The 57,671-nt window shown below is 60.9% G+C and carries 50 protein-coding genes (1 of these 50 running past the window's edge); 39 read left to right on the top strand and 11 right to left on the bottom strand.

Going from position 1 to position 57,671, the window contains the following annotated elements; genetic code table 11:
- The 17 genes from der to AC1DUB_RS20890 all read left to right on the top strand — a co-directional run.
- On the top strand, nt 1-895 hold the 3' portion of the coding sequence (der, locus tag AC1DUB_RS20970; protein WP_477731117.1) for a ribosome biogenesis GTPase Der. Its footprint begins 449 nt before the window's first position; only the last 895 of its 1,344 coding nucleotides appear in the window; the start codon falls outside the window, past its left edge; the stop codon is at nt 893-895.
- A gap of 68 nt (nt 896-963) precedes the next feature.
- Nucleotides 964-1,215 (top strand): RNA chaperone Hfq, encoded by a 252-nt coding sequence (gene hfq / locus AC1DUB_RS20965; RefSeq protein WP_041388809.1) that lies wholly within the window; start codon nt 964-966, stop codon nt 1,213-1,215.
- The gene (hflX, locus tag AC1DUB_RS20960) at nt 1,212-2,393 is read left to right on the top strand and encodes a GTPase HflX (protein ID WP_477731137.1); all 1,182 of its coding nucleotides are present in this window, start codon (nt 1,212-1,214) and stop codon (nt 2,391-2,393) included. Before hfq ends, hflX begins: the two co-directional genes overlap by 4 nt.
- Before the next feature lie 59 nt (nt 2,394-2,452).
- Entirely contained in the window at nt 2,453-3,877 is a 1,425-nt protein-coding gene (hflK, locus tag AC1DUB_RS20955; RefSeq protein WP_477731116.1) for an FtsH protease activity modulator HflK, read from the top strand.
- A gap of 11 nt (nt 3,878-3,888) precedes the next feature.
- Nucleotides 3,889-4,791, top strand: a complete 903-nt coding sequence (gene hflC / locus AC1DUB_RS20950; RefSeq protein ID WP_477718117.1) for a protease modulator HflC — start codon at nt 3,889-3,891, stop codon at nt 4,789-4,791.
- Nucleotides 4,792-4,797: 6 nt separating this feature from the next.
- Nucleotides 4,798-4,986, top strand: coding sequence for a DUF2065 domain-containing protein (locus AC1DUB_RS20945; RefSeq protein WP_477731115.1), 189 nt, complete (start codon nt 4,798-4,800; stop codon nt 4,984-4,986).
- Nucleotides 4,987-5,126: 140 nt separating this feature from the next.
- Complete coding sequence (locus AC1DUB_RS20940) at nt 5,127-6,293, top strand: ATP phosphoribosyltransferase regulatory subunit (protein ID WP_477731136.1); 1,167 nt, start codon at nt 5,127-5,129, stop codon at nt 6,291-6,293.
- A 64-nt stretch (nt 6,294-6,357) separates the two neighbouring features.
- A complete protein-coding gene (locus AC1DUB_RS20935) occupies nt 6,358-7,698 on the top strand; it encodes an adenylosuccinate synthase (RefSeq protein WP_011483511.1) in 1,341 nt (446 codons plus the stop codon).
- 78 nt (nt 7,699-7,776) lie between these two features.
- Complete coding sequence (locus AC1DUB_RS20930; RefSeq protein WP_477718119.1) at nt 7,777-8,301, top strand: phosphoribosyltransferase; 525 nt, start codon at nt 7,777-7,779, stop codon at nt 8,299-8,301.
- 174 nt (nt 8,302-8,475) lie between these two features.
- The gene (locus tag AC1DUB_RS20925; protein ID WP_477731114.1) at nt 8,476-9,666 is read left to right on the top strand and encodes a PLP-dependent transferase; all 1,191 of its coding nucleotides are present in this window, start codon (nt 8,476-8,478) and stop codon (nt 9,664-9,666) included.
- A 78-nt stretch (nt 9,667-9,744) separates the two neighbouring features.
- Nucleotides 9,745-9,930 (top strand): hypothetical protein, encoded by a 186-nt coding sequence (locus tag AC1DUB_RS20920; RefSeq protein ID WP_477718121.1) that lies wholly within the window; start codon nt 9,745-9,747, stop codon nt 9,928-9,930.
- A gap of 616 nt (nt 9,931-10,546) precedes the next feature.
- Nucleotides 10,547-14,095, top strand: coding sequence for a chromosome segregation protein SMC (gene smc, locus AC1DUB_RS20915; RefSeq protein ID WP_477731113.1), 3,549 nt, complete (start codon nt 10,547-10,549; stop codon nt 14,093-14,095).
- Between the two features lie 106 nt (nt 14,096-14,201).
- Nucleotides 14,202-15,296: a cell division protein ZipA C-terminal FtsZ-binding domain-containing protein gene (locus tag AC1DUB_RS20910; protein ID WP_477731112.1), complete on the top strand. Its 1,095-nt coding sequence runs from the start codon at nt 14,202-14,204 to the stop codon at nt 15,294-15,296.
- Nucleotides 15,297-15,332: 36 nt separating this feature from the next.
- A complete protein-coding gene (ligA, locus tag AC1DUB_RS20905; protein WP_477731111.1) occupies nt 15,333-17,453 on the top strand; it encodes an NAD-dependent DNA ligase LigA in 2,121 nt (706 codons plus the stop codon).
- Nucleotides 17,454-17,593: 140 nt separating this feature from the next.
- Entirely contained in the window at nt 17,594-17,797 is a 204-nt protein-coding gene (locus tag AC1DUB_RS20900) for a hypothetical protein (protein ID WP_011483505.1), read from the top strand.
- 107 nt (nt 17,798-17,904) lie between these two features.
- A complete protein-coding gene (def, locus tag AC1DUB_RS20895) occupies nt 17,905-18,444 on the top strand; it encodes a peptide deformylase (RefSeq protein ID WP_477731110.1) in 540 nt (179 codons plus the stop codon).
- A 105-nt stretch (nt 18,445-18,549) separates the two neighbouring features.
- A complete protein-coding gene (locus AC1DUB_RS20890; protein WP_477731135.1) occupies nt 18,550-19,257 on the top strand; it encodes a class I SAM-dependent methyltransferase in 708 nt (235 codons plus the stop codon).
- Nucleotides 19,258-19,433: 176 nt separating this feature from the next.
- Here the strand turns inward: AC1DUB_RS20890 and AC1DUB_RS20885 are convergent, their stop codons facing one another.
- From AC1DUB_RS20885 to map, 5 genes are all read right to left on the bottom strand, one after another.
- Complete coding sequence (locus AC1DUB_RS20885; protein ID WP_477731109.1) at nt 19,434-20,282, bottom strand: phosphate/phosphite/phosphonate ABC transporter substrate-binding protein; 849 nt, start codon at nt 20,280-20,282, stop codon at nt 19,434-19,436.
- Nucleotides 20,283-20,312: 30 nt separating this feature from the next.
- Nucleotides 20,313-21,386 carry a hypothetical protein gene (locus AC1DUB_RS20880; RefSeq protein WP_477731108.1) on the bottom strand — a complete coding sequence of 358 codons (1,074 nt, stop codon included), beginning with the start codon at nt 21,384-21,386 and terminating at the stop codon, nt 20,313-20,315.
- 5 nt (nt 21,387-21,391) lie between these two features.
- Nucleotides 21,392-22,273 (bottom strand): phosphate/phosphite/phosphonate ABC transporter substrate-binding protein, encoded by an 882-nt coding sequence (locus tag AC1DUB_RS20875; protein WP_477731107.1) that lies wholly within the window; start codon nt 22,271-22,273, stop codon nt 21,392-21,394.
- A 320-nt stretch (nt 22,274-22,593) separates the two neighbouring features.
- A complete protein-coding gene (locus AC1DUB_RS20870; protein WP_477731106.1) occupies nt 22,594-25,185 on the bottom strand; it encodes a [protein-PII] uridylyltransferase in 2,592 nt (863 codons plus the stop codon).
- Nucleotides 25,186-25,237: 52 nt separating this feature from the next.
- The gene (gene map, locus AC1DUB_RS20865; protein ID WP_477718130.1) at nt 25,238-26,092 is read right to left on the bottom strand and encodes a type I methionyl aminopeptidase; all 855 of its coding nucleotides are present in this window, start codon (nt 26,090-26,092) and stop codon (nt 25,238-25,240) included.
- A 294-nt stretch (nt 26,093-26,386) separates the two neighbouring features.
- Here map and purL point away from each other — a divergent pair, with 294 nt between their 5' ends.
- Nucleotides 26,387-30,487 (top strand): phosphoribosylformylglycinamidine synthase, encoded by a 4,101-nt coding sequence (gene purL, locus AC1DUB_RS20860; protein ID WP_477731105.1) that lies wholly within the window; start codon nt 26,387-26,389, stop codon nt 30,485-30,487.
- Nucleotides 30,488-30,569: 82 nt separating this feature from the next.
- Here purL and AC1DUB_RS20855 read toward each other — a convergent pair whose 3' ends face one another.
- From AC1DUB_RS20855 to AC1DUB_RS20830, 6 genes are all read right to left on the bottom strand, one after another.
- Nucleotides 30,570-31,355 carry a peptidylprolyl isomerase gene (locus tag AC1DUB_RS20855; RefSeq protein ID WP_477731104.1) on the bottom strand — a complete coding sequence of 262 codons (786 nt, stop codon included), beginning with the start codon at nt 31,353-31,355 and terminating at the stop codon, nt 30,570-30,572.
- Between the two features lie 113 nt (nt 31,356-31,468).
- Nucleotides 31,469-31,762: a BolA family protein gene (locus AC1DUB_RS20850; protein WP_477731103.1), complete on the bottom strand. Its 294-nt coding sequence runs from the start codon at nt 31,760-31,762 to the stop codon at nt 31,469-31,471.
- A complete protein-coding gene (locus AC1DUB_RS20845) occupies nt 31,759-32,385 on the bottom strand; it encodes a septation protein A (protein ID WP_477731102.1) in 627 nt (208 codons plus the stop codon). Before AC1DUB_RS20845 ends, AC1DUB_RS20850 begins: the two co-directional genes overlap by 4 nt.
- A gap of 349 nt (nt 32,386-32,734) precedes the next feature.
- Nucleotides 32,735-33,145 (bottom strand): peptide-methionine (R)-S-oxide reductase MsrB, encoded by a 411-nt coding sequence (gene msrB, locus AC1DUB_RS20840; protein ID WP_477718135.1) that lies wholly within the window; start codon nt 33,143-33,145, stop codon nt 32,735-32,737.
- 21 nt (nt 33,146-33,166) lie between these two features.
- Nucleotides 33,167-34,669, bottom strand: a complete 1,503-nt coding sequence (locus tag AC1DUB_RS20835; RefSeq protein ID WP_477731101.1) for a protein adenylyltransferase SelO — start codon at nt 34,667-34,669, stop codon at nt 33,167-33,169.
- 43 nt (nt 34,670-34,712) lie between these two features.
- Nucleotides 34,713-35,408, bottom strand: a complete 696-nt coding sequence (locus AC1DUB_RS20830) for a Crp/Fnr family transcriptional regulator (RefSeq protein WP_477731100.1) — start codon at nt 35,406-35,408, stop codon at nt 34,713-34,715.
- 303 nt (nt 35,409-35,711) lie between these two features.
- On the opposite strand from AC1DUB_RS20830, the gene AC1DUB_RS20825 reads away from it, so the two are divergent.
- From AC1DUB_RS20825 to AC1DUB_RS20725, 21 genes are all read left to right on the top strand, one after another.
- On the top strand, nt 35,712-37,340 hold the full coding sequence (locus AC1DUB_RS20825) for a 3-(methylthio)propionyl-CoA ligase (protein WP_477731099.1): 1,629 nt from the start codon (nt 35,712-35,714) through the stop codon (nt 37,338-37,340).
- Nucleotides 37,341-37,591: 251 nt separating this feature from the next.
- The gene (locus AC1DUB_RS20820; protein ID WP_477731098.1) at nt 37,592-38,920 is read left to right on the top strand and encodes a branched-chain amino acid ABC transporter substrate-binding protein; all 1,329 of its coding nucleotides are present in this window, start codon (nt 37,592-37,594) and stop codon (nt 38,918-38,920) included.
- A gap of 91 nt (nt 38,921-39,011) precedes the next feature.
- The gene (locus tag AC1DUB_RS20815) at nt 39,012-39,965 is read left to right on the top strand and encodes a branched-chain amino acid ABC transporter permease (RefSeq protein ID WP_477731097.1); all 954 of its coding nucleotides are present in this window, start codon (nt 39,012-39,014) and stop codon (nt 39,963-39,965) included.
- A gap of 93 nt (nt 39,966-40,058) precedes the next feature.
- The gene (locus tag AC1DUB_RS20810; protein ID WP_477731096.1) at nt 40,059-41,351 is read left to right on the top strand and encodes a branched-chain amino acid ABC transporter permease; all 1,293 of its coding nucleotides are present in this window, start codon (nt 40,059-40,061) and stop codon (nt 41,349-41,351) included.
- A 2-nt stretch (nt 41,352-41,353) separates the two neighbouring features.
- Complete coding sequence (locus tag AC1DUB_RS20805) at nt 41,354-42,160, top strand: ABC transporter ATP-binding protein (protein WP_477731095.1); 807 nt, start codon at nt 41,354-41,356, stop codon at nt 42,158-42,160.
- Nucleotides 42,161-42,332: 172 nt separating this feature from the next.
- The gene (locus AC1DUB_RS20800) at nt 42,333-43,028 is read left to right on the top strand and encodes an ABC transporter ATP-binding protein (protein ID WP_477731094.1); all 696 of its coding nucleotides are present in this window, start codon (nt 42,333-42,335) and stop codon (nt 43,026-43,028) included.
- A gap of 169 nt (nt 43,029-43,197) precedes the next feature.
- A complete protein-coding gene (locus AC1DUB_RS20795; protein ID WP_477731093.1) occupies nt 43,198-45,297 on the top strand; it encodes a 3-hydroxyacyl-CoA dehydrogenase NAD-binding domain-containing protein in 2,100 nt (699 codons plus the stop codon).
- Nucleotides 45,298-45,306: 9 nt separating this feature from the next.
- Entirely contained in the window at nt 45,307-45,627 is a 321-nt protein-coding gene (locus AC1DUB_RS20790) for a hypothetical protein (protein ID WP_477731092.1), read from the top strand.
- A 5-nt stretch (nt 45,628-45,632) separates the two neighbouring features.
- Complete coding sequence (locus AC1DUB_RS20785; RefSeq protein ID WP_477731091.1) at nt 45,633-46,808, top strand: acetyl-CoA C-acyltransferase; 1,176 nt, start codon at nt 45,633-45,635, stop codon at nt 46,806-46,808.
- Nucleotides 46,809-46,899: 91 nt separating this feature from the next.
- The gene (locus AC1DUB_RS20780; RefSeq protein ID WP_477731090.1) at nt 46,900-48,732 is read left to right on the top strand and encodes an acyl-CoA dehydrogenase; all 1,833 of its coding nucleotides are present in this window, start codon (nt 46,900-46,902) and stop codon (nt 48,730-48,732) included.
- Entirely contained in the window at nt 48,732-48,962 is a 231-nt protein-coding gene (locus tag AC1DUB_RS20775; RefSeq protein ID WP_477718148.1) for a hypothetical protein, read from the top strand. Before AC1DUB_RS20780 ends, AC1DUB_RS20775 begins: the two co-directional genes overlap by 1 nt.
- A 14-nt stretch (nt 48,963-48,976) precedes the next feature.
- Nucleotides 48,977-49,261: an antibiotic biosynthesis monooxygenase family protein gene (locus AC1DUB_RS20770; RefSeq protein WP_477731089.1), complete on the top strand. Its 285-nt coding sequence runs from the start codon at nt 48,977-48,979 to the stop codon at nt 49,259-49,261.
- A 32-nt stretch (nt 49,262-49,293) separates the two neighbouring features.
- Nucleotides 49,294-50,097 carry an SDR family oxidoreductase gene (locus AC1DUB_RS20765; protein ID WP_477731088.1) on the top strand — a complete coding sequence of 268 codons (804 nt, stop codon included), beginning with the start codon at nt 49,294-49,296 and terminating at the stop codon, nt 50,095-50,097.
- A 13-nt stretch (nt 50,098-50,110) separates the two neighbouring features.
- Nucleotides 50,111-50,560, top strand: a complete 450-nt coding sequence (locus AC1DUB_RS20760) for a PaaI family thioesterase (RefSeq protein ID WP_477718151.1) — start codon at nt 50,111-50,113, stop codon at nt 50,558-50,560.
- A gap of 118 nt (nt 50,561-50,678) precedes the next feature.
- Nucleotides 50,679-51,695, top strand: coding sequence for an NADP-dependent oxidoreductase (locus AC1DUB_RS20755; protein WP_477718152.1), 1,017 nt, complete (start codon nt 50,679-50,681; stop codon nt 51,693-51,695).
- A 29-nt stretch (nt 51,696-51,724) separates the two neighbouring features.
- Nucleotides 51,725-53,443, top strand: a complete 1,719-nt coding sequence (locus tag AC1DUB_RS20750; protein ID WP_477721658.1) for an acyl-CoA dehydrogenase family protein — start codon at nt 51,725-51,727, stop codon at nt 53,441-53,443.
- 25 nt (nt 53,444-53,468) lie between these two features.
- Entirely contained in the window at nt 53,469-54,407 is a 939-nt protein-coding gene (locus tag AC1DUB_RS20745) for a glutathione S-transferase family protein (RefSeq protein WP_477718154.1), read from the top strand.
- Nucleotides 54,404-54,856 (top strand): GNAT family N-acetyltransferase, encoded by a 453-nt coding sequence (locus AC1DUB_RS20740; protein WP_477731087.1) that lies wholly within the window; start codon nt 54,404-54,406, stop codon nt 54,854-54,856. The genes AC1DUB_RS20745 and AC1DUB_RS20740 overlap by 4 nt, the downstream gene beginning before the upstream one ends.
- 36 nt (nt 54,857-54,892) lie before the next feature.
- The gene (locus tag AC1DUB_RS20735; RefSeq protein WP_477731086.1) at nt 54,893-55,798 is read left to right on the top strand and encodes an SDR family oxidoreductase; all 906 of its coding nucleotides are present in this window, start codon (nt 54,893-54,895) and stop codon (nt 55,796-55,798) included.
- Between the two features lie 157 nt (nt 55,799-55,955).
- Nucleotides 55,956-56,576 carry a methylated-DNA--[protein]-cysteine S-methyltransferase gene (locus AC1DUB_RS20730; protein ID WP_477731085.1) on the top strand — a complete coding sequence of 207 codons (621 nt, stop codon included), beginning with the start codon at nt 55,956-55,958 and terminating at the stop codon, nt 56,574-56,576.
- Nucleotides 56,577-56,928: 352 nt separating this feature from the next.
- Nucleotides 56,929-57,543 carry a thioredoxin fold domain-containing protein gene (locus AC1DUB_RS20725; protein WP_477731084.1) on the top strand — a complete coding sequence of 205 codons (615 nt, stop codon included), beginning with the start codon at nt 56,929-56,931 and terminating at the stop codon, nt 57,541-57,543.
- Nucleotides 57,544-57,671 lie beyond the last annotated feature (128 nt).

The following is a 57,671-nucleotide window of genomic DNA, read 5'->3' as shown; positions in this document are numbered from 1 at the left end:
GGGCATGCGTTCCCTGGTCGACCTTGCTTTGGCACCGCTCAACCTCGCCGATCCTGGTGACGAAGCCGAATCGCAAGATCCGTCGGTTATCCGGCTCGCCGTGGCGGGCCGTCCCAACGTGGGCAAATCGACGTTGATCAATACCTGGCTGGGGGAAGAGCGCCTGGTGGCATTTGACCTTCCCGGCACCACGCGAGATGCCATTTCCGTGCCATTTGAGCGTGCCGGCCAGAAGTTTGAGCTGATTGACACCGCCGGTCTGCGCCGCAAAGGCAAGGTTTTTGAAGCCATAGAGAAGTTTTCCGTCGTCAAGACGCTTCAGGCGATTGAAAATGCGAACGTCGTGCTGCTGCTGCTCGACGCCACGCAAGGCGTGACCGACCAGGATGCGCATATCGCAGGCTATATCCTTGAAAGCGGCCGTGCGGTGGTGCTGGCCATCAACAAATGGGATGCGGTGGACGCCTACCAGCGGGAGACGCTGGAGCGGTCGATCGAAACCCGCCTTGCTTTCCTGAAATTTGCATCCATCCACAAGATTTCGGCGATCAAGCGCCAGGGATTGGCGCCAGTCTGGAAGTCAATTGTGCAGGCCCACGCCTCGGCCAACCGCAAGATGTCCACGCCGGTACTGACACGCCTGCTGCTCGAGGCTGTCCAGTTCCAGCAGCCGCAGCGTTCAGGCATGTTCCGCCCCAAGATGCGCTATGCGCACCAGGGGGGCATGAACCCGCCCATCATCATTATTCATGGCAATTCGCTGGAACATGTCACCGAGGCCTACAAACGCTATCTGGAAGGGCGGTTCCGCAAGGAGTTCGATCTGGTCGGCACGCCCATGCGCATCCAGATGAAAAGCTCGCACAACCCCTTCACGGACAAGGAATCGGCCTAGAACTACATACTTGGCTGGTGGGCTGTGGTAACGTAAGGCTCTATCAACTTTTGAACACGGAAAATATCGTGAGCAATAACAAAGGTCAGCTGCTGCAGGACCCGTTTCTCAACACCTTGCGTCGAGAGCATGTGCCTGTTTCAATTTATCTCGTCAACGGGATCAAATTGCAGGGCCAGATTGAGTCTTTCGATCAATATGTGGTTCTGCTTCGCAATACTGTGACCCAAATGGTCTACAAGCATGCGATCTCCACCATCGTTCCCGGTCGCGCTGTAAGTTTTGCGACCGGCGAATCCGAAGAAAGCCCCGCCAGCTGAGTTCCTACGATGCTCCGGTGAAAACACCAACTCTTGCCCTGCTGGTTGGGGTTGATCTGGGCTTGCCGAACTTTGATGCTGATCTGCAGGAACTGGGTTTGCTCGCGCAAACCGCAGGCCTGCAACCCGTTGCGCGCGTGACGTGCAGGCGAAAAGCCCCCGATGCCGCTCTGTTCATCGGTACCGGCAAAGCCGACGAGATCAAAATGCTCGCGCAGGATACCGGCGCGTCTGAAATCCTGTTCGACCAGTCGCTCAGTCCGGCCCAGCAACGCAATCTGGAGCGGCACCTGGAATTGCCAGTCAACGACCGTACCTTGCTGATCCTGGAGATTTTTGCCCAGCGCGCGCGCAGCCACGAGGGCAAGCTTCAGGTCGAACTGGCACGGCTGCAGTACGTCTCAACGCGCCTCGTGCGCCGCTGGTCCCACCTGGAGCGCCAGACCGGCGGAGCGGGTGTGCGCGGCGGCCCGGGTGAGAAGCAGATCGAGCTTGACAAGCGCATGATCGGCGACGCCATCAAGCGCACCAAAGAGCGCTTGGGCAAAGTCAAGAAGCAGCGGCAAACGCAGCGAAAGCAGCGGGAGCGGCGCAACTCATTCACGATCTCGCTGGTCGGCTACACCAATGCCGGCAAGTCCACGTTGTTCAATGCGCTGGTCAAGGCGCGTGCCTATGCTGCCGACCAGCTTTTTGCCACCCTTGATACCACGACGAGACAGCTGTACCTGGGTGACGCCGCACGTTCGGCCTCCCTGTCTGACACGGTAGGTTTCATCCGGGATTTGCCACACGGTCTGATCGACGCGTTTGCCGCTACATTGCAGGAAGCTGCGGACGCGGACCTGCTGCTGCATGTGGTGGATGGATCGAACCCCGACTATCTGGAACAAATTGAGCAGGTGCAACGGGTCCTGGCCGAGATTGGTGCGGCTGACGTGCCGCAGATTCTCGTGTTCAACAAGCTGGACGCTGTAGGAGCAGTCAACTTGCCCCTGTCCTTGCGCGACATGTTCGAGCTCAGGGATGCATTTGAGGGGGCGAGCCGGAGCGTGGATCGGGTATTTGTCAGCGCCCTGACGGGTGAAGGTCTGCCTTTGCTGCGGGAGCTTCTGGCCAGTCATGCGGCAAGCGTGGTGAGCGGGGAAATTCTCCAAACGGCCGACGACCTTGCCTGAGCGGGCAATTTCATTAGGCACAATGTCGGTGTAGTCAAAAAAGAAGTGAGTTTGATCCCATGAACCTGAATCCCGTGCTGCAGACGTTGACGACCTTGCCAGGTCGGTTGAAACAACGTGCCCAAGGCATGTTCAATCTCAACGATCCACGTTGGGGCCGAGACGATGACAAGCCTTCGTCCGATGAGACCAAGCCAGAAATGCCTCGTGACGACAAGCAGCCTTCCAAGCCAGTTCGACCACAAGGTCAAGGCCCCAATCAGGGACCGCCTGACCTCGATGAACTGTGGCGCGATTTCAATCGCAAGCTCGGCGGGCTTTTTGGCGGCGCGAAAAGTGGCGGCAAGCGGGGTGGCTTTGGCGGCGGAAATAACGGTGGCAATGACGGCAGTGGTGGCGGTTTTCAGCCCGACATGAAAAGCGCAGGCATCGGCGCGGGGCTGATCGCCGCGGTGGCCGTGCTAATCTGGCTGGGTACCGGGTTTTTCATTGTGCAGGAGGGCCAGCAGGCCGTCATTACCCAGTTCGGCAAGTACCATTCGACCGTGGGGGCCGGTTTCAACTGGCGTCTCCCGTACCCTGTGCAACGCCATGAAATGGTCGTGGTCACCCAGATCCGTTCGGTCGATGTAGGTCGTGACACCATCATCAAGGCGACGGGCCTTCGCGACTCGGCCATGCTGACCGAGGACGAAAACATTGTCGAAATCAAATTCGCCGTCCAGTACCGTTTGAGTGATGCGCGTGCCTACCTGTTTGAGAGCAAGGACCCCGCCAGCGCCGTGGTGCAGGCCGCAGAATCGGCCGTGCGCGAAGTGGTGGGAAAAATGAAAATGGATTCGGCGCTCGCAGAAGAGCGCGATCAGATCGGCCCCCGGGTGCGTATCCTGATGCAGACCATCCTGGACCGCTACAAAGTGGGGGTTGAAGTCGTGGGTATCAATCTCCAGCAAAGCGGTGCGCGTCCTCCCGAGCAGGTCCAGGCCGCATTTGATGATGTGCTCAGGGCGGGTCAGGAGCGCGAGCGCTCCAAGAACGAAGCTCAGGCCTATGCCAATGATGTGATTCCCCGCGCAGTGGGTTCAGCTTCGCGTCTCAAAGAGGAATCGGAAGCTTACAAGGCGCGAATTGTGGCGCAGGCCCAGGGTGATGCCCAGCGTTTCCGCTCGGTACTCACCGAATACCAGAAGGCGCCCCAGGTCACCCGCGATCGCATGTACCTGGATGCCATGCAGCAGGTCTACACCAATGTCACCAAGGTGCTGGTGGAGTCCCGTCAGGGCTCCAACCTGCTCTATCTTCCGCTCGACAAAATCATGCAGATGACAGCGCAGGGTGGTGCAGCGGCAGGCGCCGATATCCCGCTACTGCCGGGCAGTGGTACGGCACCGCCCGCTGTGGCCCCTTCGCCGTCGGGTGGCAGCTTGCCCCTGGATGCCCGTTCACGCGATGCTTCCCGCACCCGCGATCGTGAAACACGCTAAGGAAGAAAAACGTGAATAGAGTTGGATTTTTCGTATCTTCATTGCTGGTGGTGCTGGCGCTGCTGAGTTCCACCCTGTTTGTCGTCGACCAGCGTCAGTTTGGCGTGGTCTATGCGCTGGGTCAGATCAAGGAGGTCATTACCGACCCCGGGCTTCATGCCAAGCTGCCACCGCCATTCCAGAATGTGTCGTACATCGACAAACGTCTGCTGGTGCTCGACAGCGTCGATGCCGAGCCGATGCTGACCGCCGAGAAGCAGCGCGTGGTGATTGACTGGTACGTTCGCTGGCGCATCACGCAGCCTACCGAATACATCCGCAATGTCGGCCTGGATGAAAAGGCCGGCGCCAACCAGTTGAGCCGCGTGGTGCGCAATGCGTTTCAGGAAGAAATCAACAAACGCACGGTCAAGGATTTGCTGTCGCTTAAACGCGAGGCCCTGATGGCTGACGTCAAGCGCGAGGTGCTGCAGGTGGTGCAGGGCGCCAAGCCCTGGGGTGTGGACGTGGTCGATGTTCGCATCACCCGCGTCGACTACGTAGAAGCCATCACCGACTCGGTTTACAAGCGCATGGTGGCAGAGCGCCAGCGCGTGGCCAATGAGTTGCGCTCAACCGGTGCGGCCGAAGGTGAAAAGATCCGCGCCGATGCCGACCGGCAGCGTGAAGTTGCGGTTGCCAATGCCTACCGCGACGCGCAGAAGGTCAAAGGCGAAGGCGATGCGGAAGCGGCCCGAACCTACGCGGAATCCTTTGGCCGTGATCCACAGTTTGCCCAGTTCTATCGCAGCCTGGACGCATACAAGGCCAGCTTCGGCAAGAAAAACGACGTGATGGTGCTCGACCCATCCTCCGAATTTTTCAAGGCCATGCGCGGATCGGGTAGTGGCGCAGCGGCGCCTGCCAAAAAATAAGTCAGCGTGGACGGCGATACCTTCTGGCAGGCGCTGGCCCTGATGCTGGTGATCGAAGGGCTGTTGCCGCTGATCTCGCCGTCTGGCTGGCGCGGCATGTTTGAACAGATACTCCGGCTGGGCAACGGGCAGATCCGTTTTTTCGGACTTTGCAGTATCGGTGCCGGGTTGATCCTGCTGGCGGTGCTGACCTGACGGCGTGCTGCCAGCAGTGCGGGCTGAGGTGCTTATTTGCACCCGGCAACCCCCTCTTGCCGCCCTTGGCCCAAAAGCGGCCTCCAAGCCCGGTAAAATCTGGTTTTTAACAGCCCACGAAAATTACAATGTCCGCCTGGTTGTCATCATGGCAATTGCCCGATCAAATTGCCGATGTCCTGCCCTCCGAGGCGCGCCACATCGAAGAGCTGCGCCGGCTGTTTCTCGACACCGCCCGCAGCTATGGCTATGAGTTGGTCATGCCGCCGCTGCTGGAGCATCTCGAGTCGCTGCTCACCGGCACCGGCGAGGCACTGGATCTGCAGACCTTCAAGCTCGTCGACCAGCTCTCGGGCCGTACGCTGGGTTTGCGGGCTGACACCACGCCGCAGGTCGCCCGCATTGATGCGCACCTGCTCAACCGCAGTGGCGTAGCCCGTCTGTGTTATTGCGGCCCGGTGCTGCATACCCGTGCCGACCGACCTCATGCCACCCGGGAGCCTTTGCAGTTCGGGGCTGAAATATATGGCCATGCCGGGCTGGAAGCCGACCTGGAGGCACAGTTGCTGGCGCTGGAGGGCCTCAAGGCGGCGGGTGTGACAGCGTTGAGTGTTGACATGGCCGATGCCCGCATTGTCAACAACCTGCTGGCTGGCGCCGCCGTGAATGCCAAAACCCTGGCGCTTATCCATGCCGCGCTCGCGGCCAAGGATGCCAGCGAACTCGACAGCCTGACGGCCAGCTTGAAGGGCAGCCTTTCCGCTGCGGCATGTGACGGTCTGAAAGCATTGTTGCAGCTTTACGGCGATGAAAAAGTCCTGCTGGAGGCTGAAAAAGTACTCTCATCCTGGCCCGAGGCACAAAACGCGCTGCAAAATTTGAAGTGGCTGGCCGCGCACGTGGGGGATGTCAAGGTCAGCTTTGACCTGGCCGATTTGCGAGGCTATGCCTATTACAGCGGTACCCGCTTTGCCATCTATGGGCAGGGCGCCGAGCTGGCGCGTGGCGGCCGTTATGACGAGGTTGGTGCGGTGTTTGGCCGCAACCGTCCGGCCGTTGGCTTCAGTCTGGATCTCAAGGAACTGGTCAGCGTACTGCCGCCCCGGCCGCTCAGGGCCGCCATTCGGGCGCCATGGGGGGAAGATGCCGGCCTGCGCGCTGCCATCGCCCGCCTCCGGGCGGGGGGCGAAACGGTGGCCTGTGTGCTTCCGGGCCATGAACATGAGGTCAATGAATTTGACTGCGACCGCGAACTGGCCCATGCGGCCGGCCAATGGGTGGTCCAGCCCCTGAAAAAGGCGGCTTGAAGCCGGGCCTCAGGCCGGCCTTCAACGCTGTTTTCCCCAACGAATCCTTAACGAGAAATTGAAGATGACATATAAACCAACCGTAGCCGCGGGCCGCAATGTTGTGGTCGTGGGCACCCAGTGGGGCGACGAAGGCAAGGGCAAGCTGGTCGACTGGCTCACCGAAATGTCCCAGGGTGTGGTGCGCTTTCAGGGTGGCCACAATGCCGGCCATACACTGGTCATCAACGGCATCAAGACCGCTTTGCACCTGATTCCCAGCGGCATCATGCGTCCTGGTGTGAAATGCTATATCGGCAACGGCGTGGTGCTCTCGGCGGCCAAGCTGTTTGAAGAAATTGAAGGGTTGGAAAAAGCCGGCGTGGAAGTGCGCTCACGCTTGCGCATCAGCGAAGCCTGCCCGCTGATCCTGCCTTTTCATGCCGCGCTCGACATTGCCCGCGAGGCCTACCGCGAAAAGGGCGGTACCGCCAGGATAGGCACCACCGGCCGCGGTATTGGCCCGGCCTACGAAGACAAAATCGCGCGCCGTGCCCTGCGCGTGCAGGACCTCAAATACCCCGAGCGTTTTGCCGCCAAGCTGCGCGAGTTGCTGGATTTGCACAACTTTGTGCTGACTGGTTATTTGCACGCGCCGGCTATTGATTTCGACACCGTGTATGCCGAAGCCATGCGGCACGCCGAACTTCTCAAACCAATGATGGCGGATGTCTCGCGCGAACTCAACGATGCCAACCGCGAAGGCGCCAATCTGCTGTTCGAGGGCGCGCAGGGCACCCTGCTCGATGTGGACCACGGCACCTATCCCTACGTGACATCCAGCAACTGCGTGGCGGGCAATGCCGCTGCCGGCGCGGGCGTGGGCCCGGGCATGCTGCATTACATCCTGGGCATCACCAAGGCTTATTGCACGCGCGTGGGAGGCGGGCCTTTCCCGACCGAGCTGGATTGGGAAACGCCGGACACCGTGGGCTACCACCTCAGCACCGTTGGCGCCGAAAAAGGGGTGACCACTGGTCGTAGTCGACGCTGCGGCTGGTTTGACGCGGCGCTGCTCAAACGCTCCGCCCAGGTCAACGGCCTGTCGGGCCTGTGTATCACCAAGCTTGATGTGCTCGACGGCATCGCCGAGCTTAAGCTGTGCACCGGCTATGAACTTGATGGCCACATCACCGACATCCTGCCCATGGGCGCCGAAGACATCGAGCGGTGCAAGCCCATTTATGAAACCCTGCCCGGCTGGAGCCAGAGCACCGTGGGCGTGACGCAATACGACCAGCTGCCGGCTGCGGCGCAGAAATATCTCCACCGGATCGAAGAGGTAACCGGCGTGCCGATTGACATGATTTCCACCAGCCCGGACCGCGACCATACCATCCTGCTGCGCAATCCCTACGCCGCCTGACCCCGGTATTTTTGAATCAAAAACAGGTGCCCGGACCCTGCATTGCGGGCGCCTTGCTATTAAATCAGGAGCAAACCCATGTTGACCGAAGACGGCAAACATCTGTATGTCAGCTATGACGAATATCACAACCTGATTGAAAAACTGGCGATCAAGATTCATCAGTCGGAGTGGCAGTTCGACACCATCCTGTGCCTGGCCCGCGGTGGCATGCGGCCGGGCGACATTCTTTCGCGAATTTTTGACAAGCCACTGGCCATCATGTCGACCAGTTCCTACCGCGCCGACGCCGGCACCGTGCAGGGCAAGCTCGACATCGCGCGCTATATCACCACGCCAAAGGGCGAAATTGCCGGCAAGGTATTGCTGGTGGATGATCTGGCCGATTCGGGCTACACCCTGAATGCGGTGATCCAGCAGCTGCGCACCAACTACAAACCTATCACCGAGCTGCGCAGCGCGGTGATCTGGACCAAGGGCGTTTCCACCTTCCAGCCCGACTACTCAGTGGAGTCGCTGCCGACCAATCCCTGGATTCACCAGCCGTTTGAAGGCTACGACTCGCTCACACCGGCGCAACTGATGGCCAAGTGGAAAATCTGATGGCCTCCACGTTTTTCGCTTCGTGTGATACGGGCCCCCCGAGGGGGCTAATTTTCCTTGGGACGGCCCGGCGGAAAATTGCGGCCATTTATCGATGTGCAAGCGGCGCTGTTCCCCAGGCTCACGGCCAGGGTACGGCCACCGCCTGTCGGGGCATGCCGTTAACATCGGCGCATGAGCGATCCATCTACCCAACTAATCCATCACCCCTACAGCCCACCGGCGGGCTTTGAGGCCGTTGCACCGGGGGTGCACAAGGCCTCCACGGTGATCTTTCCCAGCGTTGCGGCGCTGCGCAACCGCGACTGGAAACACAAGACGGGCTATACCTACGGCCTGCACGGTACCCCCACCACCTTCACGCTGGAAGAGCGCATTGCCACCCTGGAGGGCGGCAAGTTCTGCACCCTGGTGCCCAGCGGCCTGGCTGCCGTGGTGCTGGTGGACATGGCCCTGCTGAAGTCCGGTGATGAAGTGCTGATTCCCGACAACGCCTATGGCCCCAACAAGGCATTTGCGCAAACTGAACTCCTGGCCTGGGGGATCAGTTTCCAGTTTTATGACGCCATGAACCCGGCCGATCTAGCCGCCAAATTGAGCCGCAAAACGCGGCTGGTCTGGCTGGAAGCCCCGGGCTCCATCACGCTGGAGTTCCCGGACCTTCCGGCGCTGGCTGCTGTGGTCAAGGCGCACAACCAGTCTGGCAACAGTGCCCATCCATCGGGCACCGTTACCGCGCTGGACAACACCTGGGGCGCAGGCCTGGCGTTCAACGCTTTCGGGCTCGGTGCGGACATCTCCGTACAGGCCCTCACCAAATACCCCAGCGGTGGCGCGGACGTGCTGATGGGTTCAGTGGTCACCAACGACGAAGCCCTGCACCATCTGGTTCATTTATGCCACATGCGCGTCGGCTATGGCGTGAGCGGCAATGATGCCGAACTGGTGTTGCGCGGCTTGAACAGCATGGCCTTGCGCTACGCCGCACAGGATGCCACCACGCAACAGCTGGCGGTCTGGCTGCAGGCCCAGCCGCAAATCGCCGCCGTGCTGCATCCCGCATTGCCAGGATCGCCCGGACATGACACATGGAAACGCGATTGCACAGGCGCAGCCTGCCTGCTCAGCGCCGTGTTCAAGCCCGAGTTCACACAGGAGCGGATCGACCGTTTTTGCGACAGTCTCCAGCTGTTCAAGCTGGGCTACAGCTGGGCCGGGCCCATGAGCCTGTGCGTGCCTTATGACGTGCCAGCCATGCGTCGCACGCCCTGGTCGCATCGGGGTGGTTTGGTACGTTTTTCGATCGGCCTGGAGTCTGTGGCCGACCTGCGGGCAGACCTGGCTCAGGCGCTCCTGATCGCTTGATTCGGGCCTGCTGAGAACTTGATGAGGCCCTGACGGCGATGCAGTACAGTAAGGGTTAATCATTCACGAAAGCACGCTGTGGCAACTCCTAATTATTCCTACGAAAAACGCCAGAAAGAGCTTGCGAAAAAACGTAAAAAAGAAGAAAAACTCAAGCGCAAGGCTGAAGGCAAGCCTGATGACGCGGCAGACGAGGGTGAGCAGACCCCAGACACGCAGGCCGACGGCCAGCCCGGTTTGCCACCAACTGAGTCATCGACCTGATTTTGAGGCACCAGCTGCTCCGAACATAAGCATAGAAGCACCGATCTTTTCGAGCCGCATCCATCCGCCCCTGGGTTGACCCCAACACATCAACGGGTCCCCTGCCGACATTGCCCGTCATCCATGCACCCGGCACAGACCCCCTATCACGCTAGGTCACGCTATAACCTGCTGCCGAAGCATTCGCAAGTTATTGCATAACGCCGCCGTGTCGCATCGCGAAATGGGGCTGGAAATACTGGGTGAATTCTTCCAACCATTTTTGAAGGCGCAAAAAAAGCAGGCCCGGCTGTCGATCAGTGCGGCTTGCCGAGTCAAAAACCATAGCTGTATATGACCTTTTGACGGGGGCTAAAGGTCAATTTGATGCTTCTTTTCCGTAGTCAGGACGTCTTTCCGTGAGCCAGCATTGGCTTCTTGCCGCCTTTCCGCCTGCCTACCCTGGACTCAAAATGTTTCACCCGCCGCGGGTTTTGGGCATTTTCTCCTGCAAAAAAGCATCCCATGCTCGGGTAACATTGCAGGCCGTGCACTGCGCGCCAGGCAGTGCGAGCGCCCCGTCAAGCGCTATAAGAATCAACGACTTAGCTAAACGCTCAAGAAAACAGGGACTGCCGTGCGTCTCAATTCGATCAAGTTATCAGGGTTTAAATCGTTCGCGGAGCCCACCAATTTCGTGTTGCCGGGGCAACTGGTCGGTGTGGTGGGGCCCAATGGCTGCGGTAAATCCAACATCATGGACGCGGTGCGCTGGGTGTTGGGGGAAAGCAAAGCCTCCGAGCTGCGCGGCGAGTCCATGCAGGACGTCATTTTCAATGGCACTAACACGCGCAAGCCGGCCAGCCGTTCCAGTGTGGAGTTGGTGTTTGACAATGCCGATCACCGGGCCGGTGGCCAGTGGGGTCAGTTTGCCGAGATCGCCGTCAAGCGTGTCCTGACGCGCGACGGTACCTCGAGCTATTACATCAACAACCAGCCGGTACGCCGCCGTGATGTGCAGGACGTGTTCCTGGGGACCGGCCTCGGCCCGCGGGCTTACGCCATCATTGGCCAAGGCACGATCAGCCGCATCATCGAGTCCAAACCGGAAGAGTTGCGCCTCTTTCTGGAGGAAGCCGCAGGCGTATCGAAATACAAGGAGCGCCGCCGGGAGACCGCCAACCGGCTGTCGGATACGCGGGAAAACCTGACGCGGGTGGAAGACATCCTGCGCGAGCTCAATGCCAACCTGGACCGGCTGGAAAAGCAGGCCGAAGTGGCCATGCGCTACAACACCCTGCAGGCTGACAGCACCCTCAAACAGCATCAGCTGTGGTTTATGAAGCGTGCCGAAAGCCAGGCCGATCAGGCCCGGGTCAAGGTGGATTCCGAGAAGGCGGTGAACGATCTCGAAAGTCGCGTTGCCGACCTGCGCCATATCGAAGCCGACCTCGAAACCATTCGCCAGGCACACTATGCCGCGGGCGACCAGGTCAATCAGGCGCAGGGCAAACTTTATGAGGCCAGCGCGGAAGTCGGGCGGTTGGAAGCTGAAATCCGCTTTGTGGTCGATGGCCGACTGCGCGTCGAGCAGCGTTTGGCCCAGCTCAGGGAGCAGACCGCTCAATGGGCGACGCGCCAGGAAGACGCCGCAACCGAGACGGAGAGCCTGGCAGCCCAGGCCATTGAAGCCGAAGAAAAAGCCGAGCTGCTGGTGGCGCAAACCGAAGAGCACCAAACCCAGCTGCCGGCACTTGAAGAGGCGCTGCGCCAGGCCCAGGCCAAATCCAACGAGCAGCGCACCGGTGTGGCCCAGGTCCAGCAGCAGATTCAGGTGCTGGCCGCCGACCAGCGCAACATTGAAGAGCAATCGCGCACGCTGGCCTTGCGCCATGAGCGCTTGACGGCCGACCGCAACGCGCTCAGTGCTCCCGATGAAGCGCGCCTGGCGAACCTCACTGCGCAATTCAGCGGCGCACAAGAGGCACAGGCGGAATCCGAGGCGCGCCTGCATGAGCTGACCGAAACTGTGCCGCAGCTTGACGAGGAACGGCGCACCCTGCAGCAGACCGTTAACACCGAGTCGGCCAAACGCGCTGACCTGTCTGCCCGTATGGAGGCTCTCAAAGCCTTGCAGGAAAAAGTCAAAACCGACGGCAAGCTCAAGCCGTGGCTGGAGAAACACGGTTTGGGTAGTCTGCAAGGTCTGTGGAGCCGTATTCATATTGAGCAGGGGTGGGAGAACGCCCTGGAAGCCGCGTTGCGCGAGCGCCTGGGTGCGCTCGAAGTCAGCCGTCTGGACATGGTGCGCGGCTTTGCCGGCACCGATGGCCGCGGCGACGGTGAAGGGCCGCCGGCCAAGCTCTCGTTTTATACGGCGCCCCATGCCGCGGTGCCCGCTCGCTCCAATCCATCCATCAGCCTCAAGTCCCTGGCCGATCTGCTTCGCCTGAACGATGCCGGCCAGTCGGCGCTGCTGGGTGACTGGCTGCACGGCTGCTACACCACGCAAAACCTGGACGAGGCCCTGGCGGCTCGCGACAAGCTGGATGCCGGTGAAGTGATTTACGTCAGGAGTGGCCACGCCGTCACGCAGCACAGCGTCAGTTTTTATGCGCAGGATTCCGAGCAGGCCGGTTTGCTGGCCCGCGCACAGGAAATCGAAAACCTCGACAAACAGCTCAAGGCCCAGGCCCTGATCAGCGATGAAGCCAGAAGCGCGCTGGTACGCGCCGAAACCACGTATGCAGACGCCGCCCAGCGGTTGGTCACGGCGCGTCGTGAAGCTGCCGAAGGCCAGAGCCGTGCCCACGAACTGCAGGTGGAAGTGTTGCGCCTCACGCAGCTGGCCGAGCAAACCCGTGCCCGCAGCGAGCAGATACAGGCCGACATGGCGGAAATTGAGGCCCAGCTTGGTGAGCTACAGGAGCGCAAGGTCACGGCCGAGGCCCGCTTTGAGGAGCTTGACATGCAACTGGCCGACAGCCAGGAACGCCATGCCCAGTTTGATGACCGGGTGATCGACACCGAGCGCAAACTGGGTGAGTCGCGCGAGCAGCAACGCACGCTGGAGCGCCAGGCGCAGGAAGCGCAGTTTGCCCTGCGCAGCCTGGCTTCGCGACGCGAAGAGCTGGCCCGCTCCATTGCCATTGCCACCCAGCAGGCCGCGTCGATTGCAACCGAGGAAGAGCGTGCGAAAGAAGAGTTGTCGCGCCTGACCGATGCAGCGGCGCAGGCCGGCCTGCAGAGCGCGTTAAGCCTCAAGCTGGAACGCGAAGCCGACCTCGGCGCCAAACGCAGCCAGTATGACGACCTGACGAACAAGCTGCGCGCCAGCGACGAGCGCCGCTTGCAGCTTGAGCGGGAACTCGATCCTTTGCGCCAGCGCATCACGGAATTCCAGCTCAAGGAACAGGCCGCACGCCTGGGCTTTGAACAATACGAACAACTGCTGAACGATGCACAGGCTGACCTGGTGGCCGTGGAGCAGTCCATTCAGGCTGGCAATGTGCGCCTGACCGGCCTGCAGGGCGAGATTGACCGCCTTCACCGGGAAATTCAGTCCCTGGGTGCCGTCAACCTCGCTGCGCTGGACGAGTTGAGCGCGGCCCGTGAGCGAAAACAGTTCCTGGATGCGCAGTCCGCCGACCTCAACGAGGCCATGGGCACGCTAGAAGATGCGATCAAAAAAATCGACATGGAAACGCGCGATCTGCTGGCAAGCACGTTCGAAACCGTCAACACCCATTTCGGCAAGATGTTCCCCGAACTGTTTGGTGGCGGCAACGCACGTCTGGTCATGACCGGCGAAGAAATCCTCGACGCCGGTGTGCAGGTGTTGGCCCAGCCGCCCGGCAAGAAAAACCAGACGATTCACCTGCTCTCGGGCGGTGAAAAAGCGCTGACGGCCATCGCCCTGGTGTTCGCGATCTTCCAGCTCAATCCCGCACCGTTCTGTCTGCTGGACGAGGTCGACGCGCCGTTGGACGACGCCAACACCGAGCGTTACGCCAAGCTGGTGAGCTCCATGAGCAAGGAGACCCAGTTCCTCTTCATCAGCCATAACAAGATCGCCATGGAAATGGCCGAGCAGCTGATCGGCGTCACCATGCAGGAGCAGGGCGTTTCGCGCATCGTGGCGGTGGACATGGAAGCGGCACTCGGATTCTCCGAGATCGCAGCATGAGCACCATCGGTTTGGCCCCACGAAAATCAGCCCTTACCGGCGGGAAGCGCGCCGCCCCCGTCCCACCTGGGTGGGATGGAGCGGGCGGTGCGGGGGCGCGTCTCGCATGAGCACACTCCAGGTCAGTTTGGCGGTGGTGGGCGGCTTGGTGCTGGCAGGCGTGGTGGCTCACAGCGCCTGGTCGTCGCGCAGAAACCTGCCCAAGCGGGCCACACCACCCGTGCCTTCCGCACAGGAGCCCGCGCCGCATCAGGCGCCAATGCAGGCACCCACTACAGCGCCTGACGTACTGGCCGAGCGACAGGAGCCCAGCTTTGATACAGATGTGGATGGCGACTCTGGCCTGCCCTCCCTGGCGAGCCTCACCACGCCCGACAGAAAACCCGGTCTGGACGTACTGATAGACGCAGTGGCGCCGGTGGTGGTTGAGTCGGTGGTGTCGGGTGACGCTGCGTTGGCCGCCATGCCCAGCACTCGCCGTGTCGGCAGCAAACCCTTCGGGGTGGAGGGCCTCAGCGTGACTACTGGCGAGTGGGAATTCCCGACCGCCGGTCATCGCTACAGCGCCTTTCAGTGCGGCGTGCAGCTGGCCAACCGAACCGGTGCGCTCAACCAGATTGAGTACTCCGAATTTGTCATGAAGGCGCAGGCCTTTGCCGACGCCATTGGGGGGGAGCCGGAATTTCCGGAAATGCTCGACGAGGTTGCACGTGCCAGGGAACTGGACCAGTTCGCCAGCGGGCACGATGCCCAGCTGAGCTTCACCCTGCGCGCCATTCACACAGCCTGGAGCCCAGGTTATGTGCAGCAAAGCGCCGCAAGGCTCGGTTTTGTAGCCGGCTCCATCCCGGGCCGCATGGTGCTGCCGGCCAGTCAGCCGGGCCATGCGCCGATTCTGGGCCTGGCCTTCGATACGCAGGCCGCCATGGCGGACGACCCCGAACAAACGGCGTTGCGCGAGCTCACGCTGTCCCTGGACGTGCCGCAAGTCCTGCGTTCCGAGCAACCGTTTGCGCGCATGTGCGAGGTCGCCATGGCCCTGGCCGCCAGCATGGATGGCGTGATCATCGACGACAACGGCAACCTCATCCGCCCAGAAGCCATGGAGGTGATCCATGCCGACCTGGAGCAGCTCTATGACACGCTGGACGGCCGCGACCTGTCGGCCGGCTCTGTGCTGGGCAGGCGTCTGTTTTCCTGACTTCCCCGGGCTTGCCGCTCACTTTTGATCTTTTTCATGGCCACCAAAGACCTGTTTGCGCAGCCGGAGCCTTCGCGGCAGCCGGCGTCCCCTGCCGAGCGCATGGCCGCCTTGCGCGCTGAACTTCACGCTCATGCGCATCGCTATTACGTCCTGGACGAGCCCACCATTCCCGACAGCGAGTACGACAGGCTGTTCAAGGAGTTGCAGGACCTGGAAGCGGCATACCCGGAGTTGCTGACATCGGATTCCCCGACGCAGCGCGTGGGCGGCAAGCCGCTTGACCAGTTTGCCAGCGTGCGCCACAAGGTGCCCATGCTCAGCATTCGCACGGAGACGGACACAGAGGCCACCGGCGCGCAAAATTTCGATACCCGCGTGCGCAAGGAACTGGGGCTGACGGAGTCGGATCCGCCGGTCGAGTATGTGGCTGAGTTGAAGTTTGACGGGCTGGCCATGAGCTTGCGTTATGAGCACGGTGTGCTGGTGCAGGCTGCCACCCGCGGCGACGGTGAGGTCGGGGAAGAGGTGACGCAGAACATCCGCACCCTCAGGCAGATTCCGCTCAAGCTGCCGTCTGACGCACCGCCTGTGCTGGAAGTGCGGGGTGAGGTTTACATGCGCCGCCCCGATTTCGAGGCCTTGAATGACAAACAGCGCGAGAAAATAGCTGCGGGTGTCAAAGGGGAAAAAACCTTTGTGAATCCACGCAACGCCGCCGCCGGTGCGGTGCGCCAGCTGGACCCAGCTATCGCCGCACGGCGCCCGCTGAGCTTTTTTGCCTATGGTGTGGGCGAGGTTGTGCTGGAGGCCGAACACATCGACCCGAAGAACCCCTGGGTTGCTACCCATATGGAGCTTCTGCAAACGCTGAAGTCATGGGGTTTTCCAGTGGCCGCCCAGACCAGGCTTGCGCATGGTGCGCCTGAATTGATAGCGTTTCACCAGGCCATGGGCAAGCAGCGCGACAGCCTGCCTTACGACATTGATGGCGTGGTGTACAAGGTCAACAGCCTGGCGTTGCAGAAAAGGATGGGATTTGTCAGCCGGGAACCGCGCTGGGCCGTGGCCCACAAATACCCGGCGCAGGAACAGCTCACCACCGTGCTGGGTATTGAGGTGCAGGTCGGGCGCACGGGCAAATTGACGCCAGTGGCCAAGCTGGCACCGGTCTTTGTCGGTGGCGTTACCGTGACCAATGCCACCCTGCACAACGAAGACGAGGCGCGCCGCAAGGATGTGCGGGTGGGCGACACCGTGATTGTCCGCCGTGCCGGCGATGTGATCCCCGAGGTTGTCAGCGTGCTGCCCGACAAACGACTGCAAGGCGCACCGATGTTCACAATGCCGCGCCAATGTCCGGTCTGCGGCTCCGATGCGGTGCGCGAAGAGGGCGAAGCCGACTACCGTTGCACCGGCGGGCTATTTTGCGGCGCACAGCGCAAAGAAGCCATCCTGCACTACGCGCACCGGCGTGCCGTCGAGGTTGAAGGCCTGGGTGACAAGCTGGTTGAGCAATTGGTGGACGCCCATGTGATTCGCACGCTGCCCGACCTTTACAAACTGGGCCTCACGGCGTTGGCCGGCCTGGATCGCATGGCCGACAAATCGGCCAATAACCTGCTCAAGGCGCTGGAAAAATCCAAGCAGACCACCTTGCCGCGCTTCCTGTTCGGCCTGGGTATCCGCCACGTGGGTGAGGCCACCGCCAAAGAGCTGGCACGACATTTTGGCAAGCTGGACGCCATCATGGATGCCACGGAAGAGCAGTTGCTGGGTGTCAGCGATGTCGGCACCATTGTTGCCCAGAGCATACGCACCTTTTTTGACCAGCCGCACAACCGTGAGGTGGTCGAGCAACTGCGCGCCTGCGGCGTTCACTGGGAGGAGGGCGAACCTGCTGCAGTCACCCCCAAACCGCTTTCGGGGAAAACCTTTGTGATTACCGGTACCTTGCCCACCCTTAGCCGGGACGAAGCCAAGGACAAGGTGGAAGCAGCCGGTGGCAAGGTGACCGGCTCGGTCAGCAAAAAGACGGATTATGTCGTGGCGGGTACCGAGGCTGGAAGCAAACTGCTCAAGGCGCAGGAACTCGGTATTGCCGTGATCGATGAAGAGGCATTGATGCAGTTGCTGGCTTCTGCTGAAGCCGGATAAAGCGAAATTTGTCTCAGCGTTGTCTCTGCGGCCAGCCATAAGTGACTCCTGCCACTTACAGATCATTACAGAGCTTTGCAAACCCGACGTCACGCCACGTGGGGCACTGATACGTTAAAAGCTCAGAACAGGAGCTTTTCATGAACTACATCCGTTTATCCGGCTTGCTGGCAACCGCCGGCGTGGCTGCCTTGCTGTCCGGCTGCGTGGTCGCTCCGGTTGGCTATCGTCCCTATGCCACCTACCCTGACGCGTCTGTGTATGTCGAGACCGCGCCGGTTGTCGTGGTGCCTGCACCGTACTACGGCTACCGCGGCTACCGGGGTTATCGGCACTGGCGTTGAGCAGGTTGCCGCGCGGTCACACCGGCAGCATTGCAATTAAACCGGAGTTGGCAATGCGCCAACCCGTCAAGCGCGCGTAAGTTCGCCAGCCCCGCGATAATGGGGCTATGACCATTCGCGAAATTCTCAAAATGGGCGATGCGCGTTTATTGCGGGTTGCCCAGCCTGTCGCGGCATTTGACACGGACGCACTGCACTTGCTGGTGTCCGACATGTTTGACACCATGCAGGCTGCGGAGGGCGCCGGTCTGGCCGCCCCGCAGATCGGCGTCGATTTGCAGCTGGTGATTTTTGGCACCAGCCAGGTCAATCCGCGCTACCCCGGCGCGCCGCTGGTCCCTCGCACCGTATTGCTCAACCCCATCGTCACGCCCTTGAGCCCCGATGAGGAGGAGGACTGGGAGGGCTGTCTGTCCGTGCCGGGCCTGCGCGGTTTGGTTCCGCGTTTTTCACATATTCGGTATACCGGCTTTGACCAGTATGGCGATCCCGTTGACCGAACCGTGAACGGCTTTCACGCCCGCGTGGTGCAGCACGAATGCGATCATCTGATGGGCAAACTCTACCCGATGCGCATCCGGGACTTCACACAGTTTGGTTATACCGACGTACTGTTTCCGGGGCTCGATGCATCGACTGACGATTGAGCCGAAGGATTGAGGCTCAAAGGCGTACACTGAACTGGTCGGATTCCACTGTTTTGGCAGTTTTTGCCCGTTTGTGCGTGTTGTACGCCAGGAAGAGTTTTCAGGATGCCCTCTGTTCCTGGCCGGACCCCCCTGGGGGCTGTTAAACCGCCAACCCTTGCGCCCTATCAATTCAAGTTTGAAACGATCACCGGAAGCGGCGACGATCTTCAAGTGCGTTCCCTGCTGGACCGGCAGCAATTTCACGATCCCCTGGGCGAGGCTGAAGCAGAAGGCATTTCATCATCAGCCTGGCCGATTTTTGGCCTGCTGTGGCCGTCCGGTCGGGTGCTGGCTCATGTCATGCTGACCTTTGAACTGGAGGGCAAGCGTATTCTGGAACTGGGCTGCGGTCTGGCTCTGGCCAGCCTGATCGTGCATCGGCGCGGCGGGGATATCACGGCGAGCGATTGCCACCCGCTGGCAGCGGCTTTTTTGCTGGAGAATCTCAAACTCAATCGGCTCCCGGCCATGAAATACCAGATGGGCAACTGGTCAAGGGCCAACCCGCTTCTGGAGCGCTTTGACCTGATCATTGGCAGCGATATTCTTTATGACCGCGGGCAGCCCCAGGTCCTGTCGCAATTCATTGATCTGCATGCCCAGCCAGACGTTGAGGTGTTGATCGTCGATCCCGATCGGGGCAATCGGGTCGCATTCAACCGGAACATGGATTCGCTGGGTTACTCCCATACGCAGACACTTATTTCTCAACTGCCCGGCAGCGGCGCCAAATACAAGGGACGACTGTTGCGCTACCTGAGGACGTCTTGAAGGCTGCTGCTTCCGAAAAGGAGCGCACAAGCGAAAAGTTCCAGGGTAGTCGGCACTCAAGGCTTGTTGCAATACGCTCGATCTCAAACGCGCCTGGCGCCGCGGCCAGGCAGATGTTACAAGTTATCAACGCAACTTGCATAGCGCGCAAGAGCGTGAATTTTAAGAGTATGAATTTACTCGCCCGTATATTCCAGCAGGGCCAAGTAGTCAGCGCGGTCGGCCTTGGCCCACTGCTTGACGCCTATGTCAGACAGAATGCCTGCAGACTGGCTGTTCATGGCCAAAAGTGATTCGGTGAGTTTGGCCACAAGCTCTGGTGGTGCTTTTGGTGACGCCAGTACCGACCAGTTGACCACCGGCTGCGTCTCGCCAATGATGCGCCCCCCTCCATCCTTCCACTTTTTGGCAATAGTTGGATTGACCACGCCGGCCTCAGCCAGGCCGGCGTTGATCTGTGCGGCCACCGTATCCTGGAAGCGGGTATGTGACATGTAGGGTTCGCGCATATTCGTGCGGCGTATTTCGGCCTTCGCCACTGCAGTGGTAGCGGAAAACTCGTCGGGCAGCAGCAGTTTCCTGCCACCGAGTTGTGAAAAGTTCTGGATTGGGGAATCCTTTGGAACAATAAATGCGGCCTTGTAGGGCTCTGGCCGGCGCACCAGTGGCTGGTAGCCGTGATCTCGCACGAGCTTGGACAGCTGGTTGACCGATTTGCCAAAAATCAACAGCGGCTTTTGCTCCGACTGTGCTTGTTGCACGAAGCGGCGGATATCGATGATGGGGTCTACATAGACCTGCTTGTTGCGGATTTGTGCGGCCATGTAGTCGGCCCAACTGCGGTAGCGCATGGCCAGCATGGAAATGCTGAAGTCCGCTGTCATGGCCTCGTTGACCAGCAGGCGCCACTGGTCTGCGCCGGACTGCTGCGCCCAGACCATCGGGGTGTTGCACAGGGCGGCGGCTGTGACGCTGCGCAGGACAGTGCGCCGGCTTATGGCGGTCTGGCAAAGGGTCTGGTTCATTTCATCACCTGTAAGCGTTGGGTTGGAGTACTAGGGTGCCAAACTGGTCGTCGACTTACCGGGAGCCTGCTTCTCCCAGGCTTGCGCGGCTTCCAGGGTCATTTTGAAAGCGGTGGCGCTTTCAAGAAGCCATTTCTTGTTCTCGGGCGACAGGGCATAGTTAAGCCGGAACTCGTCCAGCGGCATACGGTCTTCTTTGACTGCCTTGATCAGGCGGTCGATCTCTCCAGCTGCGTGAGCGGGTGTTGATAGCAGCACCAGACGGCTCATCTTGTCCGGGTTGTTGGGCACGTGGCAGCTTGTGCACTGCGACTCGCGCATCTGCAGCGCAAGGTCACGGTACTGGCGATCGATGGACTTGATATAGGGGTTCTCGGGTCGGTAGAGGCCGTCAAAAAGGGTCACTGCTGGCTGTGTATTGCCCTTTTCGTCGGTCCACAACCAAGGCCCTTCATACTTGGCATGCTTGATTGGTTGCACCGGTAGCAGCATCGGCGTCGATGCGCGGTCGGTGAACTGCGCTGCACGGATCTTGCCCGTCTCAGGGTTTATCCAGAGCATGAAAGCATTGGCGTTTTCATACATCGCCCATTTGCTTTCGTCATGCCAGAACGGGTAGGGGAACTGCCCCGGCGCCAACCGGTTGCGAAAAGCCGTTTCCAGCTCGATCCGGAACATCTTCTCCTCTGGCACCCACTCCACTTTGTGGCGCCCATTGAACATGAAGAGTGGCGCGTACATGCTGGTCCAGATATCCGGCGCGAACTGGGTCAGGTTGGTCTGGCGCAGTGTGGCGTTGGCCGTCTTGCTCTGCCGGCCCCACAGCACAATGCCGGGCAGATGAGAGCGCAGGGCGCTTGACCCGAACAGCCCTTTGCGGCAAGTGTTGTAGGCCCCGGTATCCCCCGCAGATGCGAGAGGGCAATACGAGGCCAGATCCGCGGCGATATCTCGCGCCGTTTGCTGAATCGCAGGCGGCACGCCAACCGGATCTGGTGATTGCAGGTTGGGCAGGGAAGCCGCTGCGGCGGCAAGCCCAAACCCGCAGAGGAGGGTCGCCACTGCGACTCGGATGCTGTGAGATTTGTAATGCGTGTCGAACATTTCCCTCACTCCTTCGTGTAATCCAACAAGTCAAGATAGTCCTTGCGCTCGGCCGCAGCCCACGCCTTGACGCCGATGGCGGCGATGACCGTGGGCGCCTGGCTGTTCATGCTGAGCAGCGCTTCGCGCAGTTGCTGCACCACCTCCGCCGACAGACTGGGTCCTGCCAACACAGACCAGTTGACCACTGGCTGGGTTTCGGCTAGCAGGCGGCCGCCATCTTCTACCCATTTGCGGGCCGTGGTCGGGTTGACCACACCCACTTGGGCCAAGCCGGCCTTCACCTGCTGGGACACGGCTTCCTGATAACGGATATGCACGATGCTCGCATTGACGTTTTGCCGCCGTAGCTCAGCTTTGGCCACGGCACTGGTCGCTGCGTATTCGTCGGGCATGATGATTTTTGCGCCTTTCGCATCTGAAAGTTTCTTCATCGGTGAAGCCTTATCGACGATGAACGCGGCCTTGTAGGGGTCAGCACGCCGCACTACGGGCTGATAGCCGTCATCCCGCACCAGCTTGGCCAACTGATTGACCGACTTGCCAAATACCAGCTCGGGTTTGGATTGGCCTTGCGCCAGCGCCATGAAGCGCTTGATGTCTACAACGGGTTCCAGTCCGATGGACTTTCCCTTGAAGTGTGTTTCCAGGAAATCTGCTGTAGGACGGTAGCGGCTCGTCAGGATGAAGATGTTGGTGTCACCCGTCACGGCCTCGTTGATGACCATGCGCCATTGACTGCTTGGGGCTTTCTTGCTGGAGCCGGGGCTTTGGGCCCATGCCGGCATAACCGGCAGCAGGGTGCCAACACCGAGTGAAAGTAAGGTTCTACGGTCAAATGGGGTAAGTAGGCCGTGAGGGCGCGGGTCGTGGTCAGGACGTTTCATGCTGGCTGGTTTCCTCGTCATGCGCCGGGGAGGCATGCGTGAGGGGAGTCTAGGAGCGCGCCAGTACGGGCACAAATTGCTGCGATGCACCTCCCCCTGTCAGATCTAACAGGGTCAGCAGCTAGATACTCCAAATGACGATACAACTGCTAACGTCAAAAGCAATTCGATACTTTTTTTGGAGGAGATGAGTGATCGCGTTTTCGCGAAGCCCGGACGTCTGCGCTAAAACGGGCTGCAGGACGATATCCTGATCAACTGTCAGAAATTCAGGTAACAAACGTAAAGCGAAGCCAACCAGTTGGCTTGCAGCAACGGCCTCAGGCGTTCAGCGCTTCCAGCAACTCGGTTTCAATGGCGATTTGCGCCTTGTTTTGCTGCAATTCGGGGCCATCGATCAGGAAGGTATCTTCCACACGCTCGCCCAGTGTGGTGACCTTGGCAAGCTGCAGGTTGATGCGGTGGCGGGCCAGGACCCGCGCAATCAGGTACAGCAGGCCGGCGCGGTCGCTGGCCGATACGCTGAGCAGCCACCGCTGGGCTTTTTCGTCAGGCTGCAGATCCACCCGTGGTGCAATCGGAAAGCTTTTGACGCGGCGTGATACGCGGCCCTTGCCGGGAGGAGGCAGCGGGCCCGGCTCTTCAATGGTTCGGTCCAGGTCAGCCTCGACCATGGCGGCCAGCTCTCGGTAGTGGTCGACCAGCTCGGGACTGACCACCTGGAAGGTGTCGAGCGCATAACCGTTTTTGGCGGTGTGAATCTTGGCATCCAGAATGCTGAAACCTGCCTGGTCAAAATAACCGCAAATGCGCGCGAACAGGTCCGGCGCGTCAGGCGTGTACACCAGCACCTGCATGCCTTCGCCGGCCGACGAGCGGCGCGCACGCACGATGACCTTGGCCTTGCCCACGTAGCGCGACAGCTGCCGGGCGTGCCAGGCAATGTCGGCTGCCTCATGGCGCATGAAGTAACTCACGTCCAGCGTATCCCACAGCGCCTTGTGGGCCTCGAATGGTTCGGCATGCAGAGCCAGCGTGGTCAGGGCCTCGCGCTTGCGGGCCTCCACCTCGGCATCGGCGTCAGGTGCGCGCCCACCCAGCACGCGCAGCGTGTAGCGGTAGAGGTCTTCCAGCAGCTTGCCTTTCCAGGCGTTCCAGACCTTGGGGCTGGTGCCCCGGATATCGGCCACCGTCAGCAGGTACAGGGCGGTCAGGTAGCGCTCATTGCCCACCCGCTTGGCAAAGGCGGCAATCACGTCGGGGTTGCTGAGGTCTTCCTTTTGGGCGATCCTGCTCATGCTCAGGTGCTCGCCCACCAGAAACTCGATCAGGCGGGCATCCACAGCGGCGATGCCGTGCTGGCGGCAGAAAACGCGCACGTCCTTGCAGCCCAGTTCTGAATGGTCGCCGCCACGCCCTTTGGCAATGTCATGAAACAGTGCGGCGACGAACAGTATCCAGGGCTTGTCCCAGCCTGCCGCAAGCTGTGAGCACATGGGATATTCATGCGAATGCTCGGCCATGAAGAAGCGCCGCACATTGCGCAGCACCATGAGGATGTGCTGGTCCACGGTGTACACATGGAACAAGTCGTGCTGCATCTGCCCGACGATTTTGCGGAATATCCACAAATAACGGCCCAGCACGGAGGTCTGGTTCATCAACCGTATGGCGTGCGTGATGCCTTCGGGCTGCTGCAGGATGCGCCGGAAGGTGTCCCGATTGACGGGGTCGCGGCGAAACTTCGCGGTCATCACGCCACGGGCGTTGTACAGCGCCCGCAGAGTGCGCGCCGACAGCCCCTTGATGCCGACGGTCGTCTCATACAGCAGGAAGGTTTCAAGAATTGCATGCGGCTGGCGCACATAGAGGTCATCGCTGGTCACCTCCAGCATGCCTGCCTTGTCGCAGAAGCGCTCGTTGATGGGCTGCAGGGGATAGGTGTTGGGGTTCAGGCGCTCTTCAATGTTGAGCAGCAGGATCTGGTTGAGCTGGGTCACCGCCTTGGCGGCCCAGTAGTAGCGGCGCATCAACGCTTCGCTGGCGCGGCGTGGCAGCCTGCTGCCATCGTCGGCGTGGCTTGAGTAGCCGAAAGACTCCGCAACAGCCGTTTGCAGATCGAACACCAGGCGGTCTTCGCGCCGTCCCGAAATAAGGTGCAGGCGGGCGCGTATCAGGCTCAGCAGCGCTTCATTGGCCTTGATCTGCCGCACCTCGAAGGCCGTGGCGAGGCCGCTACGGGCAAGGTCATCCCACGATTTTCCGAGACCCGCCGCCCGCGCAACCCACAGCACCACCTGCAGATCCCGCAAGCCTCCTGGTGACTCCTTGCAATTGGGCTCCAGGGCGTAAGGTGTGTTTTCAAACTTGTTATGGCGCTGACGCAATTCCAGCGTTTTGGCCACATAAAAGGCCTTGGGGTCGAGCACCGTATCGAGCTGTTTTTGCAGCCTCAGAAAGTTCTTTTTTGAGCCGGCAACCCGTCGTGCTTCCAGCAGGGAGGTCTGTACCGTGACATCCTTGGCGGCCTCTTCCACGCAGTCGGCCACGGTGCGCACGCTGGAGCCGATTTCAAGCCCGCTGTCCCAGCAGCTGCTGATGAAGCTTTCCACTTTGGCTTTGAGGGCCGCATCTTCCTGGGCATTGGCGTCGTCCGGCAGCAAAAGCAGGACGTCCACATCGGAGTGGGGAAACAGCTCGCCCCGGCCAAAACCACCGGCCGCCACCAGGCAGGCCGTGGCCGGGAAGCCGGCACGCTGCCAGAGCAACTGCAGCGTGGCGTCTGTGTGCTTGGCCAGTTTTTGCAGCAGGCTGTGAATGCCGCGGGACGAGGCGCCGCTGCCGGCCAGCGATGCGAGGAGGGCTGTCTTGCCCGTGCGGTATTGCTCCCGCACCTGAAGCAGTTCACTCATGGGTAGGGAACGGGGTCATCAAGGTGCGCAGGACAGGCTGACACGAGCCGGCTCAGGCGCTGACCAGGATTTGTGCCGGATTGTTTTGAGCCAAAAAATCTGCGACAAACGCAGGAATGGGCGGGCTGCCTGCCGAGAGAGTCAATACCTCGTAACCGGTTTCGGTAACCAGGATGGTGTGCTCCCATTGAGCTGACAGCGAATGATCGCGTGTCACGATGCTCCAGCCGTCTTTTTCCGGGCCGTCCTTGATGTCGCGCTTGCCGGCGTTGATCATGGGCTCGATGGTGAACGTCATGCCCGGCTTGAGCTCCTCCAGTGTGCCGGGGCGGCCATAGTGCAGCACCTGCGGCTCTTCATGGAATTTCTGGCCGACGCCGTGCCCGCAGAATTCGCGCACGACGGAAAACCCCTGTTTTTCTGCATAGGCCTGGATGGCAAACCCGATGTCCCCCAAGCGCACGCCTGGCTTGACGCGCATGATGCCCTGCCACATGGCCTCGTAGGTGACCTTGCACAGCCGCTTGGCCGCGATCGACGCCTCGCCGATCAGGTACATGCGGCTGTTGTCTCCGTGCCAGCCGTCCTTGGTGATGACGGTCACATCGATGTTGACGATGTCGCCTTTTTTCAGCGGTTTGTCGTTGGGGATGCCGTGGCAAACCTGGTGGTTGACAGAGGTGCACAGCGATTTGGGGTAGGGCACGTAGCCGGGGGGGCCGTAGCCCAGGGTCGCGGGAATGGTGCCCTGGACCTGGGTCATGTAGTCATGGGCCAGCCGGTCGATCTCATTGGTCGTCACGCCAGGTTTGACGAAAGGCGTGAGGTAGTCCAGCACCTCGGACGCCAGCCTGCCGGCCAAGCGCATGCCCTCAATACCCGCAGCATCTTTGTACGTAATACTCATGTTTCTGATTATCCCACCGGTCCGTGCCATGGGTATGTATGGGTATTCCTGCGAAATTGAACGGGAAATGTCGTGAGACAAAGTGAACGGTAAAAAGGGTGGGCTATGGGGTCTGGCGGTGGGTCTGGCGGTGTCCGTCCATGAAAGTAGCCGGTTCATTCAGCACAAACCGAGTCGCTGATAAAATTACGGGTTAACGCGTAACCGGCAAACCCTAGCGATTGCAGGTGGTGTTAAACCCCCACAAAAACAGCCTATGCGCTGCCCACCTCCCATTACAAGGCCACCACTACCGTGACCCTGCACCTGACGACTTTTGAGGGCGAACCCCACGGGATCAACGCCCTGAGCGACTTCCGCGTCCAGCAACTTCTTCCCCGCCTGCAAGCCATTCACGACAAGATCGCCGGTATCAGCGCCCGGTTTGTGCATCTGGTGGCCACCGAGGCGCCGCCTTCGGACGCAGTCAAAACCCGGCTGGCAGCCCTGCTGACCTACGGCGAACCCGAAGCTCCCCTGAAAGCGGCTGACGCTGTGCTGTTCATCGTGTCGCCGCGTTTCGGCACGGTGTCCCCCTGGGCCTCGAAAGCCACGGACATCGCCCACAACTGCGGGCTGGCTGTCAAGCGCATCGAGCGGCTGACCGAATACCGCCTGCACCTGAAATCGGGCCTCTTGGGTAAGGCCAGCCTCACCGATGCCCAGCGCGAGCAGGTTGCGGCACTGCTGCACGACCGCATGACCGAAAGCGTGATGTTCGACCGGGCGCAGGCGGCAGGCCTCTTCACGGAACTGCAGGGCGAGGCGCTTCAGACCATTGACGTGCTGCAGGGTGGCAAGGCCGCGCTGGAGCGCGCCAATACGGAATTCGGCCTGGCACTCGCCGCCGACGAAATCGACTATCTGGTGAATGCCTTTACCCAGCTCAAACGCAACCCGACCGACGTCGAGCTGATGATGTTTGCGCAGGCCAACAGCGAACACTGCCGGCACAAGATTTTCAACGCCGACTTCACGATAGACGGCGTGCCGCAAGACAAAAGCCTGTTTGCGATGATCCGCAACACCGAAAAGCTCCATCCCCAGCACACGGTGGTGGCCTATTCGGACAATGCCTCGGTCATGGAAGGATCCAAAGTCCAGCGGTTTTATGCAAAATCGGCCTCCAGTCCAGAGAATGCAGAGATTGAGAGCTATCAAAGTTACAGTGCCACCGACGATGTGCTGATGCACGTGCTGATGAAAGTCGAGACGCACAACCATCCGACAGCGATTTCGCCATTCCCCGGCGCCTCGACCGGTGCCGGTGGCGAGATTCGCGACGAAGGCGCCACCGGCCGCGGCTCCAGACCCAAGGCCGGCCTCACGGGCTTCACGGTCTCCCGCCTGTTTGACGGCGATTACGGCAAGCCGGAGCACATCGCCAGCCCGCTGCAGATCATGACCGAAGGCCCGCTGGGCGGCGCGGCCTTCAACAACGAGTTTGGTCGGCCCAACCTGGCCGGCTATTTCCGCGAATACGAGCAAACCCTGGGCGGCCAGCGCTGGGGTTACCACAAGCCCATCATGATCGCCGGTGGCGTCGGCACCATCGACGCTGGCCTGACTAAAAAGATTGAGTTTCCCGCCGGCACGCTGTTGATCCAGCTGGGCGGCCCCGGCATGCGTATCGGCATGGGCGGCAGCGCGGCCAGCTCCATGGCCTCCGGTGCCAATGCGGCGCAGCTCGATTTTGATTCGGTGCAGCGCGGCAATCCCGAAATCGAGCGCCGTGCCCAGGAGGTCATCAACCAGTGCGCCCAGCTTGGCGCGGCCAACCCCATCCTGGCCATTCACGACGTCGGCGCCGGGGGCCTGTCCAATGCGTTCCCCGAACTGGTGAACGATGCAGGCCGGGGCGCCCGTTTTGACCTGCGTGCCGTGCCGCTGGAAGAAAGCGGACTGTCGCCCAAGGAAATCTGGAGCAATGAAAGCCAGGAACGCTATGTCATGGCGATCGCGCCCGAGTCGCTGGCGCAGTTTCAGGCCTTCTGCGAGCGCGAGCGTTGCCCCTTTGCCGTGATCGGTGTTGCCACCGACGAACCGGTATTGGTGGTGGCGGACAACGAAGCGGCCGCGCGCCGCGCCGGGCCGCCCCAAGCAAGCGCAGCCCCCTCGGGGGGCAGCGTATTACACGAAGTGAAAAGCGTGGGGGCTCCAGTTAACATGCCGATGAATGTGCTGCTGGGCAAACCACCCAAAATGCACCGCGACGTGAAAAGCCTGACACGCAGCGTCAAGCCGATTGACCTGACCGGTGTGGACCTCCAGCAAAGCGTCATCGCCGTGCTGAGCCACCCCACAGTCGCTTCCAAGCGCTTTTTGATCACGATTGGCGACCGCACCGTGGGCGGCCTGACGCACCGCGACCAGATGGTGGGCCCCTGGCAGGCGCCGGTGGCCGACTGTGCCGTCACGCTGGCCGATTACCGCGGTTTTGCCGGTGAAGCCATGAGCATGGGTGAGCGCACCCCGTTGGCCGCAGTCAATGCCGCGGCTTCCGGCCGCATGGCTGTCGCCGAGGCCATTACCAACCTGCTGGCCGCGCCGATCGAGTTGCCGCGCGTCAAGCTCTCTGCCAACTGGATGGCGGCCTGCGGCGAGCCGGGGCAGGATGCGGCGCTGTACGAGACCGTCAAGGCGGTGGGCATGGAACTTTGCCCGGCCCTCGGCGTGTCGATTCCCGTCGGCAAGGATTCGCTGTCCATGCGCACCGTCTGGACCGAAGACCAGGCAGGCGGTGAGAGCAAAAAAGTGACCTCACCGGTGTCACTGATCGTCAGCGCTTTCGCAACGCTAGCCGACGTGCGCGGCACGCTCACGCCCGAGCTGAACACCGCAGAGGCGGACACCTCGCTGATCCTCATCGACCTGGGCAAGGGCCAAAATCGCATGGGCGGCTCCATCCTGGCGCAAACCCTGAATCTTGAAGATGGCGCGGTGCCGGACCTGGACGATCCGAAAGATCTGGTCAACCTCGTCAATGCAATCAACACGTTGCGCAAACAAGGCCGGATTCTGGCCTACCACGACCGTAGCGACGGCGGCTTGCTGGCCTGCTGCTGCGAAATGGCGTTTGCCGGCCACGTGGGCGTGTCGCTGAATGTGGACATGCTGCTGGTCGAGGGTGACGGCATTTCCGACAGCCGCATGGACATGGGCGACAGCAAGAACTGGGCAAGCCAGGTCGGAGCGCGCCGTGAAGAGCTCACGCTCAAGGCCCTGTTCAATGAAGAGTTGGGTGTGGTGATCCAGGTGTCCACCGACGTTCGCAACGAGGTGATGCAGACCCTGCGCGAGCACGGCCTGTCCAGTTTCAGCCATTTCATCGGCAAAACCCGCCCGCAACATGCTTCGCTGGAAGTCGGCAAGGGTGAAGTGCAGGTCTGGCGCGACACCAAGGTGGTGTTTGGCGCCAAACTTCAGGACCTGCAGCAAGTCTGGGACAGCACGAGCTGGAAGATTTGCCAGCAGCGCGACAATCCGGCCTGTGCCGATGCCGAACACGCTGCAGTCGGTGATCCAGCCGACCCGGGCATGCATGTACAGCTGACGTTTACACCTGAATCCCGCGCGCCCGGGCTGATGCTCACGCGTCCCCGCGTCGCAGTGCTGCGCGAGCAGGGGGTCAACTCCCATGTGGAAATGGCCTATACCTTCACCGAAGCGGGCTTCGAGGCGTTTGACGTGCACATGACGGATCTGCAAAGCGGCCGCGCCCGGCTGGCGGACTTCCAGGGCGTGGTCGCCTGTGGCGGTTTCAGCTACGGCGACACGCTCGGTGCCGGCATAGGCTGGGCCCGGTCCATTACCTTCAACCCGGTACTGGCCGAGCAGTTCAAGGGCTTTTTTGCACGGCCGGATACCTTTGGCCTGGGCGTGTGCAATGGTTGCCAGATGTTTGCCGAACTGGCCGACATCATCCCCGGCGCGCAAGCCTGGCCCCGCTTTACCACCAACCGGAGCGAGCGCTTTGAGGCGCGCCTGTCCATGGTGGAGGTGCTGGATTCGCCAAGCCTGTTCTTCAAGGGCATGGCCGGCAGCCGCCTGCCGATTGCCGTCGCGCACGGTGAAGGCTATGCCAATTTCGCTTACCGCGGGGACGCCGGCAAGGCGATTGCGGCCATGCGCTTCACGGACAACCACGGCCGGGCGACCGAAACCTATCCGGCAAACCCCAACGGCAGTGCCGGCGGCCTGACCGCTGTGACGACGGCCGACGGGCGGTTCACGGCCATGATGCCGCACCCCGAGCGGGTGTTCCGCAACGTCCAGATGAGCTGGACCACGGGCGACAAGGGCGAGTTCAGCCCCTGGATGCAGCTGTGGCATAACGCGCGCCGCTGGGTCGGGTAATGGTGTGGTGAAACAAAAAACGCGGCCTTGAGCCGCGTTTTTTTTGAGATGGCGCGCAACGCGCCGGAGCGTCAGCTGACGCTTATTCGATCTTCGCTTTTTTACGCAGGTCTTCCTGGAAGGTGGCCAGCTTCTGCTGCTGCATCTGCTGGGCGATTTGCGGTTTGACTTCTTCAAACGAAGGCAACTGGGCGCTGCGGATGTCGTCAACGCGGATCACGTGGTAGCCGAACTGCGACTTCACCGGCGCATCGGTCAGCTGTCCTTTGTTGAGCTTGAGCAGCGCCTCGCTGAACTCAGGCACATACCCCGATGGATTGGCCCAGTCGAGGTCCCCACCCTTGGCTCCTGAGCCTGGATCCTTGGACTGTTTCTTCGCAATGTCTTCAAACTTGCCGCCTTTTTTCAGGCTGGCAATGATGGCCTTGGCTTCGGCTTCCTTTTCGACCAGGATATGGCGGGCCTTGTATTCCTTGCCGCCGTTTGCTGCGGCGAACTTGTCGTACTCGGCCTTCAGATCAGCTTCGGTCACTGGATTTTTCTTTTGATAGTCCGCGAACAGTTCACGGATCAGGATGGTCTGGCGCGCCAGTTCCATTTGCACCTTGAAGTCTTCGCTGGCGGACAGTCCCTGCTTTTCGGCCTCCTGCATGAACACCTCACGCGCAATGACTTCCTCGCGCAGCTGGTTTTCCATGTCGGGGGTCACCGGACGGCCGGAGCGGGCAATTTGCTGGGCCAGCGAATCAAGACGCGCCTTGGGCACTGCCTTGCCGTTGACGATGGCGACGTTCTGCGCGAAAGCGCCTTGCGCGCCCATGGCCAGCAGCCCTGCAACGGCGGTAGCCAGTAAAAATTGCTTTTTCATGATGTCTTGGTAATCCTTGATGACGCTTGGTGAATGGTTTGGATCTTGGGCGGAGTTGATTGCCGGCGGTTACGGCTTTTACAGCACATCCACCGGTGGTTCAATTTTCAGTTTCAATCAACAATCTCAATGGCCAGGGCATGAAGGCCCTGATCGATGAAATTTTGCATTGCATCATACACAAGCCGGTGGCGCGCCACGCGGCTCTTGCCTGCAAACGCGGGGCTGGCAATGCGGACGCGAAAGTGTGTGCCAAAGCCCTGTTCATTGGCCCCCGCATGGCCCGCATGGGCGGCGCTTTCGTCCAGCACTTCAAGGTGCGTGGGATGAAGCTGTTCCCTGAGCTGCAGTTCGATGTCTTGCACGCGGACGGGCAGTGGCCGGCTGGCGGGTATAGCTACGCTCATGGCGTGGTGCCCGGCTTGATGTGCTTGTTGAGGTAAATCGCCTGGGCAAGCACAAACACCATCATCAGCCCCAAACCGCCGAACAGCTTGAAGTTGACCCAGGTGCTGGTGGAGAAATTAAAGGCCACCCAGAGATTGAGAAACCCCATCACGGTGAAAAAGCCGACCCAGCTGAAATTGACAATGCGCCAGACGGAGTCAGGCAAAGCCATTTGCGAGCCCATCAATGACTTGATGCCGTTTTTCCGGAATACCAGCTGGCCCACCAGCAATGCACCGCCCATGACCCAGTACAGCACGGTCGGCTTCCATTTGATGAAGTTCTCGCTGTGAAAATAAATAGTGGCGCCGCCCAGCATAGTGACCAGGCCCAGGCTGACCCACAACATGGCGTCAACCTTGCGGCCACGGCCTTTCAGCCAGAGAATTTGTGCGAAGGTGGCGACAATCACGACGACCGTGGCCAGAAGCACGGGCGCTTCGGCAGGCCCGACCACACCGCCCGACACCATGAAGCCCAGCCATTGGGTGGCTGTGGTGGCGGCCCAGTCCCTGTTGCCTTCCGCGAACTTGAACATGCCAAAGAAAAGGGCTATCGGCAAAAAATCAAAGAGAATTTTCATAGGGTGATTATCGCGGGTGATAGGTATTCATATTCATAGTGGCCACGCTGGGCGAGCCAACAATTTTTCGCCGGGCCGCCCCAAGAAAAATTAGCCCCCTCGGGGAGGCAGAGAGCTACACGCAGTGAGCGAGCGTGGGGGCTCTTCACCCCAGCAGGGGCCGCGGGACTGGCTTCGCCAGACCGCAGGCGCAGCGGCCCCCTCGGGGGGCAGGGAGCTACACGCAGTGAGCGAACGTGGGGGCTCTTCACCCAAGCAGGGGCCGCGGGACTGGCTTTGCCAGACCGCAGGCGCAGCGGCCCCCTCGGGGGGCAGGGAGCTACACGCAGTGAGCGACCGTGGGGGCCCATTACTTTGGCTTGAAATCCAGCGAAGCGGAGTTCATGCAGTAGCGCAGGCCGGTCGGGGTGGGGCCGTCGGGAAACACATGGCCCAGATGTGCGCCGCAGTTGGCACACACGGTTTCGGTGCGCGTCATGCCGTGCGCGCGGTCCACATGCTCTTCAATGGCGCCCTTCTTTAATTCCTGGGAGAAACTGGGCCATCCGCAGCCTGCGTCGAACTTGCTGGACGAGTCAAAAAGCTCGGCGTCACAGCAAATGCAGCGGTAGGTTCCCTGCGCATAGTTGTCCTCGTATTTCCCGGTAAAAGGGCGCTCGGTGGCGGCGTGGCGAGTGACCTCGAAGGCAACCGGCTCGGCGCCTTTTTCCGCCAGCAAGGCCTTCCATTCGGCATCGGTTTTCTGGATTTTGGTGCTCATGGGTATCCTGAGTTGAGGGTGTTACGAACTGCAACTTATTTCAATGGACGAAGCCCAGTCCGGCGGGAAATCGGCAAAACTGTCATGGCCCGGGTGTTCATCAAATGGGGCCTGGAGCAAGCCGAGCAAGGTGTTGACACCGGAAAAGTCTTTTAGTTTCGCCGCGCGTATGGCTTCCTCGCCCAAATGGTTGCGCAGCACGAACTTGGGGTTGCTTTTCAGCATCAAATTGGCCCGCGCGGCTTGGTCCATGCCGGCTACCCGCTCTGAATACTGCAGGGCCCAGGCGTTGAAGGATTCGCGGTCAAAAAACAGGTCCCGCACCGGCTCGTGACCGCTCTGCGGGGTAAAGCCGCATAAACGGCGCCAGAAAATCGTGTAGTCCACCTTGTTGGCGGCCAGCAGTTTGAAGGTGCTTTCTATCAATTCCCTGTCGTCAGGTTGCGCCTCGGCCAGCCCCAGCTTGCTGTGCATTCGGGCTTCCAGGGCTTGGGGAAACACGGTTTTGTAGGATTCGAGTGCGGCCAGCGCGTGTTCCTGTTCTTCGATCAGCGGCAGCAAGGCCTGACCGAGGCAAAACAGGTTCCAGTATGCGATGTTGGGCTGCTTGTTGTAGGCGTAGCGGCCCTGGGGGTCAGAGTGGTTGCAGATATGGCCGGGGTCAAACGCATCGAGAAACTGGAAGGGGCCGTAATCGATGGTCAGGCCCAGAATGCTCATGTTGTCGGTGTTCATGACGCCATGGCAAAAGCCCACCGACTGCCATGCGGCCATCAGGTGTGCGGTGCGTTCGCTCACGGCTTCAAGCAGCGCGGCATAAGGCTGCGGTGCCTCGCGGCAGGCCGGGTAAAACCGGTCAATGACGTGGTCGGCCAGCACTTTGAGCCGGGCATGCTGGTTGCTGTAGCTGAAGTGCTCGAAGTGGCCAAAACGGATGAAGCTGGGCGAGGTCCGCGTCACGACGGCAGCCGTTTCGATTTCTTCACGGCGCACCGGCGCATCGGAGCCGGTCACGCAAAGTGCCCGGGTGGTGGGTATGCCGAGGCCATGCATGGCTTCAGAGGCCAAAAACTCGCGGATGGAACTGCGCAGCACCGCCCGGCCATCGCCCATGCGCGAGTAGGGTGTGCGGCCTGCACCCTTGAGCTGGATTTCCTGCGTGCCCGCTGGCGTTTGAAGATCGCCCAGCAAAATGGCCCTGCCGTCTCCCAGTTGCCCGGCCCAAACACCAAACTGGTGGCCGCTGTACACACTGGCCAGGGGCCGGGATCCTGCCATGCCGCGGTTGCCGGTCAGCACCTCAAGCGCCTCCGCAGATTCCAGCCAGTGGTCTTCCAGGCCCAACTCACGGGCCAGCGACTGGCTGCGACTCACCCAGTAAGGCGAAGGCAGAGACGAGGGCTGGAGTTCGGTGTAAAAACCAGGGCCCAGCCCGGCAAAACTATTGAGCCATTTCAGGCCCAACCCGGCGGGGCTCTGGGGGTCGAAAGGGGTTTCGGCAGGGGCTTCGATGGCATCGGTCATGACCCTATTGTCTTATCACGCCAGCAGCCCTGCAAAGCGGGGGTTAAACCGTCCCGTCGGCTGGCCGAACGGCGCAGGACGCCAGCGCCTGCTCGTCCAGTATGGCCACGCGACCGAACTCGAGCGACACCAGCCCTTGTGCCTCCAGGGTCTGCAGCGCGCGGTTCACGGTTTGCCGTGACAGGCCGGCGAGGTGTCCCAGCTCTTCCTGCGAGAGCAGGAGCTTGCGCCGTCCCTGCCAGAACACACGGCTCAGATAGAGGGCCACGCGCTGCTCGGGGGCGCGCAGGCGGCCTGCCTCGATGATGGTCATGGCCTGCCCGAGGCGCCGGTTCAGGTGGGCCACCAGAAAGTGGTTGAACGACAGGCTGCCTGCAAGCAGTTCGTTGAATTGGGTGCGCGGCAGGCACAGCAGCGTGGTGTCGCGCAAGGCAATCACGTCGTAGCGGCGCGGCTCCGTTTTCAGCGTCGAACCCTCGCCGAACCACTCGCCGTCAGGCACACCCAGGAAGGCCGACACCCGTCCTTCAGATGACATGCTTTGCAGCTTCACCAGCCCCGACAGCACTGCATACCAGCCCTTGACGGTCTCGCCAGCCGCCAGCAGGACATCACCTTTGCGCCCGGCTATGGTGAATGTCCGCTCCAGCAGCCGGGTCTGTGCGTCGGCCGGCAGGTCGGCAAACCAAGGCTGACCGCTGAGGAAGCGATGGTGGGCGAGGGCAGCTTCAAAGGGCATGGCTTTGATTGTCCACCACCCTTGACGTGCGGAGCCCGCCGGTGGCGCAGCCTGAATGGCGAGTAGCAGGTGCGTTCGCCAGGCCGGGTATGTACCTAGAAACTGTCGGGCGCACGACAACAGTTGCATCTTCGGTCCTACAGGCCGACAGTAGGGCATTGCATATGAAGGCGAGGGCCTGTAGCCCTTGACTGGCGCGGATGCGGATTTTCCCGAGGCGGCTCTGGTGGCCTGCGCGCTACCATGCAACCACGAGACATGTAGATTCATAAACGACCCGGCGGGGCAAGAAAGGAAAAGACGATGTTAGGTTTGATGCAAAGCCAGCCACTGCTGATCTCATCGCTGATTGAGTTTGCGGAGCGTCACCATGGCGACGCTGAAATCGTGTCGCGCCGGGTGGAAGGGGACTTGCATCGCTACACCTACAAGGACGCGGCCTGTCGCGCGCGGCAGGTAGCCCAGGCGCTGGATGGCCTGAAGCTCGCGTTCAGCGACCGGGTTGCCACGCTGGCATGGAATGGTTACCGTCACTTTGAGTTGTATTACGGCGTCAGCGGCTCGGGCCGCGTGCTGCACACCATCAACCCGCGCCTGCATCCTGACCAGATCGCGTGGATTGCCAGCCATGCGGAAGACCAGGTGCTGTGTTTTGACCTGACCTTTTTGCCCCTGGTGCAGGCCGTCCACGGCAAGTGCTCCACCATCAAACACTACATTGCGCTGTGCGATGCGGACAAGCTCCCTGCAGACACCGGTATTCCGAATCTGCAGAGCTACGAGCGCTGGATTGGCGGGCAGGCAGGTGACTACACCTGGCCTGCTTTTGACGAGAACTCCGCTTCCAGCATGTGCTACACCAGCGGCACCACGGGCAATCCGAAGGCAGCGCTATTCAGCCACCGTTCCAGCATCCTGCATGCGTACGCGGCCGCTTTGCCCGATGTCATGTGCATTTCGGCGCGTGATGCCATTTTGCCGGTCGTACCGATGTTTCACGTCAACGCGTGGGGCATTCCGTACTCGGCGGCGCTGGCGGGTGCCAAGCTGGTGTTTCCGGGCCCGGCACTGGACGGCAAGTCGGTGTATGAGCTGATCGAGGCTGAAAAAGTCACGTATGCCGCAGGCGTGCCGACGGTGTGGCAAATGCTGCTCGGCCACCTCAAGCCGGCCGGCCTGAAGTTTTCGACCCTGCGCCGCACCGTGATTGGCGGCTCGGCCTGCCCGCCCGCCATGATCAACGCTTTCAGGGATGACTATGGCGTGGAGGTGCTTCACGCCTGGGGCATGACCGAGATGAGCCCGCTGGGCACGCTGTGCACGCTCAAAAACAAGCATGACGCGCTGTCAGACGACGAGAAAATGAAAATCCGCCTCAAGCAGGGGCGCGCCATTTTTGGCGTCGACATGAAAATCGTCGACGAGGCCGGCAAGGAGCTGCCCTGGGACGGCAAAACCTTTGGCGACCTGTATGTCAAGGGGCCGTGGATTGTGCGCGAGTACTTCAAGGGGGAGGGTGGCGACCCCTTGGTCAATGGCTGGTTCCCGACCGGTGACGTTGCGACTATCGATGCGGATGGCTACATGCAAATCACGGACCGCAGCAAGGATGTCATCAAGTCGGGTGGCGAATGGATCAGCTCGATTGACGTGGAAAACATTGCGGTGGCGCATCCGGCCGTGGCCATGGCCGCCTGCATCGGCGTTCCCCATCCCAAATGGGATGAGCGGCCCATCATCGCGGTGGTCAAAAAACCGGGCATGGACGTCACGCGGGAAGAGCTGCTCAGCTTCTATGACGGCAAGACGGCCAAATGGCAGATTCCCGACGACGTGGTGTTTGTCGATGCCATTCCGCTGGGCGCGACCGGCAAGATGCTCAAAACAAAGCTGCGTGAGATGCTTAAAGATTACAAATTACCCCAGTCCTAAAACCAAAGTTCAGAGAGCCCCGATTTAAACCAAGCAGGGGCCGCGGGACTGGCTTTGCCAGACCGCAGGCGCGGCGGCCCCCTCGGGGGGCAGCGCACTACGCGAAGCGAGAAGCGTGGGGGTCACATCCGTGACATTGGCTAGGGCATTCCCTGACGCAGTGCAGCATTGTTTGCCCTAACCTTTGCCCGTTCGCTGCTGATTTGCAGTTGATTTGATTCGTAATTCAATAAATTTTCAGGAGACAAGGGATGACAACCCAGCGCCATTTTTTTCGTCGGCATTTTGGTTTTGCCGTGGCCGCATCGGCCATGCTGTACAGCGGCCTGGCACTGGCTCAAGCACCTGCCAAGCCTGCCGTCAGTCCTGCCAAGGCGGCTGCACCTGCGCCGGCAACCACAACTGCTGTGAATCTCAATCAGACGGTCAAGGTGGCCTGGATTGATCCACTGTCCGGCCTGATGGCTGCGGTGGGTACCAACCAGCTCAAGAGCTTTCAGTTCCTGGCTGAGCATTTCAACAAAAAGAACAAGGCCGGCGTCAAGTTCGAGATCATCGGCATCGACAACAAGCTCAGCCCGCAGGAAACGACCAATGCGCTGAAGTCCGCGATTGACCAGGGCGCGCGCTACGTGGTGCAAGGCAATGGCTCCGGCCCGGCACTGGCCATCATCGATGCGCTGTCCAAGTACAACGAGCGCAATCCGGGCAAGGAAGTTGTCTACCTGAACTATGCCGCGGTGGACCCGGACCTGACCAACAGCAAATGCGATTACTGGCACTTCCGCCTGGATGCCGACACCTCCATGAAAATGGAAGCGCTCACAGCTTTCATGAAAGACCAGCCCGAGATCAAGAAGGTCTACCTGATCAACCAGAACTATGCACACGGTCAACAAGTTGCCCGGTTTGCCAAGCAAAACCTGTCGGCCAAACGCCCGGATATCCAGATCGTCGGTGAGGACCTGCACCCGCTGGCGCAGGTGCGCGATTTCGCACCGTACATCGCCAAAATCAAGCAGTCGGGCGCTGACTCGGTCATCACCGGCAACTGGGGCTCAGACTTGACGCTGCTGATCAAGGCCGCCAACGAAGCGGGTCTGAACAACGTCAAGTTCTACACCTACTATGGCGGGGTATCAGGTACACCTACCGCCATGGGGGCTGCATCGGCCGGCCGCGTCTACCAGGTGTCTTACAACCACTTGAACATGGGCGGTGAAACCCAGCAAATTCTGGTCGACTACAAGAAAAAATTCAATGACGACTGGTACACCGGTGCGGTCTACCACGCCTTTGCCATTCTGGTGGAAGCCATGGCCCAGACCAAATCCACGGAGCCCGCTGCCGTTGCCAAGGCCATGGAAGGCATGCGCTTCAAGAGCTTTAATGGCGACGTTGAAATGCGCAAGACCGACCACCAGCTGCAGCAGGGTTTGTTTATCTCGCGCTGGGAGAAGGCCGGTGGCAAATTCCCCTACGATGCCGAGAGCTCGGGCTACACCTTTGTACCGATCAAGTACTACGAGCCCTACGTGGCCAGCACGCCGACCTCCTGCCAGATGAAGCGTCCTTCCTGATGCGTTGATGGACTGAGGTCCTGACATCCAAGGCCAAGGCCCGACCAAACCTCGGGCCTTTTTCTTTACTTTTTACCCGGGGCTGCTACCGATGAACCTGGAGTTCTTCACCATCTCGCTGCTCAATGGCCTCAGCTACGGGCTGCTGCTGTTCATGCTCAGCTCGGGGCTGACACTGATCTTCAGCATGATGGGTGTTCTTAATTTCGCCCATGCGTCGTTTTACATGGTGGGGGCGTACATCGCCTACAGCACATCACAGGTCATAGGTTTTTGGTGGTCCTTGCTGGTGGCGCCCTTGCTGGTGTTTGCCATGGGCGCCGCCTTTGAGCGTTTCTGCCTGCGCAGGGTGCACAAGTTCGGCCATGTCCCCGAGTTGCTGGTCACGTTTGGGTTGTCTTATCTGCTGCTGGAGCTGGTGCAGCTGGTCTGGGGCCGTTCGGCCGTCAACTATTTGCTGCCTGAGGGTCTGCAAGGGCCGCTGTTTACCGTGTTCGGCACCAACTTTCCCAAGTCCCGCGCCTTCATCATGCTGATCTCCATGGTCATGCTGGCCAGCATCTGGCTGCTGCTGACGCGCACCCGCATCGGCCTGGTGATCCAGGCCGCGCTCACACACCCTGAAACCGTTGAAGCGCTGGGCCACAACGTGCCGCGAGTGTTCATGCTGGTATTCGGCGGTGGCGCTGCGCTGGCCGGCCTGGCAGGGGTCATTGGCGGCAATACCTTTGTCACCGAGCCCGCAATGGCCGGTTCTGTGGGAGCCATCATTTTTGTGGTGGTAGTGGTGGGCGGCATGGGTTCGCTCAGCGGCGCATTTCTGGCCTCGCTGCTGATCGGGCTGATCCAGACCTTTGCGGTTGCCATGGACCAGTCCCTGATCACCTTGCTCGCCAGATTCAGCTACGCCGTGACGCCGGAAACCTTTGGCTATCCGCTGCTCAAGCTCACCATTTCGCAGGTCGCACCGATTCTGCCCTTCCTGTTCCTGGTGCTGATCCTGATCTTCCGTCCCAAAGGCCTGCTCGGCACGCGAGAAGGATAAAAAAATGTTTACCCCCACGTTTGCGGCGTTGCCGCTGCACTGCCCTCCGAGGGGGCCGAGGCCTCCTTGGGGCGGCCCGGCGGAGTCCTGCCCATGACAAAAAATTTTTACGAATTCAAACCTTACAACGTCGGCCGCTGGCTGCTGTGGACGCTTTACGCGTTGCTGCTGGTGGTGGCGCCATTGCTGTTCAAAAGCAGCCTGGCGCTCACCATGCTGTCGCAGGCCGGCTACCTGGTCATCATCTGCCTGAGCTACAACATCCTGCTCGGGCAGGGCGGCATGCTGAGTTTTGGCCACGCGGTGTATGCGGGCCTGGGATCTTTCCTCGCCGTTCATGCCATGAACATGGCAGCCAAAGGCAGCTTCTACATTCACCTGTCGCTGATTCCCCTGGTGGGTGGTCTGTCAGGCCTGTTTTTTGCGGCTTTACTGGGCTATGTCACCACCAAAAAAGCGGGCACGACCTTTGCCATGATCACGCTGGGCGTGGGCGAGCTGGTATTTGCCATGTCGCTGATGTTCCCCGAGTTTTTTGGCGGTGAGGGCGGTATTACCACCAACCGCGCTTATGGCAAGCCGTTTCTGGGCGTCAGCTTCGGGCCGCAGATCCAGGTCTATTACCTGATCGCGTTTTATTGCTTTATCTGCACGGCGGCCATGTTTGCCTTCACCCGCACCCCGTTGGGCCGCATCCTGAACGCGGTGCGCGACAACCCCGAACGGGTGGAGTTCATTGGCTACAACACGCAGCGGGTGCGCTACTACGCTTTCATCATTGCGGGCTTTTTTGCAGGCATCGGGGGAGGGCTGGCGGCCATCAACTCCGAGATCGTCACGGCGGAGGTGGTCAGCGGCGTGCGTTCGGGCAGCTTGCTGCTGTTCACCTTCCTGGGCGGTGCCACCTTCTTTTTTGGCCCCATCATCGGCGCGGGCCTGCTGGTGCTCGCGCTCATCCTCCTTTCCGAACTCTCGATGGCCTGGCTGCTGTATGTCGGCCTCATCTTCCTCTTCATGGTGATGTATGCGCCTGGTGGCCTCGCCAGCCTCATCATGATGAATTTGCGTGTGGCCTCCTTTGGAAAGCTCAAGGAACTTTGGGTGGGGTACCTGGGCCTGGCCGTCACGGCGCTGGTGACGCTGGCCGGTGCGGCGGCCATGGTGGAGATGGTGTATCACCTGCAACTCAACGCGGCCCTCGGCGCCGGGCTGGGGTTCATGGGGATCCGGTTGAATGCCCTCAACATCAACAGCTGGCTGGGAGCAGGTTTTGTGTTGCTGACCGGCCTGGGACTGTTTGAACTCACGCGCCGCCAATTCCTGCGGCAATGGGGCGACGTACAAAATGAGATTGAAAAAGAAATCAAGCGAAGGGAGCTGCTATGACCATGGCCTCTCCTGAAATTGCCACCGCTGCCGCCGCCAGCACTTGTTCTCTCGAACTGAAAGACCTGCGCAAAAGCTTCGGCAAGACCGAGATCATTCGCGGCGCCAACCTGAAAGTCGCGGCGGGCGAGCGGGTGGCCATCATCGGGCCGAACGGCGCGGGCAAGTCCACGTTGTTCAACCTGATCAGTGGCCGCTTCGAGCCCACCAGTGGCCAGGTGCTGCTCAATAACCAGCGCATTGATGGCAAGAAGCCTTTCGAGATCAACCGCATGGGCCTGTCGCGCAGCTTCCAGATCACCAACATCTTTCCCAAGCTCAGCGTGTTTGAAAACCTGCGCTGTGGCGTGCTCTGGAGCCTGGGCTACAAATACACTTTCCTCAGGTTCCTGGCCGACCTGGATGACGCCAATGAACGGGCCGAAGAACTGATGGCCATGATCAAGCTTGAGAAAAAGCATGACGTGCTGGCCACCAACCTGACATATGCCGAACAGCGCGCGCTGGAAATAGGCATCACCATCGCCGGCGGCGCCAGCGTGATCCTGCTGGACGAGCCCACCGCCGGCATGAGCCGCTCTGAAACCAGCCGCTTCATCAACCTGATCAAGGAAGTCACGGTGGGAAAGACGCTGCTGACCGTGGAGCACGACATGGGCGTGGTGTTTGGCCTGGCCGACAAGATTGCGGTGGTGGTGTATGGCGAAATCATCGCGTATGACACGCCCGAAGCGGTGCGTGCAGACCAGCGCGTACAGGAAGCTTACCTGGGCTCATCTGTTGCCGATGCACAGGCAGGGGGGCACTAAGAATGACCCCCACGCTCTTCACTCCGTGTAATACGCGAGGCCTTGCAGGCCGCGACTCGCCAGACGCTTCGCCTCTGTCGCCTGTCCAAACCTGCTCAAGCAGATTCGGAGCCACAGGCTCCAGCCCCTCGGGGGCCCAAGGCTGCCTGGGGGCGGCCCGTCGGAGCCTTGCATGCTGAATATTCAAAACCTCCATGCCTTCTACGGCAAGAGCCATGTGCTGCACGGCGTCTCGTTCGATGTGCAACCGGGCGAAATCGTGGCCTTGTTGGGCCGCAATGGCTCGGGGCGTTCCACCACGGCCAAGGCCATCATGGGCCTGGTGGACTGCCAGGGTTCCATCCTCTGGAAAAAAGAGGAAATCGTCGGAAAGAAGGCCTACCAGATTGCGCATCTCGGTATTGGCTACGTCCCGGAAAACCGCGACATCTTTCCCAAGCTGACGGTGCATCAAAACCTGCTGCTGGGTCAAAAAGGGTCTGGAAAAGGATCGCGCTGGTCTTTCAAGGACATGTACACCATGTTTCCGCGGCTGCTGGAGCGCCAGCACACCGAAGCCGGGGTTTTGTCGGGTGGCGAGCAGCAGATGCTCACGCTGTGCCGCACGCTCATGGGCGACCCGGACCTCATCATCATTGACGAGCCCACAGAAGGCCTGGCGCCAAAAATTGTGGAACTGGTCGGCCAATATTTGCAAACGCTCAAGGCCAAGGGCGTTTCGGTGCTTCTGATCGAGCAGAAGCTCACCATCGCCATGGCGATTTCCGACCGGGCGCTGGTCATGGGGCATGGCAGCATCGTGTTTCACGGTACGCCCGACAGCCTGCGGGCCGACGCGTACATCCGAAAAGAATGGCTGGAAGTGTAAGAAAGTCCCAGAGGTTGTCACCGCTGGGACAAATAGGGGCGGTATTGCGCTTGTACGGCTGCGCAGCCACCCTACAATAAGAAAAAGAACGGTCGTACTATTTTTCTGGCGGGGTGCTTCACCCTGGGGCCGAAACAACTGAAACTTCACTCAAGGAAAGACAACCGCAATGACAACCCATTACGAAGTTCGCGGCACGGTGGCGCTGATCACGCTGAACAACCCGCCCGTCAACGGCCTCGGCTATGCCACCCGTTTCAGCATCACCGACAACCTGCAAAAAGCCAACGCCGACGCGGCCGTCAAATCCATTGTGCTGACCGGCGCGGGCAAGGCCTTTTCAGGCGGCGCCGACATCAAGGAATTTGGCACCCCAAAGGCGCTGCTGGAACCCAACCTGCTCAGCGTGATTCGCGCGGTTGAAAATTCAGCCAAGCCCGTGGTGGCGGCCATCCACACGGTCTGCATGGGTGGCGGACTGGAGTTGGCCCTGGGCTGCCACTACCGCATCGCGGCACCTGGCTGCAATGTGGCATTGCCCGAGGTCAAGCTGGGCCTGTTGCCTGGCGCAGGAGGTACCCAGCGTCTGCCGCGCGCAGTGGGTGTTGAACCCGCTCTGAACATGATTGTGAGTGGGGAGCCCGTCAAAAGCGAATTGTTGGCGCAGATTCCGGGACAGAAGCTGTTTGACAGGATGGCCGCCTCGCCGGAGTCGCTGGCAGAAGAAGCCCTGGCCTTTGCCCAGTCGATTGCCGACACACGCCCGCTGCCGCTGGTGCGCAACCTGCCATGCAAGCATCCCGATGGCGACGCCTACTTCCAGTTTGCCCGCAACATGGTCAAGGGCATGGCGAAGAATTTCCCCGCACCGCTCAAATGCGTGGATGCCGTGGAAGCTGCCACCAAAAAGAAATTTGAAGACGGTCTGGCGTTTGAGCGCGAGCTTTTCATCAACCTGATGTGGACACCTGAAAGCCGTGCGCTGCGCCATATTTTCATGGCTGAGCGGGCCGCTTCCAAGATCCCCGACGTGCCGGAAGATACGCCCAAGCGCGAAATCAAATCGATTGCCGTGATTGGTGCCGGCACCATGGGCGGCGGCATCTCCATGAATTTCCTGAACGCCGGCATCCCGGTCAAGATGCTGGAGATGAAGCAGGAAGCGATGGATCGTGGCATTGCCACTATCCGCAAAAACTACGAAGCGCAGGTCAAAAAAGGCAAGCTCAAGCAGGACAAGTACGAGCAGCGTATGAGCCTGCTCAGCACCACACTGAGCTACGACGACCTGAAAGACGCCGACATGGTGATCGAGGCCGTCTTTGAGGAAATGGGCGTCAAGGAAAAGGTTTTCAAGGAACTGGACCGCGTGATGAAGCCGGGCGCCATTTTGGCCTCCAACACCTCGACGCTGGATGTCAACCAGATCGCCGCTTTCACCAAACGCCCCCAGGACGTGGTGGGCATGCATTTCTTCAGCCCCGCCAACGTGATGAAGTTGCTGGAGGTCGTGCGCGGCGCCAAAACCGGCAAGGACGTACTCGCCACCGTGATGGCGCTCGGCAAAAAGATCAAGAAGACGGCCGTGGTCTCGGGCGTTTGCGACGGGTTTATCGGCAACCGCATGATCGAGCAGTACGGCCGCCAGGGCGGCTTCCTGCTCGACGAAGGCTGCACGCCCGAGCAGGTCGACAAGGCGATTGAAAAGTTTGGTTTCGCCATGGGGCCCTTCCGCATGGGCGACCTCGCCGGCAACGACATCGGCTGGGCTATCCGCAAGCGCCGCTACACCGAAAAACCGGACATGAGGTACAGCAAGACCGCCGACCTGCTGTGCGAAAAAGGCCGCTTCGGCCAGAAAACCGGCGCCGGCTGGTACGACTACGTGCCTGGCAAGCGCGACGCGATCCCGAACGCCGAGGTCGTCAAGATGATCGAGGACCACCGCAAATCGCAGGGCATCACGCCGCGCAAGATCTCCGACGAGGAAATCGTGCAGCGCCTGGTGTATTCGCTGGTCAACGAGGCCGCGCACATCCTGGAGGAGGGCATCGCCTCCAAGGCCAGCGACATCGACATGGTCTACATCATGGGTTACGGCTTCCCGGTCCACCGTGGCGGCCCCATGCTGTACGCCGATCAGATGGGCCTCTTCAACGTGGTGCAGAGCATGAACCGCTTTGCGCAAAATCCGCTGGATGATGCAAGTTTCTGGAAACCGGCACCGTTGCTGGCCAGGCTTGCTGCAGAAGGCAAAACTTTCAACTGATGCCGCGGCATGACTGGCTTCTTCGCCTACGGACTGGCTTCGTTTGTGACGCTCGGTGTCCTGGGGCAGGCGTCCCAGAGCCTGTCCAGTCCGCCATTGAAGACGCTGTGCTGGTACATGGCCGCGCTATGCCCTTTTTGGGTCGGCATGGCCGGCATCTTTGTGATCGGCAACTTTGACTCACCCGGTTCGCGATTTGGAGAAGAGTGGGCCTGGGCATGGGGACTCAGCCACATGGCTTTTTTTGCGCCCACGATTTGTAGCTGGCTTTTGGTCCGGACATTTGCAGGGTCAGCCCCGAAGCTGACCGATTTATTCAAGAAGGGATAACTTTTATGACATCCGCCGTTATTGTTTCCACCGCCCGCACGCCCCTGGCCAAAAGCTGGAAGGGCTCCTTCAACATGACGCACGGCGCCACCCTGGGCGGCCACGCCGTAGAGCATGCCCTCAAGCGCGCCGGCATTGAAGCGGCCGAAGTTGACGACGTCATCATGGGCTGCGCCACACCCGAAGGCGCCACCGGTGCCAATATTGCGCGCCAGATTGCGCTGCGCGCCGGTTGCCCGGTCAGCGTGTCGGGCATGACCGTTAACCGTTTTTGCTCATCCGGCCTGCAAACCATTGCGCTGGCAGCGCAGCGCGTGATCGCCGGCGAGGCCGATATTTACGTGGCTGGCGGCGTGGAAAGTATTTCCTGCGTGCAGCAGGAAATGAATACCCACATGCTTCAGGAAAGCTGGTTGGCCAAAAACAAACCCGAGATTTACTGGAACATGCTGCAAACCGCCGAGCAGGTCGCCAAGCGCTACAACATCTCGCGCGACCGCATGGACGAATACGGTGCGCTCAGCCAGCAAAAGGCCACGGCTGCACTGGCTGCCGGCCGCTTTGAAGCCGAGATCGCACCCATTACCGTCACAGCCGGCGTAGCCGATCCGGTGATGGGTCTGACCACCAAACAGGTCACCGTGAGCAAGGACGAGGGAATTCGCGAAGGCACGACCAAGGAAGGCATCAGCGGCATCAAGCCAGCCATCCCCGGCGGCGTCATTGCGGCCGGCAATGCCAGCCAGTTCTCCGATGGTGGCGGCGCCGTGGTGGTGATGCACGAAAAAGTGGCCGAGAAAAAGGGCCTGAAACCGCTGGGCCGCTTCCTTGGCTTTGCGGTGGCTGGCTGTGAGCCCGACGAAATGGGGATCGGTCCGGTTTTCGCCATTCCCAAGGTGCTGGCCAAGCTGGGCCTGAAGATCAGCGACATCGACCTCTGGGAACTGAACGAAGCCTTTGCTGTGCAGGTGCTGTACTGCGCCGACAAGCTGGGCATTCCCATGGACAGGCTCAATGTCAATGGCGGTGCGATTGCCGTCGGCCATCCCTACGGTGTCACGGGTCAGCGCCTCACCGGCCATGCCCTGATTGAAGGCAGGCGCCGCGGTGCCAAGCGTGTTTGTGTGACCATGTGCATTGGCGGTGGCATGGGTGCGGCCGGCGTTTACGAAGTCCTCTAAACCGGGCAATCACCATGAATGAAACCCTGCTCCTTCAGAAAGGGCAGGCGTTTCCTGCCTTGCCGCCTTCATGTGTGCCGGGGAGCTCGCCATGAGCCTCAGGCCCACCCTTGATTTCCTGCTTTACCAGTGGCTGGACGCCGAGTCGCTGAACCGGCGCGAACGCTTTGCCGACCACTCGCGCGAGACCTTTGACGCCGTGTTCGATACCTGCGAGCGCATTGCCCGCGAAAAATACGCGCCGTTCAATCGCACGGTCGACACCCAGGAGCCCCACTTCGACGGCGAAAAAGTCATCCTCCCGCAGGCCACGCACGATGCCCAGAAAGCCTATGCCGCCTCGGGCATGCTCAGCGCCGCGCAGGACTATGAAGTAGGCGGCATGCAGCTGCCCTACACCGTGGAAGCCGCTGCCAATGCTTTCTTTGCCATGGCCTCGGTCAGCATCGGCTCGGGCATGCTGACCACAGGCAATGCCAATTTGCTGATGGTGCATGGCACCGACGCACAAAAGGACGTGTTTGCCAGGAATGAATTTTCGGGGCGCTTCTCGGGCACCATGTGCTTGTCGGAGCCGCAGGCCGGTTCATCCCTCAGTGACGTCATCACGCGTGCCGTGCCGGATGGCGCAGGCTTTGAAGCCGACCCGCTTGGCCCGCGTTATCGCCTCAAGGGCAACAAGATGTGGATTTCGGCCGGCGAGCATGAGCTGACCGAGAACATCATCCATCTGGTGCTGGCCAAAATCCCCGGCCCCGACGGAAAGCTGATTCCGGGAACGCGGGGCATTTCGCTGTTCATCGTGCCCAAGAAGCTGGTCGATCCAGCGGGCCAGCTCACCAGCGTTCGCAACGACGTGGCGCTGGCCGGCCTGAACCACAAGCTGGGCTGGCGCGGCACCACCAACACGCTGCTCAATTTCGGCGAGGGCAAGTACCCGGTAAACGGCGAGGCGGGTGCCGTCGGCTACCTGGTCGGCAAGCCACATGAAGGGCTGCGCTGCATGTTCCACATGATGAACGAGGCGCGCATCGGCGTAGGCACGGCGGCGACCATGCTGGGCATGGCGGGCTATTACGCCAGCCTCGACTATGCCCGGAACCGACCCCAGGGCCGGCCCGTGGGCCCCGGTGGCAAGGATGCTGCCCAGCCGCAAATCCGCATCATCGAGCATGCCGACGTCAAGCGCATGCTGCTGGCGCAAAAGGCCTACTGCGAAGGCGCGCTGGCGCTGGAGCTGTATTGCGCCCGCCTGGTCGACGAACACCATACTGGCGAGCCCCAAGCCGCCGACGACGCACGCCTGCTGCTGGAAGTGCTGACGCCCATTGCCAAAAGCTGGCCCAGCGAATGGTGCCTGGAGGCCAACTCGCTGGCCATCCAGGTGCATGGCGGCTATGGCTATACGCGCGACTTTCCGGTGGAGCAATACTGGCGTGACAACCGCCTGAACATGATTCACGAAGGCACCCACGGCATCCAGGCGATGGATTTGCTGGGGCGAAAGGTGTTGATGGAAGGGGGCAGGGGCCTGCAACTGTTGGGGGCGCGCATCAATGCCACGGTGGAAAAAACCGCCCAGGTGCCCGAACTGGCAACCCATGCCCATGCGTTGGGCAAGGCCCTGCAGCGGGTTGGCCGCGCCACCCAAGCCGCCTGGGCCAGCGGCAAGGCTGGCGAGGCCCTCGCCAATGCGGTACCCTATATGCAGGGCTTCGGTCATACCGTGCTGGCCTGGGTCTGGCTCGACGTGGCGCTGGCGGCTCTGGCCGCCGATTCTGCAAAATCGACAGCTGCCACTGTGGGCAGACTGGCGGCCACCCGTTATTTTTATCATTACGAGCTACCCAAAATAGAAGCCTGGCTCCGGGTGGCTGAAACGCGCGACCTGACCTGTGCCGACTTGCCTGAGGAGGCGTTTTAATGGCTTTTTTCAAACCGTCGTCCACAACCGCTTCCAGCAAATCCGTGGCGCGCCTGCAAGGCCTGATCTGGGTCCTGATCTATGGCGGCCTGCTGACGCTCGTCCTGGGCCTGTCGGTGGAGCGCACGGATGAGGCACTGGGCTGGTCGCTGGTGGTGGGCGGTGCGGTGGTGGCTGGGCTCGGTTTCATCCTGATCTATGTCCGCTCCAGAATCAAGGTCGGGCCATGATCAGGCACATCGTGATGCAAATACTCAAAGACGCCGCCAATGCCCCCGATTTCAAGGCGCACCTGCACCTGGGCAATTGCCGCCAGCTGGTGCCGGGAATGCACGCATTTGAAGTCGCCATCAGGACACCCGGACTGGAAGCCGGCCGCAATGTTGTGCTTTACTCAGTGTTTGAAAACAACGCTGAAAACAGTGTCGACACCAGCGCCGCTTTGGCGGCCTACCGGAATCACCCTCATCACCAGCTGATCAGCAAGCAGCGGCCTGGGCGCCTTGCGCGACACCCGAACCGTGCCTGATTACGAAATTCAACCATCATAGGAGACGACCCATGACTGCCAGCAAGCCCCGTTCCATTCAACAGCTGTTTGACCTCACAGGCAAAACCGCACTTGTCACGGGCGGCTCGCGCGGCTTGGGCCTGCAGATGGCACAGGCGTTGGGTGAAGCCGGCGCCAAAGTCATTTTGAGCTCACGCAAGGCCGAAGACCTGGTGGAGTCCGCAGCCGAGTTGAAAGCGGCCGGCATTGACGTCGACTGGATTGCCGCCGACTGCTCGAAGGAAGAAGACATCCGCGCGCTGGCTGATGAAGCCATCAAGCGCCTGGGCCACGTGGACATCCTGGTCAATAACGCCGGTGCCGCCTGGGGCGCGCCAGCCGAAGACCATCCGGTGGAGGCCTGGGACAAGGTGATGAATCTCAACATCCGCGGTTACTTCATCCTCTCACAGCACATCGCCAAGCACAGCATGATTGCGCGCAAGTCCGGCCGCATCATCAACGTGGCGTCCATCGCCGGCCTGGGCGGCAACCCGCCCGAGATGACCACCGTCGCCTACAACACGTCCAAGGGCGCGGTCATCAACTTCACCCGCGCCCTCGGTTGCGAATGGGGCAAGTACAACATCACCGTCAACGCGATTTGCCCCGGGTTTTTCCCGAGCAAGATGACCGTGGGCACGCTCAAGGCACTGGGCGAAGAAAAACTCGCCGCCCACGCGCCATTGGGCCGCCTGGGCGATGACGAAGACCTCAAGGGCCTGTGTGTGCTCTACGCGTCAGATGCAGGCAAGCACATCACTGGCCAGTGGCTGGCGGTGGATGGTGGCGTGAGTGTCGTCACGGGCGGCTGATCAGGAGTTTGTGATGAATTTTGGCGCCGAAATCCCCTTCGTCACCCATCTGGGCTTCCAGCTGGAGCTGTTTGAGGGGGGTGAATCTGCCATTGGCTACACGCCGCGGCCGGAACACCTGAACTCGTTTTCCGTCACGCACGGTGGCGCGGTCATGACGTTGCTGGACGTGACCATGGCCACTGCCGCGCGCAGCGTGCAAAAAGACATGGGCGTGGTCACCATCGAGATGAAGACCAGCTTCATGCAACCCGCACCGGGCGACGGCGGCAAGCTCACGGGCAAGGGCCGGCTCATGCACCGCACCGCCACGATGGCGTTCACAGAAGCCACGCTCTACGACGACAAGGGCCGCGCCTGCGCACACGCCACGGGCACCTTCAAATACGTCAAGCGCTTGCCAACGGGGCCTAAAGCCGCCAATGGGCTCAATGCGCCCGTCAGTCCCATCTCGACGGACTGAACTTTTTTGGATGTCAAACCCGGATCAAACCCGGATCAAGCCTTTCAGGAATGGTCGCTGTAAGCTATCAAAAATATAGCATTGATAGAACCGAAAAAATCCTTTCCAGGAGACTCCCATGCCCATCAATCAACAAATCCTGCTGGACAACCGGCCCACAGGCGAAGCCGTTGCCGGTAACTTCAAGCTGGTCAGTAGCGAAACACCCGCCCTGAAGGACGGTCAGGTGCTGGTGCGCCATCATTTTTTGAGCCTGGACCCCTACATGCGGGGTCGCATGAACGACAGCAAAAACTACGCCGCAGCGCAGCCGCTGGGGCAAGTCATGATTGGCGGCACTGCCGGTGAGGTGGTGGAAAGCCGCTCGCCGAAGTTTCAGCCGGGCGATCAGGTCGTCGGCATGGGTGGCTGGCAGCAGTACAGCGTGGTCGATGCCGAACAACCCGGGGCACTGCGCAAGGTTGACACCACGCATGTGCCGCTCTCGTATTACCTCGGCGCAGTGGGCATGCCGGGCGTCACGGCGTACTATGGATTGGTGAAAATCATCGAGCCCAAGGCGGGTCAAACTGTTGCCATCAGTGCCGCGACAGGGGCCGTGGGCAGCGCCTTTGCCGCGCTGGCCAAAGCACGCGGCTGCCGCACCGTGGGCATAGCGGGCGGCCCGGAAAAGTGCCGGTATGCGGAGAAGGAACTGGGCTTTGATGCCTGTATTGACTACAAACAGCACCAGGATGCCGCATCGCTTTCCGCGGCCCTGCGACAGGCTTGCCCCAGCGGCATTGACGGCTACTTTGAAAATGTGGGTGGCATGGTGCTCAATGCCGTGCTGCCGCTGATGAACGACTTTGGCCGCATTGCCGTGTGCGGCATGATCGCGGGCTACGACGGTGAGCCCACGCCCATCACGTATCCGGCGCTGATCTTGCGGAGCCGTCTGAAGGTTCAGGGCTTTATCGTCAGCGAACACATGGAGGTCTGGCCTGAAGCCCTGAAAGAACTCGGCACGCTGGTGGCCACCGGCAAGCTCAAGCCGCGAGAGACCATTGCGCAGGGCCTGCAAGCCGCACCCGAGGCCTTCCTTGGTCTGCTCAAGGGCAGGAACTTCGGCAAACAGCTGGTCAAGCTTATTTAGCCTGTAGCCATCAGGCCAGGAGTCGTGCCATGGACATCACCCATGAAGTCTTCAACCAGCCGGAGCCGTTGGCAGGCTACAACCTGTTCGAAACCAACCGGCCATTGCGCGACGCGCTGAAGTTCAATGCACCGGCACTGGACACCACCGAGCTGGCAGCCCTGGGCGCCACGCTGGGCAGTGCAGAAATGCAAACACATGCGCGGCTGGCAAATATTCATGTTCCCGAGCTGCACAGCCACGACCGCTTTGGCCGACGGCTGGACCAGGTGGAGTTTCATCCGAGCTACCACGAGCTCATGAAATTGGCCACAGGCGCGGGCCTGCATGGCACGCCCTGGGGGAGCCCTCACCCTAGCCCTCTCCCAAAGGGAGAGGGGGTAAGCGCGGCGAATTCTCTCCCTCTCCCTCTGGGAGAGGGCAGGGGTGAGGGCTCCCCGCACGTCGAACGCGCCGCTGGCTTCATGCTCTTCACGGAACTCGAACCATCGGTGCTGTGCCCGATTTCCATGACCTATGCGGTCACGCCGGCGTTGCGCAGCAACCCAGCCATCTATGCCGACTGGGCTCCCGGGCTTACCCGCCGCGCCTATGACCCTGAACTCAAGCCATGGCAGGGCAAAGCCGGCCTCACCATGGGCATGGGCATGACCGAAAAGCAGGGTGGCTCGGACGTGCGGGCCAACACCACGCGCGCCGAGCCCGCGGGCCATGACGGCTGGGGAGCGCGTTACACCCTGACGGGCCACAAATGGTTTTTCTCGGCCCCCATGTGCGACGCTTTCCTGGTGCTGGCCCAAACCCCGGCTGGCTTGAGCTGCTTTTTCCTGCCGCGCGTTCTTTCTGATGGCAGCATGAACGCCATCCGTATCCAGCGCCTCAAGGACAAGTTGGGCAACAAGGCCAATGCCAGTTCCGAAGTGGAGTTCGAGGGTGCCCAGGCCTGGCTGGTTGGCGAAGAAGGCCGCGGCATTCCGCAAATTCTGGAGATGGGCACCATGACGCGGCTGGACTGCGCCCTGGGCACCAGCGGCCTGATGCGCCAGGCCTTGAGTCTCGCGCTCAACCACACGTCGCAGCGCAAGGCCTTCGGCAAATTGTTGATAGACCAGCCGCTGATGCGCAACGTGCTGGCCGACCTGGCGCTGGAGTCGGAAGCCGCCACGGCGCTGGCTCTTCGCCTGGCCCGTGCGTTCGACAAGGCCGCTGACGCGCACGAAGCGGTGATGGCGCGCCTGCTCACCCCGATCGCCAAGTTCTGGATCTGCAAGCGCGGCAGCCATTTTGCGCAGGAAGCCATGGAATGCCTGGGCGGCAACGGTTATGTGGAGGAGGGTGGCGCTGGCGTCATGGCGCGCATCTACCGCGAAATGCCGCTTAACTCCATCTGGGAGGGCGCCGGCAACATCATGGCGCTGGATTTGCTGCGCGCCCTGCGCAAGGCCGATGCCGTGGCGGCACTGGAGCATGAGCTATCACCCGCCAAAGGTGCGCACCCGGCGCTGGACCGCCTCGCCACCGCCTTGCCGGCCCGGGTGGAGAACATGGCCACCGAACTGGAGGCCCGCCGGCTGGCGCAGGATGTTGCGCTAGCCGTGCAGGCGTCGTTGCTGTACCAAGTAGCACCGCCTCCGGTGTTCAGCGCATTTTGCGATTCGCGCATTTCCGGCAACTGGGGCCAGGCCTTCGGCACGCTGGCTGCGGGCACCGATTTCGACGGCATCATCGCTCGGGCGATGCCCCGATAGACACAGAGAGATCCAGGAGACATCCATGCAAGAGCTGATTCTTCACCACTACCCGACGTCGCCCTTTTCCGAGAAAGTCCGCTTGATTCTGGGCTACAAAAACCTGCCCTGGAAGTCCGTCGTCATCCCGATGATCATGCCCAAACCCGACGTACTGGCGCTGACGGGCGGCTACCGCAAGACCCCCGTGCTGCAAATAGGCGCAGACATTTACTGCGATTCCGCCCTGATCTGCGATGTGCTGGAGCACCTGCGGCCCATGCCCGAGCTCTACCCGGAGCCGAGCAAGGGCCTGGCGCGCATCCTGGCGCACTGGGCCGACCACACGCTGTTCTGGACGTCGATGGCCTTCAACACGCAGCCCAAGGGCATGGCACAGATGTTTGGCAACGCCGGGCCCGACGCGGCCCGAGCCTTTGGCGAAGACCGCAAGGCCATGAGCGCGGGCATGCCGCGTCTGCGCCCGGCTGACGCGGCAGCGGCTTACAGGTCCTACCTGCGCCGGATATCCGACATGCTCGATGACTTGCCATTTCTGCTGGGGGAGGTGCCGTGCATCGCCGACTTTGCGATGTACCACCCGCTGTGGTTCACCCGCGTGCGCACGTCCGTGCTGGCAGACATCCTGAACGCCACGCCCGCCGTGCTGGAATGGATGGACCGCATGGCCGCCATTGGCCACGGCAGCATGGAGAAATTCAGCTCCACCGAGGCCATTGCCGTGGCCACCGCCTCTACGCCGGCGCCGCTGCACGACGATATTTTTCAGGATGAGCACGGCATCCCCCTGGGCAGCCGGGTGCTGGTCAGCGGCGAGAGCTTTGGCCCCGAGCCCACCGAGGGCGAGCTGATCGCCGCCACCCGCATGCACTTCACCCTGCGCCGCACCGACGAGCGGGCTGGCACGGTTCATGTGCACTTCCCGCGCATCGGTTATTCGCTGAAAGCGGCCACCCCCGCATGAGCGAGATCACATGGCGATTTGTTCCCTTTGACGCGCTGACCAGCCGGGAGCTGTACGAGGTACTGCAGTTACGCAGTGCGGTTTTTGTGGTCGAGCAGGCTTGTGTCTTTCAGGACATCGATGGTGCGGACGCCCAGGCTATGCATTTGCTGGGCACGGTGTCCGGCCAGCTGGCGGCCTATGCGCGCTGCTTTGCGGCCGGCGTGAAATTTACCGAGGCCAGCATAGGCCGCGTGGTCACGCATGGCTCGCGGCGTGGCAGCGGGGCGGGCCATGCGCTGATGCGCCAGGCCATCACGAGTGTGACGGAGCATTGGGGCCACCAACCCATCCGGATCGGCGCCCAGGCGCGGCTGGAGCAGTTTTACCGGCAGCATGGCTTCGTGAAAACAGGGGAACCCTACAGCGAGGACGACATTCCCCACATCGAAATGCTGCGCCCGGCTTAAGGTTTTTTTTAAATTTCAGGTATGAAGGAGCGATAGATGATCACGGATTTCAAAGGAAAAACTGCGGTACTGACCGGCGCGGGGTCAGGTTTTGGCCTGGAGTGCGCGCGCCTGGGCGCCAAACTGGGCATGAACCTAGTGCTGGTTGATGTGCAGCAGGATGCGCTGGACCAGGCAAGCGCCGAGATCAAGGCCACCGGGGCCCAGGTGCTGTCCTTCAGGCTGGACGTTTCCAGTGCCGAACAGATGGAGGCCATGGGCAAGGCGGTGTTTGAGCGCTTTGGCGCACCGCATTTTGTTTTTAACAACGCCGGGGTCGGCTCCGGCGGGCTGATCTGGGAAAACACCGTCAAGGACTGGGAGTGGGTGCTGGGCGTCAACGTCATGGGTGTGGTGCACGGCGTGCGCATCTTCACGCCCATGATGCTGGAGGCTGCGGCCAAAGATCCCGCCTGGCAAGGCCATATCGTCAACACCGCCAGCATGGCCGGCTTGCTCAACCCACCCAACATGGGCGTGTACAACGTGAGCAAACATGCCGTGGTCTCCTTGAGCGAAACCCTGTACCAGGACTTGTCGCTGGTGACCGACCAGATCGGGGCGTCGGTGCTGTGCCCGTTTTTTGTGGCCACCGGCATCGGCATGAGTCACCGCAACCGCCCGGCGGAGCTTGCCAGCAACAAGCCCACCAAGAGCCAGATGATCCAGCAGGCCATGACGGGCAAGGCCGTCGGTTCCGGCAAGGTCACCGCAGTCCATGTTGCACAACTGGTGTTTGACGCCATCGCGGCCAACCAGTTTTACATCTACAGCCACCCCAAGGCCATCCATTCGGTACAGACCCGCCTCGAGGATGTGCTGCAGGCGCGCAATCCGACCGACCCGTTCGCCGACAAGCCTGAAATTGGACAGCAGCTCAAGCAGGCTTTGCGCGCGGCTTGAGGTGGTTGACGAGCTGCGCGCAGCAGGTCAAGGTGAGGTGCCGCCTTGACGGTTGGCATGCCGGGTTAGTCGGCTTGTATAAAACATTGGCCTGCAGCCCTTGCCAGGATTTTCCGGACTGAGCATTCGTGCCCGGAAGCTTCCATAATCATGATTCATGGCAACCGAAGGCTTCGCTCTTTTTGACACGCCCATTGGCCACTGCGGCATCGCCTGGGGCGAGCGCGGGCTGGTCGGCCTGCTGCTGCCCGAGCACAGCCTGGCGCAGACCCGCGCCCGCATGAAACGCTTGTTTCCGCGGATGCATGAAATGCCCCCTTCGCCCGAAGCCCAGGCCGCGATCACCCGCATCACGGCCCTGCTGAACGGTGAGCGGGACGACCTGAGCGACATCGCGCTGGACATGAGCGATGTGCCGCCGTTTCACCGGCGTGTGTATGAGGTCGCTCGCGCCATTGCGCCGGGCCGCACGCTCACCTATGGTGAAGTGGCCGCGCGGATCGGCGAGCCGGGCGCCGCCCGCGCAGTGGGGCAGGCCTTGGGGCACAACCCCTTTGCGCCCGTCGTGCCCTGCCATCGCGTGCTGGCCGTGGGCGCCCGCTCGGGAGGTTTCTCGGCCGGCGGCGGCGTGGCAACCAAGCTGCGCATGCTGCAGATCGAGGGCGCACAGATTGGCGATGCGCCCGGCCTGTTCGACGACGACAGGTCACCCCCGCAGGCGCGCAATCCGGCCGACCCATTGGCCGACAATCCCGGGATGGGCCAACAACCCAAGTAGGCGCTGCGCGCCGCCTGGCTGGAAACACGGTGGCATCTAGAAGCAATACGGTTCAATCAAGGACCCATGAAGCTCCCTCCCCTTCCGGGGGAGGGTTGGGTGGGGGCCAGCGACGACCAGGTCAGCACGGCGGCCCGATGCCCACGCCGTGAGCCCCCATCCCGGCCTTCCCCCAAGCGGGGGAAGGAGATGAGCGGCAATGCACGCGGTGTGCTAACTGAACCGTATTGCATCTAGAAGGGTACAGAATTCGATGACAGACGAGCACCGGGCCCTGCGCTATCCTTGTCTTTATTGCTCTCTATTTCCAACCCCATTTCCAACACTTTTCCGCTGCTCATTCCAACCTGCCATGAGATTCAAATTCTTCTCCGCCCCGCTCATTGCTGCATGCCTGCTGCTTTCGGGCTGCAATGACGCTCCGGACGCAGCGTCGGGCACAACTGCGGCAAAAGCTGCGGCCACGCCGGTCTCAATAGACGCCATTGCCGCAGAGGCCAAGGGCTTTACCGTCGGCTCAACCCTGAGCACGCGCACTGTGTATGTTTTCTTTGATGCCCAGTGCCCGCATTGCGCCGCCTTGTGGAACGCTGCCAAACCCCTGAAGTCGCAAGCCAGATTTGTCTGGATACCGGTGGGTATCCTGAATTCGTCCAGTACTTCCCAAGGGGCAACCCTGCTGGCGGCTGCTGACCCTATTGCCGTAATGGATGAGCACGAAACCTCGCTTCTCGCCAAGCGGGGCGGCATCAATCCCGGCAGCAATATTGATATGCAAAAGGCCTCGGTGGCAAAGAACACCGAATTGATGAACCGTTTCGGCTTTGCTTCCATCCCGACCATCGTTGGCACGCATGCACAGACTGGCGCCGTGGTCACGCAGGAAGGCGCCTTGCGCACCCCGGCCCTCGCGGCATTGCTCGGCCTCAAGGATCCCGGCGGACAGCCGGCCGCGCCTGCACAGTAAGAACCTGTTTACGATCTATGTGGGGTCGCGCAAGTGGATTATCGGGATGGGATGCAAGGCGCAACATCCAGGCCAAGGCTGATGCCTTGGCTGATGTTGCAACGCCGCAGACCGCCCGAGAATCCACT

The sequence above is a fragment of the Polaromonas sp. P4_F9 genome (assembly GCF_056401235.1).
This window is presented reverse-complemented; position numbering and strand designations above follow the sequence as displayed.

Bases quoted from the DNA above. Each gene is read 5' to 3' on its own strand.
- AC1DUB_RS20845 (WP_477731102.1), bottom strand. From the start codon at position 32,385: ATGAAAATTCTCTTTGATTTTTTGCCGATAGCCCTTTTCTTTGGCATG.
- map (WP_477718130.1), bottom strand. From the start codon at position 26,092: ATGAGTATTACGTACAAAGATGCTGCGGGTATTGAGGGCATGCGCTTG.
- AC1DUB_RS20815 (WP_477731097.1), top strand. From the start codon at position 39,012: ATGAACCTGGAGTTCTTCACCATCTCGCTGCTCAATGGCCTCAGCTAC.
- AC1DUB_RS20735 (WP_477731086.1), top strand. From the start codon at position 54,893: ATGATCACGGATTTCAAAGGAAAAACTGCGGTACTGACCGGCGCGGGG.
- AC1DUB_RS20885 (WP_477731109.1), bottom strand. From the start codon at position 20,282: ATGAACCAGACCCTTTGCCAGACCGCCATAAGCCGGCGCACTGTCCTG.
- msrB (WP_477718135.1), bottom strand. From the start codon at position 33,145: ATGAGCACCAAAATCCAGAAAACCGATGCCGAATGGAAGGCCTTGCTG.
- def (WP_477731110.1), top strand. From the start codon at position 17,905: ATGACCATTCGCGAAATTCTCAAAATGGGCGATGCGCGTTTATTGCGG.
- AC1DUB_RS20750 (WP_477721658.1), top strand. From the start codon at position 51,725: ATGGACATCACCCATGAAGTCTTCAACCAGCCGGAGCCGTTGGCAGGC.
- AC1DUB_RS20855 (WP_477731104.1), bottom strand. From the start codon at position 31,355: ATGAAAAAGCAATTTTTACTGGCTACCGCCGTTGCAGGGCTGCTGGCC.
- AC1DUB_RS20770 (WP_477731089.1), top strand. From the start codon at position 48,977: ATGCAAATACTCAAAGACGCCGCCAATGCCCCCGATTTCAAGGCGCAC.
- ligA (WP_477731111.1), top strand. From the start codon at position 15,333: ATGGCCACCAAAGACCTGTTTGCGCAGCCGGAGCCTTCGCGGCAGCCG.
- AC1DUB_RS20935 (WP_011483511.1), top strand. From the start codon at position 6,358: ATGACATATAAACCAACCGTAGCCGCGGGCCGCAATGTTGTGGTCGTG.
- AC1DUB_RS20830 (WP_477731100.1), bottom strand. From the start codon at position 35,408: ATGCCCTTTGAAGCTGCCCTCGCCCACCATCGCTTCCTCAGCGGTCAG.
- AC1DUB_RS20765 (WP_477731088.1), top strand. From the start codon at position 49,294: ATGACTGCCAGCAAGCCCCGTTCCATTCAACAGCTGTTTGACCTCACA.
- AC1DUB_RS20800 (WP_477731094.1), top strand. From the start codon at position 42,333: ATGCTGAATATTCAAAACCTCCATGCCTTCTACGGCAAGAGCCATGTG.
- AC1DUB_RS20875 (WP_477731107.1), bottom strand. From the start codon at position 22,273: ATGAAACGTCCTGACCACGACCCGCGCCCTCACGGCCTACTTACCCCA.
- AC1DUB_RS20775 (WP_477718148.1), top strand. From the start codon at position 48,732: ATGGCTTTTTTCAAACCGTCGTCCACAACCGCTTCCAGCAAATCCGTG.
- hflK (WP_477731116.1), top strand. From the start codon at position 2,453: ATGAACCTGAATCCCGTGCTGCAGACGTTGACGACCTTGCCAGGTCGG.
- AC1DUB_RS20730 (WP_477731085.1), top strand. From the start codon at position 55,956: ATGGCAACCGAAGGCTTCGCTCTTTTTGACACGCCCATTGGCCACTGC.
- AC1DUB_RS20910 (WP_477731112.1), top strand. From the start codon at position 14,202: ATGAGCACACTCCAGGTCAGTTTGGCGGTGGTGGGCGGCTTGGTGCTG.
- AC1DUB_RS20825 (WP_477731099.1), top strand. From the start codon at position 35,712: ATGTTAGGTTTGATGCAAAGCCAGCCACTGCTGATCTCATCGCTGATT.
- AC1DUB_RS20880 (WP_477731108.1), bottom strand. From the start codon at position 21,386: ATGTTCGACACGCATTACAAATCTCACAGCATCCGAGTCGCAGTGGCG.
- AC1DUB_RS20870 (WP_477731106.1), bottom strand. From the start codon at position 25,185: ATGAGTGAACTGCTTCAGGTGCGGGAGCAATACCGCACGGGCAAGACA.
- AC1DUB_RS20790 (WP_477731092.1), top strand. From the start codon at position 45,307: ATGACTGGCTTCTTCGCCTACGGACTGGCTTCGTTTGTGACGCTCGGT.
- AC1DUB_RS20810 (WP_477731096.1), top strand. From the start codon at position 40,059: ATGACAAAAAATTTTTACGAATTCAAACCTTACAACGTCGGCCGCTGG.
- AC1DUB_RS20820 (WP_477731098.1), top strand. From the start codon at position 37,592: ATGACAACCCAGCGCCATTTTTTTCGTCGGCATTTTGGTTTTGCCGTG.
- AC1DUB_RS20795 (WP_477731093.1), top strand. From the start codon at position 43,198: ATGACAACCCATTACGAAGTTCGCGGCACGGTGGCGCTGATCACGCTG.
- AC1DUB_RS20805 (WP_477731095.1), top strand. From the start codon at position 41,354: ATGGCCTCTCCTGAAATTGCCACCGCTGCCGCCGCCAGCACTTGTTCT.
- AC1DUB_RS20930 (WP_477718119.1), top strand. From the start codon at position 7,777: ATGTTGACCGAAGACGGCAAACATCTGTATGTCAGCTATGACGAATAT.
- AC1DUB_RS20755 (WP_477718152.1), top strand. From the start codon at position 50,679: ATGCCCATCAATCAACAAATCCTGCTGGACAACCGGCCCACAGGCGAA.
- AC1DUB_RS20725 (WP_477731084.1), top strand. From the start codon at position 56,929: ATGAGATTCAAATTCTTCTCCGCCCCGCTCATTGCTGCATGCCTGCTG.
- AC1DUB_RS20835 (WP_477731101.1), bottom strand. From the start codon at position 34,669: ATGACCGATGCCATCGAAGCCCCTGCCGAAACCCCTTTCGACCCCCAG.
- AC1DUB_RS20760 (WP_477718151.1), top strand. From the start codon at position 50,111: ATGAATTTTGGCGCCGAAATCCCCTTCGTCACCCATCTGGGCTTCCAG.
- AC1DUB_RS20780 (WP_477731090.1), top strand. From the start codon at position 46,900: ATGAGCCTCAGGCCCACCCTTGATTTCCTGCTTTACCAGTGGCTGGAC.
- AC1DUB_RS20890 (WP_477731135.1), top strand. From the start codon at position 18,550: ATGCCCTCTGTTCCTGGCCGGACCCCCCTGGGGGCTGTTAAACCGCCA.
- AC1DUB_RS20740 (WP_477731087.1), top strand. From the start codon at position 54,404: ATGAGCGAGATCACATGGCGATTTGTTCCCTTTGACGCGCTGACCAGC.
- AC1DUB_RS20745 (WP_477718154.1), top strand. From the start codon at position 53,469: ATGCAAGAGCTGATTCTTCACCACTACCCGACGTCGCCCTTTTCCGAG.
- AC1DUB_RS20785 (WP_477731091.1), top strand. From the start codon at position 45,633: ATGACATCCGCCGTTATTGTTTCCACCGCCCGCACGCCCCTGGCCAAA.
- AC1DUB_RS20900 (WP_011483505.1), top strand. From the start codon at position 17,594: ATGAACTACATCCGTTTATCCGGCTTGCTGGCAACCGCCGGCGTGGCT.
- AC1DUB_RS20925 (WP_477731114.1), top strand. From the start codon at position 8,476: ATGAGCGATCCATCTACCCAACTAATCCATCACCCCTACAGCCCACCG.
- AC1DUB_RS20850 (WP_477731103.1), bottom strand. From the start codon at position 31,762: ATGAGCGTAGCTATACCCGCCAGCCGGCCACTGCCCGTCCGCGTGCAA.